Below are 57,671 nucleotides of genomic sequence, written 5' to 3' on the forward strand. Positions count from 1 at the left end.
CAACCATGGTTCATACTCTGTTTTCCCATGTCCATGAGACCTCCCCAGGTAAGAACAACAACCTTCCTCCCATGTAACCGTCACATTTACTGTAAAGAGTTCGGGTAGTATTGGACTTTGTTTTGTTAAGCAAACTCATCCTCCCTAAATCAGCCTTATGTGATTTCTGTTCGTCGGTTCAGGATTTTGCCTTCGGCTTCCTTCAGATTCCACGTCGCCATGGACACCCTTGCCTTCAGCTAACGGTTCCTACTACCAAGCCCGTAGTGGACTTTCACCACCAAGTTGTTGCCCATGCTGGGCACACTTAAAAAAACCCTACACATTAGTGCAAGGTTTGGTAACATATAAAATAATATATAAAGTTTATTCTTAAGATTGCTCCATAATTTCACCAATAAATTGGAATTTTACTAATCATTACATCAACAGTTTTCCTGCTTTTTTCTAAAGTATTTTTGTATATTATCAGGAAGGGTATGCACATATCCATCATGTACTAAATCTGCATCCCCGACCTCATTAAATATATAATCTATAGTTTGTTCGTCTTGTGAATCCATAATATTAATTACTAGTTGTTCAGAAGTATATCGTTGAAGCCCCATATAACTGCTTTTATATGGGTATTCTAAACTGTCATCATCCACATCTATTATTGCGATATATCTACCATACTTTAAGCAATCATAAATAAAATTTAAAGGTACACAGTATAATATGTCACATCCATTTTTTGACACTGTCGTTTGCCCTATGCAATAGACATGATTTTCTTCATTCTGTCTCTTCTGAAACTCAGAGACACTTTTGGCAATTTGAGATTCTCTAATACATTTTGCATATATCATAATATCATCCCTCTCATAACTACTAATTTAGTAAATCAATTCATCTCTTAAACAAATTAGAATTTATCAATCTTTCATAAGAATCCCCCATCTATTTATTTATCTTATGAGCGGTAATAATGGTATAACTATATGCATTAACTGTTATTTCACAATCATCTATGTCTATGTACCAGTTCTTACCCCTTCTAACTATAATAGCATTGGAACTTAGTATTTTACCGCTACACCAATTCACTACATCATCCACATCTAAAGAAAGATTCTTTTTAATTCGTCCAACTCCCAACTCGGTTGTATGCAACTTATCTAAGTTTTGTATTAATTCACATTTATTATCATTCATTTTTGTCACCATGTATTCTCCTTCACAAATTCCTATTTATCTACGTCTTATATAACCTCTCCTAGTTCACATTAATTCAAGGATACTTTATTATTCCATCTTCATTTCACCATTATCTTGCTCTAGCTTAGGCAGTGGTATATGAAGAAGACGTAAAAAATCCTTTTGCGATTCTAGCTCTCTTTCTATAATAAAGTTAATAAATGGACCATCATCTTCATGTGCCTTTTCAAGTAATGAAATATATTCACTTCGTAAGATTGGGGGAATTAATGCTGGCAGATATCCATCTTGTATTAATGCTGTATTCATCAATAGTCTAGCGACCCTACCGTTGCCATCTTTAAAAGGATGGATGAATACAAACTTTTTATGCAGAATAGCTGCAAATTCTACTGGATGATACTTTTTTCTTTCTGTCTTTATCCATTTACATAACTCATCAATTTCACTTTGAATATCTTCTACTTTGCTAACTGGATGGTTGGAACCAGAAATAAATACTGGAATGTCACGATATCTTCCTGCAAACTCTTCCTCAATGTTTTGATAAAACAATTTATGCAGATAAATAATATCTTTTTCCACAATTTCTTTATTCCCAAGCAAAGTAAACATATAGTCATATGCTTTTGCATGATCTACAGTTTCAAACATATCCCTAAGAGGTCTTCCGCCAACTGTTAATCCATCTTCTATTAAAACCTTTGTTTCACTTTCAGTTAAAGAATTACCTTCCAATGCATTAGATGTCCATGTTAATCCAATCCGATAAAAATCTTTTATCTGCTTTAGCATTTCACCCTCAAATGGTCTTAATTCATTAATGGTATTTTGATATAAATCCAATTTTTCAAGGTTTTCCATCAGTTCACTCCCTTTTATAGATATCTTTATATACACATATTTAGCCTTCACAGCTTTTTAATTATACCTATTGTACCATATGCACTTTATCAAATAAACTTATACTTTATTACCTTTCTATTTCATTTAAAAAACCCTACACATTAGTACAAGGTTTGATGTTAGTATATAACTATGGACACAAAATAAGGTTTTCTGTATACTAAAAATTTTATACTTTGATATCGACCTCATAGTCTTTATCTATTAAAATATATTTACACTTATGTTTTTGACACATTTGCAGATTTCTGGTGTTTTCCTTAATCATCATCTCTACTGTACAAAATGAGTCATCAAGACGTTTTTCAATGACATTTGCATATTTTTTGATATCTGAAAAATGACTTTCGATATATTCCTTTGTCATAACTAGACAATAATATTGAATGTGCTTTAGATACTCATAATTAAAATCTTTTTCCCAATCAAAAGGAATATATACACCTTCAATTATAAGATTTTGATGATTCTCAACTGTTGTTTTTATAATTTCCCTAACAATAGGCCAGAGGTAATCTATAAGTTCATTATCATCTTCTGGGGTTAATTTAGTATTTCCACTTCGAATAAGTCCCATTTTTAGATGATCTATAGATAAATATGGATATTTATATTTTTCTAATAGTTTTTGTGCAAGTCTTGTCTTCCCAGTATGAGAAGAACCTCCAATTAAAATAATCATTCTATTTCAATCCTTTCTCATAATAGAGTAATCAAACTAAGGTAGCACCATAGTTTTAAATATTTCTCCTTCAATCCTAATAATTTCATCAATAGAGACTTCTATATCATCTGTCATAAAGATAATTTTTTCATATTCATCCATCTTTTTAAATGTGCCAGTAGCAGTAACATAATCACCACCATCTTTCTTTTCGTCTGGCTCAAAATAAGTTATTTTTATCTTAGGGTTCTCTTTAATTTTTTCTATTAGTATTTGTAGCTTGTGATTTAATTCTTCCTTCATATATTGATCTAGTTCAACCCTTTTTTCTGTGATTCTTGCTGTTTCTTTTACTGCTGCATCATGACCTGTCAATGCAGCAAAGGGAGAAAATTGGGCAGCACGATCTTCTATTGGCATAGGCGGTCTTCTCTTTGAGACATGTCTTGGTAGATTTATTATATCATCATATTTATCTATCATGCTTTGTGACTTCCTATTTGTTTATTTCTATTTAGAGTTGTAGCTCCTTCTTCTAGATTTACTCCTTTTAAAACTGCATTTTTACCGTATTTTTTCTTTATATCTAATATTGTTTCTTGTATTTTCCTTTCCTTTAAAAGTTCAGCTTCTTCTTCCTCTTTTTCCTTTTGTACTTCCTTATAGTCTGTAAATAGATTAAGTTGTTCAATATTATCTTCTTTTTCAATACTTTCTTTATCTACTACATTATTTGCTGAGATATTTACTCTCCTAATTAAAAGATTTTTGTCTACTATACGTTCAAATAATTCCATCACTGCATCTATTATTAGTTTTGTAGAGGAGGTATATTTGTTAAGATTTGTGGTGCCATGGGCTGATTTTGGTATGGCTCGACCATAATCATCCTTAGTAATTTCTCCTTTATATAATTTCTTTATCTTTGGATTTAATAGGCTTTCTCTATCATATCCTACTGTTAAAACAACCTGATTTGTTACAAGTCTTTTATCTACTAGATCAAGTACTAGTAAATCAGTCATTTCCCATACAATTAACTTTGCTTTTACATAAGTATAGGCAGATTGCAGTACTTGTCCAGAACCAATGCTTTTTGTACTTGGTTTATAATCTTTAATATCATCTATGGTACATGACTCCCATCCCCAAGCATGATCTATTAGTAACTCTGCATTAACACCAAATAACTTATACAGTAAATCTTCATTATGGTAATCAATAGGTTTACCTATAGAACACCTTGCAATATCTCCCATGGTATATAATCCTTGTTTTTCTAATCTTTTAGCATATCCTTTGCCAACTCTCCAAAAATCTGTAATCCGTCTATGGGACCACAATAATCTACGATAACTCATTTCGTCTAGTTCAGCTATCTGCACTCCATATTTATCTATTGGAATATGCTTTGCTAAAATATCCATGGCAATCTTGGCAAGATATAGATTTGTACCAATTCCTGCCGTTGCCGTTATCCCAGTAGTATTAAGAACATCCAAAAGTATTTTAGTAGTAAGTTCCCTAGCTGACAAATTATAGGTACTTAGATAATTGGTGATATCAATAAATACCTCATCTATGGAGTATACATGAATATCCTCTGGTGCAATATATTTCAAATATATATTATAAATTTCTGTGCTATACTCTATATAATATGCCATTCTAGGTGGAGCAATTATATAATCTACTGATATATTTGACGAGGATTTTAATTCATTATAATTACATGAAGCACCAGAAAAGGTTCGCCCTGGTACTTTGTTTAGTCTTAATGCATTTATTTCCCTAACCTTCTGTACGACTTCAAATAGTCTTGGTCTACCTTTAATTCCATAGGATTTAAGAGATGGAGAGACAGCAAGACATATGGTTCTTTCTGTACGACTATTATCTGCAACTACCAAATTTGTAGTCAATGGATCTAATCCTCGTTCTATACATTCAACAGAAACATAGAATGATTTTAAATCAATTGAGATATAGGTTCTATTATTCATCATCTACTGTCACCTCTCTGAAAACCACACTAATTTAAGTCGAAATCTATCAAGAGTTTACTCTATTAATTAAATGCTTTTATTAGATTGTTCTATTCCCTAATACTCTTTTATCCTTATTTTTATATATTCATTAATTTTATCAATATCTTTTGAATGATAATACTGATCTAGGAATATAATTCTAGTTTTTAATTTAATGCTTTCAAGTTTACTTTTATCTTCATTTAATTTAAAATCATTTATATCTTCCCATTTTGTTAATCTTACAAACATAGACTTTATTTGCAAAATATTTACCTGACTAACTAAATCCAATTTAGCCTTATTAAGATTTCTTTTTATCCATTTTATTCATCTCTTGACAAGTTTATTTGGGACAAGTAAACTTGTCAAGAGGTTGTTATATTTATATACTCCTTCTAATATAAATAATCATTCATAAATTCAAAATCTAAGTTCCTATATATTTTTACTTAGATTATCAATATAATTTTCAGCCTCCTTTAAATTATTACTTATTAAATCCATATATAATTCTATGGCTTTGTCTTTTTGATTTTTTAAAATAAGTATTCTTAGGTCCTCATCTAGACAATGTTCACCTTTTGTACCATCTTCATTAATATAGAAACCATCAATAATTTCCCTTATTCCACCCCCAAAATACCAATTATTAGCTTCAACAAAATCAATAAATTTATCCCAAAACTCATCTTCTGATAATTCCATTGGGACTTCTATACATCCATTAATTTCAAATTCTCTTCTCATAACCTATCCTCCTATCCCATTCATTCCAAATAAATCATCCTCAATAGATTCTAATATTTTTATCTATTTAAATTATCTTTTAATCACAAACTTCCATTCCTCTTGCTATATCTTTACATCTTTTTCTATCACTAATAAGTTCTTCAAGTTTCAAAGGATTTTTATCAATGTTTAATAATGGAGTATATTTCTCAATAAGCTTGCCTTCTATTAAATTAAAATTACCTTCATATGCTACAATACTAACTTCAATGTTTTCTTTTAACCAATTAGTAATTTCCTTTGTATCACTTTTGGAAAACTTAAAGTTATTTTGATTCACTTTCCCAATTAAGTGTCCTTTCATTGGTAAATAACCTAGAACACAGCCTATACTTCTAAAAAATGTGCCTGGTGACTTATGCTCTAATTCTTGTTCCAATCTTTGTTTTATTGTCTTTTCTGCTTTTCCAATATATATAATTCTATATTTTCTAGACTCTAATATTACCTGATATTTGGCTGGTAATTTTGATTTTTCTTTTAATCTGATACAATAAAATCCTTTCTTATCCAATAGCTCTTTATCCAATTGAGATATTTCCTTAAAATTATTATCAGTTATTAATTTCCTACTAATATATTCTTCGTCTTTATTATCTAAAAAGTTATTTTCTATTTTCAAATTATTTCTCCCCTTTAGAAATATACTTATTTATAATTATATCATTACCTTACTATATATTTACAAACAAAGGTATTATTTTTAAATATCCCCAAACACAATCCACCTTTCCCCATCATAATCTTCATACTTTTCTGTAGTTACATTTTGTTCATAATACACCCCAAGGAGTCTTTTAACATCTTGATTATCTGCTCTTCTAGTTGCAAAACCTTGGTCTTTTAAACTCTTTTCTATTCTTGAGAGATAAGGGAATACATTTGATTCCTTTTCATCCTTAAGTCTTATTATAATTAAAAATTCCCTAGCAGTTGCCATCTGTACCTGCATTCTATCAAGATTGATGCTATCTTGCTTTAATAAATTTCTTATAACAGGATTTTGCTCCATTTCCATCCTTCTTTTTAAATATTGCTTGTTATCCTCAAAGTTCTCCTTTGAGTTAAGACAAAGCATTTCAATTTCAGCTATTCCTTTTAATACCGTCATCAGTGAATATATCCTAGCACTTACACTTTCATCTGATAATACTGAGATATTGGTTGGATGAATTATAAAATATACTAGCTCACCATATGGTGTTTTTATGCTATAATCTGTGATTTCATCAATACCAATAAGTTCTCTTGTAGACTGTTTTTCTTTTTGTTTCTGCTTTCTACTCAACTTATAACCTCCATTCAAAAATCTGCTGTTTTAAAAGAAAGAAGGCACAGGCATATTGAATAAAATTTAGTATACTCGTGTCTTCAAATTGTATTGTTAAAAAAGCATAGACTGCCGTTATTACAATTGGCGGCATAAATCCTAGCTGTGCTAAGGAAAATACAGAAATAAGAAGTCCTACTCCAATGACTCCGATATCTTTTAGTTCCCATAGCCATAGTGTTGCTTTAGCCTTTAAATTATCAGGGTACATATACATTTTTTAGTCATCTCCTTCCTCTTTAGCCTTTCTTAAAAAATAAGCAATCCCTTGTTTCCATATTCAGATGCGTAATTCTTTTTATAGGGATTCTATTTTTTCTTGCAAACTCAATTTCTTCAAACATACCACTGGATATATGCCCACCAAATGCCCAAAGCTCATCGCATTTTGCTAATAGTTCTTTTCCCATTTTAATGCCTATTTTTCTCTCCTCTGGATTATTATCATTTAAAATCTGAGGATAGAGAAGATGGGGACAAAAAAAGGCATTACCTTCGTTTAACACATATCGGCAAGCCTCTTTCGCATACTCTATATTCTTTTCAATATCTCCTTTATAGGGAGATGCAACAAAAATTAGTTTCATAAAATCCGACCTTTCTATTCTTATTTTATTACTGCTTGTTATTTTGGTACTGCTTGTACAATAGTTTTTGTAGTGTTAACTGCTGCCTGTGCTGTATATACTGCACTCATTATATTAGCCTTTGTAGATGTATCAAGTCCAAATGCTCCAGCAATCCTTGGTACTTCTCCTGCTGACAGCATTAAACCTAGCCCTAATAATGCATGATCTTTTACTACCATTAGTCCTGCTGTTAGTATAGTAGCTTGTAAAAATGTAGTAAGGCAAAGACCAATTATCTGCTTACACCATTGAATAAATCCATCAATATATCCACGAGGGACAGAAAACATATAAAGGCTTCCAACTGCTATCTGTATAAGCAGAATTCCACCTCTTTTTAGGTTAGCAAAGAATACCTTAATCACTGCATATCCCATTAAGATAACAATAAACAGAGCCATAAATGGACTTGTTATCATAGAAAGGCCACCAAAGATTCCTGAACTACCTACACTAATAACATCCCCCGCATTATTTAATGTTGTAATAATATTTGAAGCTAGTTCATTAATTCCAGTACCATAGCCTGTAATACCTGCAGTTAAACTTGCTTGTAAACTGACTGAGAGTTTGTATAGCTCTATAGGTACAATTGTAAATAAACTAACTGCCATAAAACCTTTTATAGCATTTAAACCTGCATCTTTAATATTTCCTCTCCCATTTTGATATTCAATGCCTGTTTCAAAACAAGATACTACAAGGCCTATTCCATATAGTGACCAGGCAAGATATGAAAAGAACAGAACGATTGACTGTACCCAGCTCATCTCAAAAAGTTCTACTCCCATATTCCCCATATTAGCAAAGAAATCAGCAAGAAAACCTACAAGTTGACCATAGATCCAATCAATTATTTGATCCATAACATCGCCTAATATAAAATCCCATATAAATATTTTTATCGCCTCCTTTCCTTAAAATTTAAAAAGACAAAGCATCTTTACACAATGTGCCATATTTATATAATTTACATTTCAAGTATTGTCCAGAGTATCCTTGCAAAAGGATGGTGAGCGAATTTTCGCTTCCCAATTGATTAAACCTGCTGTTTGTTCATATTTAAAAGTTGAAGTAAAGTCTTTACTATGGTAAAATTACTAAATACTATTCAGGGGTAATTAAGCTCTATGAGTTCATTGATATACCCATTTACAAATAACTGTGTTTCAAAAATAAAGGGAGGAAAAATGATAACCAATGAATATATAAATCGTGCAATAGACTATATCTTAAATCATATCAATGAAAATATATCTGTTGATGAGATCGCCTCTCATTGCAATTTTTCAAGATATTACTTTTCCAGAATGTTTAAAATGGAAACTGGAGAAAGCATCTATGAATTTATCAAACGAGTGAAAATGGAGCAAAGTGCGTTTCGCTTAAAGGTTGAGAAAGCCAGAAGTATCACCGATATCAGCTGTGATTACGGTTACAGTTCATCGAACTACAGCTCTGCTTTTAAGCAGCATCACAATCTATCTCCAAGCGAATTTCGGCGTAGTATTACGCAAAAATCTTTAGCAAACCCAATTTTTAGTAATGCTGCTATAGGGTTAGAGTCATTTGAGGAGTGCGACAAAAAAATTTCCATAGAAGTTCTTGAGGATTGTCCTATTATATACGAACGGCATAAAGGAAATTATGGAGACTTATCGGTGCATTGGGGAGCTTTTCAAGAAAAATATAAGGAATATATCACCGAGTTAACGCTGCTTCTTGAGCGCACCTATGATGACCCGTCCATTACCGATATAAACGAATGCCTATATGACATCTGCATGACTGCCCCGGAAGGCTGTAAGCTTGAAAACACCTATGTGCTAAAAGGTGGAAAATTTGCTATTTATCACTTCAAAGGTTTGGTAAAGCAGATATACACTTCTTACCAAAGCATTTTCAATGTGTGGTTGCCACAGAGTAACTGTGAAATTGATAATCGCTATGGATTTGAGATTTACAGAAAGATAGACTGTGATTCCATGTATATGGAAATTGATCTTTGTATTCCAATCAAATAAAGCACAAAAACAGAAGTATTTTTCTTTTCATTCCTTTATCCTTTATAGTGTGAACAATGGATATAGGGAGGAAATGAAAATGAATTTAGAGAGCATTCAAAACAACAAAATCAAAACAATTTTACAATTTTCGATTCCATCGATTATTGCAATGGTGCTGACCTCACTGATTACGGTTGCCGATGGTTTTTTTATTGGAAACTATGTGGGAAAAGAAGGTCTTGCTGCGGTTAACTTAGGGATACCGATTGTCTATTTATACCTTGCAGTGGGACTCATGGTCTCGGTAGGCGGCGTGGCAATCGCTGGAATGTCCCTTGGCGGTGGAGATATCAAAAAGTGCAACAGTGTTTTTAATCAGACCATGTGTACGGCAATGGTTGCAACCGTCCTGCTCAGCGTCATCATGTGGCTCTGCCTTGACCCGATACTTCAACTCTTAAATGCCGATGCGCAAGTGGCGGGATTTTTCAAGGACTATTATGGCATTATGTTGCTGGAGCTTCCAATTATGGTGATAAACGCATCCTTTGGTATGTTTATCAGAGGAGAGGGTAAGCCACAGTATTTTATGCAAGTCAACATTTTAAATGTGTTGCTTAATATTCTACTAGATTATTTGTTTATCCGCTGGTTTAGCTGGGGTGTAAAGGGTATTGCTGTTGCCTCATTGCTTGCAGCTATTGTTACACTATTGTGCATTCTTTACTTTTTCATCAAGAAGTCAAGCGTATATAAATTTCGTAGATTTGATTTTTCGGGCGAGGTGCTGACCAGTACACTCCTCAATGGCAGTTCAGAATTTGTCGGTGAAATGTCGCTGAGTATTTCTATGTTTGCCTATAACTATGTGATACTAAAAAATATCGGCATAGACGGTGTGACTGCATTTACCATCGTGGGCTATATTGCCTATATCTTTAGCATGGTAATTATCGGTTTTGGACAGGGTGCAAGCCCACTCATCAGCTTTGCTTATGGTGCAAAGGAACATTTGCTTGCAACAAGCCTGCGTAAGATAACCAACTTCATGGTGCTGATTGCGGGAGTAGTGGTGCTTTCCTTCGTGTTAGTTTGTTCCGAGTGGTACAGCAGTCTGTTCGTTAAAAGCGAAGTCGTGGAGCAGATGGTGCATTCGGGGGGAATAATCTATGCCGTTTCGTTTCTGTTTTCAGGAATTAATACAATTTCCTCTTTTTACTTTACTTCGATTGGCAGAGCAAAAGAGTCAGCCATCATATCTTCTGCACGAGGTTTAGTCATTCTGCTGATTTGTATTTTCACCTTTCCACCGCTGTTTGGTATGACAGGAGTATGGCTTGTCGCACCGATTACAGAAGTGCTGACCTTACTTTTGAGCTTGTTTTTTATAGGAAAAGAAAGCAAAAACAGATTACACAGATTAGAACAAGATTGATATTTAATCCGTGCACACCAATCTTACTAACATCCAAGTTGAGCCGCTACATCTTTACATGGTGTAGCGGCTCTCGTTTGTTATATTCCAAGTATCGTCCAAATATATTTTGGTGCTGTTAAGGTAAATACCAAACACGCAAACAAAATTGCTGGCCCACTCCACTCAAATTGTCCATGTTTTCGATAATCAAAATAAGCCATGCCGAGTTTAGCAAAGAAAAACACTGCTAAAATAAGATCTATTGCAGGAAACACAACTTTATTTACTACAGTCTTTATTTGCCCAGATGCATCTTTCCAAGTACCCTCGATTGCTCCTGCTACATCTCCCGAACCTGCAGCAAAAGCTGTAGTGCTAAACATTAAAGTAAATATTAATACTATGCATATAGCTAATGTACTTTTCTTATATATCCTCATAAAATCCACCTTTCTTTTTCTGTATTTAAGGTTTTAGGGGTGCAATATGCCAATCCTGCCATAGGTTCCCCCTTATTGTAAGTGAGTCTGTAAGGTTTATAGAGAGCATTCCATCAGGAGTCCATGCATCTATGACCCAAGTATTTACTGTATATGCTCCATCTGGCATCCATATTGGAGTAAAATGTGTACGATTCTTATAAGTGGAGTAATTGTTTTTCTTAAGTTCAAACCTAGCATTTGAACCATTGGAAACACGCTCTAATAATCTCCAATAGGTTTCATATCGAAATTCTGGGAAATAAGAAACAGCATTTTGAGGATAGGTAATTGCAGAACTTTGATTACTACTCACATTGCATGTTACTAATTGATTAATGCCATATCCACTTTTAAAAGTACTTCCACTTCCAGTAGGATTCTTACTATCGTTTGTAATTCTCATATCAGCAGAAAGCCTTGCACTATATTGGTCAAGGTCAAACTCCCACCATCCATGATCACACCAATATCCTGAATCCTCACCCATACTATGCCATACCCAATATTCCTGCCACCACGGACTCCATATACTCCAATTGGCGGTTGTTTTCTGCTCCCTATTTGGAACAGGAGCATGTGAAAATTTATCATTTCTATCATCAGCTACAGGATTTGGAGGCGGATTCTTATCTAAATCAACAATCCTTACATTGATAATCGATTTTGTTGTACTTCCTGAACCATGTACACTTACATTAATAATCATATCCTGCTCTGTATCAGGAGTAGTCCATTTTACCCAAGCAAGTTGTGAATCACCTCTGGGATAATACACATTTCCAACATTATAGGTTCTACCTTCAATTTCAAAGCTCACATATGTTGGATTATCAGGATCAGACTGCCCTCCACTTACCATTACTGATGTAATTACTTCAGTATTTACTCTGTATTCATAATCATACGTGCTTACAACTGGTGGTTCTGGTTTCTCTGTAAAGCGAACAATTCCAAGACCTAAAGAAGACTTTATATCTGCATTGGATGCTGGAGTTGATGTACTGCCTCTCCATGCAGGATATCCTAAATCCCCTACCTCTAAAAACATAGCAAGGGGCAAGTTTTTATGAGATAAGGAGACCATTTTACTTCTTAATAATCCATTTACCTGCTCATCATACATGGCTGCTTCTGTTGCAGTTGTAGCAACCATAACCCCTTGAAATGTATAATATGCCATAGGTTCTAGGAGTAATTTATAATCTCCGCCAATTAATATGTCATAATCCATTCCTGTGATTTCAGAAATCCTTTTTATTGTATATTCAGAACAAAAATACTTTTTTATTGCATCTATATTATTTTTTCCATCCGTACTCACTATTCTTGGCATTGCTTGTGCTGAATTATAATAGGAATATGAACCTTGGATAGGTGATAAATTCCTCCCACTGTTATAATGAATCTTGGATACCTTACCAAAGTGAAACATAGTTGATGGAGGTTGTTTATTAGTAAAATCTATTGGCATAGTCACTACTGAATGATCACTGGCACGAACTACAGTTATACGCACTCCATCATAACCAGATGACCATTTATTGTCACTTGCACCACTTCCCATTCCTCCACCGCCTGAATCTATGTTTCCATCTCCGACTGCAAACACAGAAATAGGTATTGTTAAACTAAGTATCATTAAAATGGCTATAAAAAATGTTAATATTCTCTTCATGGAATCTCCTTTCTGCAAATAAAAAACACTGCATTTCTGCAGTGTATCTTATTACTATTTATATTTAATTCATATCACCTATTTGTTTATTGATATCACCATCTCCATCTACCTCTGTACCTTGATTCTCACCACTGTTTTCTATCCATCCAAATCCAGGTAGATACGTTTGCCCCTTGTTATTAACATCTCCACCCTTTGGTTCATCCTTTTGTTTTGGTAACTCTTCAGGTTTCTCTACCTTCTCGTGATCCACATTTACAGGTGGCTCTGTTACCTTTTCACCATTAGGTTTTTGTGTTGGATCTGTTAGCTGTTCTTTTGTAGGTTCTTTAGGCTTTTCAGCATTCTTTTGAATAGTTTGCTCTGTTCCCTTATCTACACCATTCTTATTTGTAGACTGTGTATCTGGAGTTTTAATTGGTGATACTATAATTTCATCTTCTTTTTCATTATTCGTTTTATCTTCATCATTCGTTACTTCCTCTTTCTCTGCCTTTTCTGTATCCTTTGGTTTTTCTATTGTTACATCATCAACTTCTATATTTTGATTTGGAAGTGTATCCTCTATTGGTTCTTTTCTAAACTGTGAGCTTATCATAAGTATAAGCATTACACAAATCACCAAACCCCCAGTAACTAGAAGCCATTTTTTAGTTTTTTCACTTATATTCTTCATAGATTTCTACCTCCTTTTTTCCGCTTCTTATAAGTCACACCCTACCACAAGAGTCTTCAAATGTCTATTCATATTTTCTAAACTCTTAAAACTTAGGAGTATATCCTCCACTTGTCTTTATTCGTATCTTCATACTAGGAAGAAGTCTCCCCCCAAAGGATACTGGTACTTCAAGCATAATGGTGCAATTAACCTTAAATCTTGAACTTGCTATATCTTCTGTTCCAATAGGAGCATTCCTTATATCCACATCTAAGTCCCATATTCTAAACTCCATTTTATTATCTGATATAGTTTTTACATGGTATCCGCCACTTCGCTCTAAACCTAAAATTGTATCTAATCTATTATAAATATCTCCATAATCAAGGGATTCTTCAAAATCATCTGCTACTGGCTGATATCCTCCTGAATACCCTTCACGAACTCCATGATAGACATCATCATAGTTATCATTTACTGTAGAGATTACGGCATCTTGCACTGCATCACGAACACCTTGTGCTATAATCATCAATCTAAAATATTCGGATATACCTGTAATGATTATTACAAGGCACAAAGTTACAGCTACAATTAAAGGAAAGGAGCTTCCTCTTTTTTCTCTTAATATTTGTATGATCTTCTGCATCCTTTCACCTACTCTTCTCACTTTCTCTTACTCACTCCTACCTTCTCTTACTTTTACTACCTATTTAAACAGATATATCATCCACCTATTTCCAATATACTTCTGACTTCCCTGCAGCATCAGCTCGTAAAGTTATAGGGAAGGAACCAAAACCTCCAAACAGGCCAATATTAATTTCATAGGTAATAGTTACAGTTATCTCTTCATTTAACTGTATCTTTCCTGTTTTTAGCCACTTAACCGTTGGTGTAATTCCCATTTTATCTCTTAATAAGATTTCCCTATTTGTAGTTTCTGTCCCTACTCTTCCTGCAATCTCTGCCTCTCTTACAAGTTCTGTGGCAAAGGTGTCGATTTTTTGTTTTGCAATATAAGCTGGAAATACCTTGACGGCCAGAGCAATCATAAGCATAACACAAAGTACAAGAACAGCTACATCAATATATCCTTCTCCTTTATTAGACTTTAGTACCTTAAGCATACGAACACCTCCTAAAACAATCCGCTGAAAGAGTGGATGATTTCATAGATGATAATGGCTATATAGGTCATCATAAAACACATAAGCATTACAAAGGAGAACATTCTAATCTTAGGTGGTATCTTCATAGCTTCAGCTTTTAACCTTTGAAGTTCCAGCTGTTTCATATCATGGGAAAGCATTTGAAAATACATTGATCCATCATCTCCACGAAGAACACCAATTAACCCTCTAGTAATATCTGATAACATAGGTGAGTTTATCCTTGCTTCAAACCTTGTAAGGGCTGCCTCATAAGATGAGGATCGCATATCCGCAGTTAATATATCTAATTCATTTGCAAAATCCTCTCCTGCATTTTTCTTGAAATTTTCTAAAATGGATAATACATCTCTACTAGCCTTTAGCTCTTGGGTTATGGTTGCTACAAACCTTGGGAGTTCCCTTTCTATCTTTTCTCGCTTTTCTTTTAACTCTTCATCTGCTTTTCGTATCTCTCTAAAATATACAAGAATACTTAGAAATGCAATAATTGGTGTTAAGAGAGGTAATATCATAAGGCAAGGAATCACAACCAATGAAATTAAACCTGATTTAACTATAGCAGATGCCATATATTCTTCTGGGGTCATATTTATTCCAGAGGCATTCAGTGTATTTTTCATTCTATTTCTCTTATACTCATCAATTGGGATGTATTTTGCCAGCTTTACTGCCCATCCTAAAAGTAATATATCTATACTTTTTATCTTTTCTTTTCCTTGTTTTCCTGCGAATTGCATTGCCCTTTGTGTGGCAAGGCTTGGAAGTCTTAAGATATCAGCCATTATAAAAAACAGTCCAAGAGCAAGGAGTATTCCAAAGATAATAATTAGAAATGTCATTTTATCTACCTCCTGTACTCTATTGGTTGGGTTAATTTAATTACAAAAGCTGTGGATATAAATATGGCAGTAATACATATTGCAAGTACAATCTGCCCCATAACAGTATGCATTAATGTATGATACCAATCCTTGTTGAGGAAATATAAAAGAGGAATATTCCCAAGAACTAATATCTGCATAGTAATAAATTCTTTTCTTGGCTCAAACACCATATTTTCAAGTTCTCCATTTACCACTCGCATATCAGACAATTTACTTACTATGGGAGTTAATGTTGTCTTTAAACTTCTGTCGAACTGACAAGCAATTAAAGCACCACACCACTCCCTAAACACTGCATTGTCAATTCTTCCTTTCATCTCTTGCAAAGATGCTGTAATATCTGGATTTATAAGCTTTATCCTTGAAACAAATTCCCTGAATACAGATAGTACAGGAGGATTTAAATAATTCATATTTTCTTCTACAGCAGTTAGAATATCCTCATTTCTTAAATATGCCGTTGTAATAATACTAAGTGCTGTTTCAAGTTCAGCTGAAATAGCCTTTTTAAAATGAGTCTGTGTAATACGAACATGCCAAAATGGTATAAACATTAAGCCTATTGCCATTACTGGAACTAAGAAAAGATTCCCAAGGATAATTGCAATAGATCCTCCCATGGTAAAAAGTAAAAGAGATAAAGCACAAAGCATGGGGAACTTCTTCTCTCTTCCTGTTATTCTTAAAATCTCCTGAACCTCAATAATTTCACATCTGAAAAAGGATAACTTCTTTCGTTTAGTCGTTTCATTAATCTGATCTTTAATACTCTTAGGTTTGTTCATTAACCCTTTAAAGATATTATCTGTAAACTCCATTGGTGAGATATTAAACAAAATAAAAAAACCTGTAATCATTCCAATACAGGCCATTAACAAGATGGTACTCATAGACTTTGTCCCTCCTTCTTTTTAAGTTTTTTTATAGTATCAATTGGCATCCCATTTTCTAAAAACCTTTTTGATAAACTTTCAGAAATACTGTTAACCTGTTCATGATAACCTTTAATTGTAAACTCTCCATCTTCCATTCTATTTTCAGCAATAATGTACTGGAATAATGGTCTATAATTTCTCGTACCATCAGGTAAGATTTCACATTCCATAATCTCCATCAATTTTCTTTCCTTATTTTCAAGCTGCTTACAAAACACAACTATAGGGTAGGCCTCAGTTACATAGCCCATTAATGTTTCATCTGACATATCAACTGCCCTTTTACAAAGGGATACCATCCTTCTATAAGTTGCCTCGCATGAGTTTGAGTGGATAGTTGTAAGAACAGCTACCCCTGTCCTAGCTGCTTCCTGTGCTGCATTGGCCTCTGCCCCACGCATCTCCCCTACAACTATGATATCTGGATTAAATCGAAGAGACATATCAAGAAGTGTAATTTGATTTATCCTTTGCCTTTCGTTTTCGCTGTCACGGGTGATGGTATGAATAACAGAGTTAGCCACTCTTCCATCTTTTTCACGGACTAAAGATAGCTCTCGAGATCCATTTTCAATAGTAAATATTCGCTTATTATCTGGTATTGTAGTCAACAGCCAACCTGCAATAGTTGTTTTACCTGAGCTGGTTGCACCTGCTACACAAACAGAAATACCATAACGGATGCATTCTGATAAAAAATCGAGCATAGGATTTGTTGCTGTACCCCCATTAACAAAATCCTCTTTTTTCATGTTCTGAGGATTCACAATACGAATGGATGCTGCAATGCCTACATCTTCATCTACTAATGGGGTCTTTAGGACTGCTATACGAATATTTTTCGATAAATGTCCAAGGACTGCAGGGCTTGCATTATCAAGGACCATTCCAGATATATGGAGCATTCTCCTTATTACATTTATTGCATGCTCAGGTGAGTCAAAATGTTCATCTAACTTTTCACATCTTCCGTCTGAATACTGAATTTCAATATCATTCCACGAATTAATATCAATCTCTTCAATACCTTCTCCATGTATATACTTTGTTAAAAATCCAAACTCAGCCATTTCACTATAAAGAGCATCAATAAGTTCCTTGCCACTCATGCCTTTTACTGAGATTCGGCTGTCTTGTACATATTTGGATATATATCTTTTTAGATGTTCCTTGGATCCTTCTATTGTTTCATCAGTAATAAGGATAGAATAGTTATTTGAAATATATTCTTGAACATCTTTTAAGATTGTAGAAAAATCTTTACCATCTGATTCTGGGGTAAAAAATAGAGAGTGGGTTCTATTATCAGAGCCCAACTCCCTTTGAATTATCTTTGCTTTCTCTACTTCTGACACCTTATTTATTTCTTCTATTTCTTTCACTTCCTGAATTTCCAATACTTCTACTGCTAAATCTTCAGTAGTAGATATATCGCTCATTAGTTCATCTTTTACCGTATTTTCATTTACAAATGTTCCACTTTGTCGATTTTCTTCCTTTAGAAAAACAGATTTATCTCTTTTTTTACCTAACATCCAAACACCTCCCTTGCAATCTTTTCTATTTCTTTTCTAAATGCCCTGCTATCCTTCATGGATAAATTTGCAAATAGATTTCCTGCAAGGTATTGTTCTTCAAGTTCCTGTGAATGGGGTAGTTTAAAAGCCACACTTCCAAGGACTTGATTTATATATTCAATACCTTCCTGTGGCTTTAGATTTGATCCTATCTTATACTGTTTATCTGCATCCCATTTACTATCTCGAAGAAGAGGTAGTTGGCTGGATAAATAACTGATGCTTTTTAAATCACAATTGGCTAGTCTTAATACTGAATCTGATTCCATTAGGGCAACTGCAGATAAAATATCATTTGCAATATAACTGCCACAATCGATAATAACAAATGGTGCTATTTTCCTAAGATTATCAATCAGTTCTCGTGCTTGTATTTCTGTATATGGAGGATAGGTGTATTCATTTTCTCCCTTTAACATTCCTAAAATAGTCAGGTATGATAGTTTCTTATGGGTAATCATATTATGCTTCACAAGGGCCTCACTTACATGGGCTGCAGCAAGAATACTTCCCAATGACTTTTCATATTCAAGATCTGATGGAGGACAAATACAAGGGAGCATAGGTGCTGTCATATCACATAAAACCAATGCTACATTCTTTTTCTTATCTGCTAGATACTTGGTAACCTTTGTAGCTACAATTGTTTTTCCACTACCAGGACTTCCCCAAACAGCTAAAACTCCTCCATGAAGAACTTCTTCTTGTTCTTTTTCTTGTGTCCTTCGTGTGAATATACCTTTCTTTTTAAAGTTCAGCAATTTACTCCACCCCACCCTCTGTTGTTTCCTCAATCTTACTTTCCTCAACTTTATTTTCTTCAGGTACTTCCTCATCTGTTTTTTCCTGTTCTTCTCGTTCTTCTGAATAAAGTTCTTTGATTATCTCTTCCTGCATATCAATAAACTGCCTTGTATTTTCTGGTGTTCCTCTATAGACCAGTGATAAATGTGGCTTAGAATCTGACTCTAGTTCAGCAAGGATATTTCCTTGTTCTGGAGTCACAAGGAGAGTTACAGTTGATGGAAGTTCCCTTTCATCTTCTATTCCTTGTTCACCAGTGTTAGCATCATATCCTGATGAAGCAGTTACAGATATTACCTCAACATATTTAAGTTCTAATGGAATAACTGTTTCATCCTGCTTTCTATAATCAGGTGCAATAACAGATACAATATCTCCACTTTGAAGTTTTCCAGAAAGCCCATTAGCAAAGCTTTTTATGGTAATGGATATAGCTTGTTTACTTCCATCAAGATTATATAAATAGGCATTTTCTGCTGCTGGTATATCAGATAGCTTTGTATTTAAGATATAATCCCCTATTCCTAAATCTGATGTAGCATATTTTCCAATAACATTATCCTTTGTCCGAATTATATTTTCAGGTAAATTAAATCCTCCTACTTCCACAACTTGAACCATGTCCTTTGTAATTTCATCACCTACTTTAATTTCCTTTACCACCCTCATAATCTCAGTCTTTTGGCTCATCCCTTTATTAAATAATGGTGTAAGTCCAAAGCATATAAGAAGTGATAATAAGATACATATCACACCTATTACAGTTCTATTTTTTAAAAATCCCATATCATTTTCCTCCTAATTCATAAAATATATAATCATAAAACCTATCCCTAAAAAGGGAGCAAGTGGCATAGGTAGATTCCTAGCCACTTGCTTTTTCTTTATCTTAGAAATTAATATAAAGCACAAATAAAATAATACTAATAAACTAAGTCCTATTATTAACCCATATATTCCTTTCCAAAATCTAAGGACAATACCTGCCGAGGCAGTTAATTTAATATCACCTCCACCAATACTGTTTTCTTTTAATACTGCTCCTAATAGAAATGGGATAGTAATAATTATCCCAAACAGATTTAAAAAGCTAAATCTTAGCAGGCCTGTTAAGGCAATTAATATACAGATTGTGTCTGGTATCTCTCTTTTTTTAATATCTGTATAAGATGCTGCCATAAGCAGAAAAGAAAAAAGCATCCCTTGCAAGATGCTCTTAACCTGCATAGTTAAACATTTCTTTAATACGCTCTGTTAATGTTGGCATAACTACATCACCGAATAATAGATATAGTCCTGCTAGAAGTAATGCTCCTAAAACTACAGCAATAAGAATTTTCACTGCTGTGTCAATATATCCTTCTCCCCTATTATTGTTCATTGCTGTTTTTACAGCTATAGCTTTATTTGTTATAAAATTATTTGTTTTTTCAATTGTTCTTTCCATATTCATTTCCTCCTTATTTATTCAAAATGGTAACTTACAGAATAGGTAATGTTGGATTTATCGTACATACAATTGTGATTGGTATAATAATAAAACTCAAGCTTAGAGTACATACCAGCACTTAGAGTTCTGCTGAATGTGATACCATTGCTTGTAGTTTCATAATCAAGTTCATCCCATTGTTTTGTTTTTACATTGTATCCACGGACACGACCATAATCACTTCCACTATGTCCTGAAACAGGAGGAACAGTAAATGTATATTCAGTAATAGTTGCGCCTTCTAAACCATTTTCTAGAATCACTGAATCAGGACCAGTTAACATCATACCTCCACTGCCATTAGGATCAGCAACAAAGAATACAATGGCTGCCCATGGGGACTCTGCACCTGTGGAATCCACAGCCTTTACGCGAACCGTATTTTTTCCTAACGGGTAGACTTGTGTCTCAGCATTACGCCCTTCCCAAACATAGGTAATTGGATCATTATCTGCATCAGTACTCTTAGCTGTAATAGTTACCTTAGTACCAGGGGCAACACTATTTCCATTTGGTGTCCTAGTAATTACAGGAGTAGTTGGTGGTGAGTTTTTAATTGTAAAACTCTTCTCTACCCAAGGTGAATAAGCTCCTGCACTATCCTTGGCACGTACACGAATGGTGTGTGTTCCTACTGCATAATAGTTATCATTGGTTGTTCCTTCATATTCCAAGGTTGTTGCATCTCCATCTGGATCACTGGCTGTTGCCTTGATATCAACAAGAAATTTTCCATCTTTAACAGTTCTAGTAGGTGCGACAATTAATGTTACTGTTGGTGCAGTATTGGTAATAGTAATCTTTTCTTTATGAGTAAACACTCTTCCTTCACCATCTATAATTGTGGCTATAAGAGTAAATTCACCTGTATCTGATATTGAGATTTTCCCTCCTGTATTTGTAAGTTCACCATTGAAATTTGCTAACTCACCTATTTTTTCTAATGTCCACCTAACCTTATTAGTTCCAAGATTTTCAGAAACTGTCTTTACTTCAAAATCCCTGCCATAATGAATGGAATCAGGCATGGTAAAGCTATACTCTATAACAGGATTTATGGTTATTTCTTGACTATATGAAAAACTTCTCTCTAGGAAATCCGTCATCTTTGCAGTTAATATATAATCTCCATCTGTAAGGAAAGTAATTTTACCACCTTGTGCATTTAAACTGCCGGAAATTGCTTGTTCTTCAGATATAACTTCACCGTCTTTGGTAATACTCCATTCCACTGGAAGTACATTATTATTACCATAGGTCCTAATATTAATAATGCTATCTGTATAAGCTGATTGAGGAAGTTCAAATCCTATATCTAATACAGGAAGCACCTCGATTTTATCTCCTACTTCAAATAGAAATATTCTGCCAGTTTCATCGGTGATTCTAGCCACTAGTTCATAAACACCTGCTCTTTTAAATCTAATACTGCCTCCTGAATTATTTAGACTTCTCTCTACATAGGTTGACCAATCTTGAAAGCCATAGGTATTATCAACAAGCCATTCTATTTCTAGGTTATCTATCTCAGTACCATTTACATCTACATTAATATCACTGTCAGTATGAGCATATTTAGGTAATGTATAACTAACAGCTGGTACAAGGTAAACTTTAAAACTTTGCTCATAGTCATATATTCTCCCTCCATCATCAGTGAAGAAAGCCTTTAGAGTATATTCACCTTTATAAGGAAAAGTAACTATTCCTCCATTATTGGATAGATTTCCACTAACAAGATCTGAAAGTTCTACTTCTTTGCCATCCTTGATAAGTGACCACTCTGCATCACGATTTCCAATTTCCTCAAAGGTTGCTTCGAGCTTTATCTCATCATCTGTATGGAATATTTCAGGTAAATAAAAACCAGCAGAACCTACAGGATATACGGTAATGGACACCTTATCTGTAAATATTCTGCCAGTTTTGTCTATAGCTGAAAGAGTTAAATTGTATACACCTTTTCCCTTAAAACCTATAATACTATCTCCTAATGAAATATAACCTTCAATAAACTCTGAAACATTGACCTCTTCCCCATTCCTAGTAAGAGACCATATTAAATCCATATCATCAGTATTCTTTGTTTCTGTTTTTAAGGTAATGCTTTTATCTGTATGGGTTATATTATCAAGCTCTATCTTTATTTCTCCTACAGGATATATTTTAATTACATCACTTACTTTGATTTCTTTCCCCAATTCATCAGTTATAACAGCAGTTAGCTCGTATGTCCCTATGTTGTTAAATATTATTAAACCGCCTGTGTTTGTAAGCTCGCCTGTAAGTACAGTACTAAGGTCTATTTCAATATTGTCTTTTTTAAGTGACCATACTACAAGATTCTCTCCTAAGTTTTCGGTGGATAGATCAACATCTATTGTTGTATCTGTATGGGCTGTTTCAGGTAGTTTAAACTCAGCAGAAACTACTGGGTAAATATCTATGGTTTGTTCATGCTTAACCTCTTTCCCACGACTATTTACAGCTGTGGCTGTAAAGTTATAACTTCCAACAGATTTAATTTTAATAGTTCTCCCATCTGCCTTTAACTCTCCATCAATAACTGAAAGTAAATCTACAGGGATACCATCTTTACTAATTTCCCATGTTACTGACTTTACATTAGAGGCTTTAGGAATAATTTTTATTTCCTCATTAACATAAGCTGTAAGGGGAAGTTCAAAAGTATATTTTGGTGCTGGAACATAATTTGAACCATCACCTGAAGATGAGCTGTTTTCTGTATCCCTATCTCTATCTGGTTTGTTGTCCGTAGGCTTGTCAGTTGGTTTTGATGGTATAGTAGGATTTTCTTGCTCATTTTTATCTTTATCCTTAACTTTATCTTCCTCTATCTTTTCTTTGGCTTTCTCCTGCTTAATAAGCATTGTAAAGGCTTCAGCACGAGTAGATTCACCATTAGGACGAATGGTTCTGTCTGGGTAACCAGAAATGATGTTACATTGTTTTCCAAGACAAATATATTCAATTTCTTCTTTAGTCAGATTATCCTCATCAATAAATCCTGTATCACAAGAACAATCTAGATTATGATTTTCTTTTCCTATCGCTCTAACTAACATTTTAATTATTTCCATTCGACTAATAGGATTATTAGGTATATATAACTTACCATAGTCCTCCACTAGAATGATTCCTTCATAAACAAGTGATTCTATTTCCTTTTGGGCAAAATGTCCTATGATATCTTTAAATACCGGACCAACATTCTCTCTGTCTTTGGATTCAAGTTTCATAGTCCTTGCCAGAAGGGCTGAAAATTCTCCTCTTGTAATAATATTATCTGGATGAGATAGTCCATCAGGATATCCTTGAATAATCCCCCTCTCTGTAAGAAGATTAATTGTTTCCTCAGCCCAATGCCCTATACTATCTGAAAATATATGTTTTGCAGCATAGGCAGAACCTGTAAAATTAGTCATTAGTATACAAACTACTAAAAGAATATTAATTATTCTCTTTGATCTATATTTCATTATTACATTTCCTCCTTTTAACCTGCATAGTTAAACATTTCTCTAATTCTCTCATTTAAAGTTGGCATAACCACATCACCAAATAACATATATAATCCTGCTAGAAGTAATGCTCCTAATACAACAGAAATAAGAATTTTTACTGCTGTATCAATATATCCTTCACCACGATTATTACTTACTGCCAATTTCATAAATATAGCCTTTCTTGTAATAAATTCATTTGCCTTTTTAATCATATTGTTTCCCTCCAGTTTCTCATTTTTTAAATGCTCATATTCATTCCTTGATTTTGTTCTTTTTGTTCAAAATCAATTTCTTTAAAGCCAAATCGATCTACATAGTAAAATTCACTGCTATTGTCATCATAAAGCTCAATTACATCAGACATAGACAGTGAGTGACCAGTAAATCCATTGGGGTGGCATAGATTAAATTTCGTATATATTTCTTCTAAATCGTTGGTTTCAATTTTTCCTTCATAGGCAATCTTATAATTATCCTTATCAGGCTCTCCGAAGTTATCTTTTAATTCTTCATATCCTATAAATTTACGACCAGGGCATACATCAGTTTTTAATTGCCATATACGACAATCCTTTAAAACTATTGATACTTCATCACCAAAAGACATACTTCCCTTTGATAACTTTTCAAACACATCCTTTGTCCATATAGGACTTAATTTTCTTTGTTTAATCCAGTTTTCTAGTTCTTCACTTTTAAATATGGAATCTATAGTTGCCATTTCATTTTCGACATAACCTGCAGGATTTCCATAATAAAAAATACAGCCATTTTTTAGCTGAATTCCACTCATACTACACCTCCATTTATATATATTTCCCCCTCCCTTTTAAATTTTTATTATCATCTCCTCTCATAATCCTACTTTTTTAAGGTTATTTAATTAGGGGTTATTCATCTCCATAGACGATATTCTCCATTATTAGATTTTCTTCCAGTTCCCTAATACAGATTCCTGATATTTCAAAAATATCGATTACAAACTGTGGCACATCTGCTATATCATAGTCATAATCAGCTTGTATAACTACGACTTCACCACTGTCTTCTTCTGTATATGCACAAAGCTTTGCATCTATTGGGATTCCTGCTTCTTCTAAGAGATAATCAGGTACAACAATCTCATCATATTCTTCAAATCTTTCGCAATAAGAGCAGTCATAACATCTTCCGCAAACACCTGCAAGATGTTCTATTAACTCTTCAGATAGGTTCTTAAGTCCTTCAGCTAACTTTATAAGTTCCATTGCATTCATAGTTCCTTTCATTACTACAAATGCATTTTCCAATGTTTTTAATTCAATATCTTTACTGTCTAATAGATTAGAGACTTTTAGCACCTCAATTGGTATAATGATACTACTATTAGAATTTTCCTTTATAATTTCCATATAAATTTCCTCCTTATTTTAAAGTCCATTTTCTATTTCAAATAAGTTTATTTGTGAAGGATTATTTTCCTTCCTTTCCTGCATATCATAATTTGCTATAAGTATTTCTTGAAACTGAGCCCCGTTATCATAACGCTGTTTAATATTGTTAATACGGGTAAAGCTTTCAATCCGAATATTTGGTTCATCGTATAATTCTCTTATAAAGTCACAATCATTATAGGAAAGTAAGAACTTTCCCTCGATATTCATTAAAGTATCTCTTAGTCTGATATGATCCTTTTCTTGGAATCCACCTTCTCCTACATTTTTATAATATTTTTCTGTTTCATAATATGGCGGGTCTAAATAGAAAAAGCTGATAGGGCGATCATATTGCCTTATCAGCTTTTCAAAATCCTTATTTTCAATAACTACTTTACTAAGTTTTCTATGTGCTTGTTCGATTAAGGGGAAGTTGCTCCACATATCATGAGGCTGGCTCCCAAAACTGGTAAGTCCTGATGCATAGCTATATCGAATAAGCTGATAAAAATATGCTGCTTTTATTACATCACTTTCTATACTATCCCTTGCTAGTGCATTCTTTACTATGTCAAAATCCTCCCTTGAATTTAGTACAAAGTGCAGTGCCTCAATTAACTCATCTGGTTTCTCTCTTACACATCGATAGAGATTGGTCAAAAGTCCATTAAAATCGTTATATACTTCAAAATCATTGCCAGGCGATTTATGAAAAAGTACCCATCCTCCACCTCCGAACACTTCTATATATCGTTCATAATAAAATGGAAATACAGATACTATCAATTCTCTTAAAGCCTTTTTCCCTCCTATCCAACTCATAAAACTATTAATATTTCATCACCTCGTTTCACTGTCCTCATCAATTTCTAATCTCAATTGTCCACTTTCATCTGTAAACTCTCCTAATGCTTTTATTAAGCCATTCTTTGCTTTTGCAATTTCTCTGATTCTGCTGGTCATCTGATAAACACTATTCAGGACTTCATCTTTATCTGTGGCATAATAATAGCCATTTTCATCACTGCATATTGGGTTGCCGTCATTTCTTAATTGATTGACAATTTTTCTTACAGTTCTGCTGCTGATGGAAAATCTTCTTTGCAGATATGCACTAGATACTGCCTTTTCTTTTCCCTGATGATATTTCTTTATATATATTAAAAAATCATGTTCCACCTCCAAACCCTCCTTTAGCTATTAGTTTTAGGCAATAAAAAAAGGCCGACTGATATACTGTAAATACAGCAAACAATCGGCCTTAACTATTTTTAGGTATTAAAAAACACGGTTCTTACCGTGCTATTATAGAATACCTATTAATTTTAACAACTTGATACAATCTTTTATTCCTTCCATATAAATAAATTTTTGCATCTCCCCTTCTATAAAGTTGGATATCTCCTCATAGTCTTCAATCTGTCTTCTTACTTCTTTTGGAATATCTTTATTTTCATAAAGCTTTGTCCCTAATTCCTTTACCGTTTCAATACTTTCTTTTAATTCTTCATTTTCTTTGATTAATTCAAAATATGCTACTTCCAATCTTTCACATATTGCATCTTCTAGTATCTCCATGATATCTTCCACAGATGCCACCCCCTCAAGCACCAAAGCATACCACAAAAGATTCAATATATCTATTAGAATATTTATTATTCCATTGATAGGTTTATGCTATCTGGCTCTTTGCTGAATTCATAATAAAACTTCTCTTCATTTCTCTTAATAAATCCATGCTTACAAGGATCTAACTCTTTCTTTTCAATATCTACCTTTGCATATCTTACATAATCAAAATTATCTCCAAGTATGGAGTCTAGTTCTACTATGCCATCTCTTTCTGCCATGATCCTTCCGTACTTTTCTAAATTAGCACTCCTTGGAATAAAATCATAGCAATCTAGATTTTGAGAGATATCGAGGGCAAAATCGAGTCTTGTACAACCTTCAAGTTCCATTGCTGATTCTAAGTGTTCCATATAAAAATCTTTCCCTTGATCTTGTTCATCACAAGCATAGCCTAAATTATTGCCATCAATAATTAATTTCTCTATCGAATCATACTGATCTTGTAGTTCTGTAATATTTGAAAATATACACTTTGCATCTAATAAGTTGGCTTCTTTCCAATCATCTATACCTAGTACATCTAAGGCAATAGCTATCTCATCAGGTTCTAAAGTAGAAAATTCGTAATCAGCTAGATTTATCCATACCCCTTCAGGATTAGACTTACTTGACACCTTAAGCTTAACAGTCCAGTCTCCCCCTGTCATCTTATCTAAATTTGTGCCATCATAGATTTGCTTTATTGTATTTCTTTGAATTATATAGCCTTCATTTGTAAATGAGCCTTGGAAGTCTTCATGATATTCTCTTCCAAGCTTTTCTGTTTTAATAAATGGAAGTATTTCATCAGATGCATCCTCCTTATATTTTGCCACATATTCTCCGAGGGACTTTTCATCTGTAGCTTTATAATAAAAGTCAAAACTGCTTAACTGTTCAGTAAGATTAATCATATCTGTTGCAGTATATATTCCAATAATTTGAATTGCACCCTCTAAAACATATTGCTCTTTAACTGACATTTCATTAAATCGCCTATCCAGATAGGCTTTTTCTTCTTCTGTACCTTCAAGCCTTTTCCACATATAAATTAAATCTCTCATAAACTCATACCTCCCATGCCTTGGGACTGTTCTTTGGAATGTTCCTCTGATTCTTTGATTTCTTCTTGTGGTTTGGATAAAATTTTGAAATTATCTTCTCCATGAATAAGACCAAGGCCTCTGCCATTATCCCACTTCATGTGTATAGTTCCTATATCATCTACCAGAATTACCGTACCTTTAGTCCCTTTCTCAACTCCTTGCTGATCATCCATAGTTGAAAGCAATTCTATTCTTGTTCCTGCAGGGTACATCTTTTTAATTCTTTCTACTTGATTTCTATTATTCAAATTTCATCCCTCCCATTATTTGATTTTGATTTATTCCCATTTCTTCTGCTGTTTTAATAAACCAGCTCTTACTGCTATTCCAGAAACTAATATAAACATCTCCCATATCTGTACTTATTTCTCTTTGCTCAAAAGACTCACCCCAGCCATCTGCAGCCTGTCCAATCACATTTTCTTTTATCTTCCTAAGCTCTTTATTAGTTAAATCATCATTTAATATTAGTATTGCTACACCCATTAGTTCATCATCTACCATTTCAACAGAAAATTCATATTTAGCTACCTTCCCATTTACACTGTCATGTTCATCATAGTAATGCATAAGGTCTCTTTCTTTTTCTTCTGGAAGAGTATCTCTTTCTATGGCTTCAAGGATCTCATCAATATAATCAACTATTTCATAGTTTCCTAATTCCATTGGTTCATTTAAGGTTTCTCTATAGCCATAATCATTTTCAATATCATAGGTTGTAACAGTTAAGGGCATATATAATTTTAATGTCTTTAATTCTTTTTCTTCAGGAATCATTATTCCGAGATTTTCGAATAATACATTGGCAAGCTTTTGATTATATCCATGATAAATAATGTATCCTTTATTTGAAAATGCTCCATCTTCCTGTGCCATTTTTTCTCTGCCATATCTTTTAAAATCAATATATTCTTCAAGACTTGAATCATATTCAAAATGTCCCGAGTCACAAATCATATATCTTCCATAGCTTTCTACACTATGGATACCATCAAATAATTCAAATTCATACATAGAATCTGCTAGTGCAAAGATTTCTTCAACAGTTCGAGGTTTAACATAGTCCATAAGTTTTTCAAAATATTCTATATCATGGTTGCCTATTTCCTTATAGTACTTTGCTAATTTATTTAAGGTATCTATCTTAATTAATGGTGTTGTATCAGCAGAAATAATATTTATTATCCTATCTGAAAAGTTATGACTATCAATTGTAACTTCACAATCATGTAAGTAAGGAGTTTCTAATCTCATCAGTGCCTTTTCAATTCCAACATCAGAACAAGGAAGATAGATAAATTCATTCGCACCTTTTGCGGTCAGATGTATTGTTGCTACAGTTTCTTTCCAATGGTATGGGGGAAACTGCTTGCCATTATATATTTGCTCTGGTACATTTGAATTTTTATATAAGACTCCATAAGGAGTAATTCTAGAATTAGGATTGTTTTTTATTACCTCCATTGCAAAGGATCCACCATCAAGCTCTTCTAATTCTCTAGTTGCTACTGCTTGTTTTTCTAATAGATATAAATCTTTTCCTACAGTTTCCAGATTATTAAAGTCACTTACAAGGCTATAGCAATGAGTATTAAAGCTTAGATTGATTAACTCTGCTATTGTTTTCGAATTTTCTGCAAAGGTTGAAGCAAAAAACACTTTCCTTTCCTTTGTATCGAAACTATCCATCCTCTTAAATAAGAAATTTAATTCATCGATATTGCACTCTTTACCTTTTAAAACTTCATTCATATCTGAATCATAGACTACTTCTTCAATATAGCAGTTGGGAGCAGTTGAAGTTTCAAGCTCCAGCTGATTATATACATTGGATATTTCGCCTTCCTCATAAGGGAAATTAAACATAATTGACTCATCTTCTTTTCTATCGATTCTTTTTAACCTAATTAGCATACTTTTCCTCCATCCTACTTTTTAATTGAAAATACATCTGCACCATACTTTGCAATTAATGATGCATTGATTATTATCTTAAATGCAGTATCATCAATAAGTTCTTTATCTGCTATCTCACTAATTCTTATATATTCTTTTCCTGTCGATATAGTTTTTGCCGTTTGGTAAAGGGCATAGCCCTCTGTACTAATTTGTCTAAGATGTATCTGTGAAAAATCAAACCCATATAAACAGACTGCATTTTCTGAAATATTCCATAATACTTCATCAGCGGTTAGAAGAAATATTACAGCAAGGTAGTTCGCTGAATTTTCCCATACTTCAATATCCTGCTTATGGTGTACATGATAAAACCTTTTCTTATGTTTATGATTCAGAAATAGTTCTCCAGTAAATCTGCTGCTAAGTAATTTCAATCTATCTTTTAGGGAATAATTTTTTATTCTTCCAAAGCAATCTTTTATCAGATCTGTATATTCAATTTCATCCGCCTCTAGTTTTTCTTTGAAACAAAAACAATCATTAGGGTTACCTCTGCTTTTAACCTTTTCTACACAACCATTACAAATCTTAATACCTCCTTCACAATTAAAATGATTATTAATAACTATTCCACTTCTTCTTTGAGGGAAATTAGGTGCCAGCATCATTAGCTGCTCTATTCCTTCTAAGGATGTTCCATACATAAAATATCTTGACATTGTTCTCAGTCCTTTCTATTGGTTTATTGAAATAAAAAAGAGGCGAAGACTATCGATCATTAGTTGACCGAAGACTTCGCCTCTTTGGGTTTCTTTATTTAGTTTTAGATTTATATAAAATAAATGCATTAAGATTTCAATCCTAATGCATTTATTGTTTTCATTATTAAATTTTTATAAGCAATATTTAGATTATTTATGATGTCTAAATGAACAAAATTTAAATTATACGTCTTATTACTTTTCTTTTTTTAGAAATATAACATCGATAAAAGAGATACCAAAAGCTAAACCAATAGCATTAGAAAATGCTCTAAATAAATCTATATTTGAAGGTCTAAAAACATAGTCAAAAACATAGTTAACAGCTCCAAACAGGGCAAACAAGGCAATAAACTTAAATAGCCTTTTCCTTATTTCAACCCATTTTAGCCTTCTTGAATTTAGAATAGTAACGAAAGGAACATATAATATCATAAAGAAGGTAAAGAATAAATATCCCATCACGAATTTAAAAGCAAGGTTACTATCTATATCTTTATAAGCAATAAAGAGTGAAATTAGAGTTCCAGTTATAAATAAGGTATAAAGAGTTCTTGTTAAAACTAACACTGCATTCTTTTTCATTTTGTATCCCCTTTATTATAAAAATCATTACTGTATAAATTTATAGTTACAGTATTTATAAATTTAATACGCATTTTACTACTTATGTTCATCTATAGTATATAAATCATCCATCTATTTATCAAACTAATTTTGTTAATTATCATCTATCATAACTCTAATTATCCAATGTCATCTATAAAACACCCTATTTTCAATGGTCAAAAAACGGTGTTTTTCCTCCGATTTTTGACCCAATTTCAGTCCTCAAACCACTATATGTTGTGGTCAACTTCTACTTTTTGTCCTCCATGCCACAATACGTCATCAGAATTATACTCTCAACGTGCACCGTATGAGGAAACATATCCACTGGCTGTACTTCCTCCACCTTATATCCATTCTCCACTAAATACTTAACATCCCTTGCCATAGTAGTAGAATTACAGGATACATATACAACCTTCTCTGGATTTAGTTCTACTACTGCTTCTAATACTTCTTTTTCACAGCCTTTTCTTGGTGGATCTAAGACAACTTTATTCCCTTTAATCCCTTTCTTCATTAATTTAGGGAATACTTCTTCTGCTTTTCCTACTATAAACTCTGTATTATCTATATTATTCAATGCTGCATTTTCTTTAGCATCTTCTATAGCTTCTTTTACTATTTCTATTCCATATACTTTCTCAACATTGGAAGCTATATATACTGAAATAGTTCCTATTCCACAGTATAAATCATAGATAACATCCGATTTATCTGAATCTAAAAATTCTACAACTTTATTGTATAATACTTCCGCTTGAGTTCTATTTACTTGAAAGAAGGAATTAGGTGATAGATAAAACTTATAATCTCCTATATAATCCAAAAGTCTATCTTCTCCATAAAGTTTTCTATACTCTTTTCCATATGTAATTGATGAGTTTAATTTATTAATATTTTGGTAAATACTGATTACATCTTCTTCAATTAACATTTTTACTAATTCTTTTTCATTAGGTAATCTATTACTTCCAGTAACCAAAATTATCATAGCCTTATTATCTCTATTAACCCTTATACCAATATGACGGAGTATCCCTTTTTTATTTCTTTTATCATAGGCTTTGACATTATATTTATTCATCCAAATTCTAACTATGTTTATTACCCTATTTCCAATTTCAGGTTGAAGAATACTACTATCCATATCTACTATATCATTACTATTTACTTCATAAAATCCAATAACAGTTTTCCCATTTTCCTCTCCCACTGGTATTTGTACATGATTTCTATATCTAAAGGGATAAACCATACCAATGGTATCTTTTACTTCAACATCAGCTAATCCCCCTATTTTTTCAAGATCCATCTTCACCTTATTTTTCTTCCATTCTAACTGTTTAGAGTATTTATATTCAATAAGAGGTATCCCTCCCTTTGCCTCTATTATATTAAAATCTAATTTTATTCTATCTTTTGATGGTTCAATGATATTGACTAATGATCCTATGGCAAAGTTCTTTTTAATCTTATCTATTTTCCCTACTACTTCATCACCAATTACTCCTCCATTAACAAATACAGTAAAGTTGTCAATTTTTAATACTCCATTACCTTCATGGGTAAAATCAATTATTTTTCCTCTTACTATATCCCCTATATTAATCCCCATAACTTCCTCCATATCTATATTAAATTATTAAAATTAAGACACTATGAAAAAATAATATATCCATTATTAATCTGCTTTATCTTAAATATTATCCCATATAAAATATAAATACCCTTTTAATAAGGGTATTTATATAACTAATCTATAACTACTGCTGTACCTGAAGCCGTAACCATCAGCATATTTCCACCTTGACCTAATACCTCATAGTCAATATCTACTCCCACTACTGCATTAGCCCCCATTTCCATTGCTCTAGTTTCCATTTCTTTAATAGCTTCCTCACGAGCTTGTATAAGTTCTCCTTCATAGCTACCCGATCTTCCACCAAAAAAATTAGTTAAACTTGCAGCAAAGTCCTTGATAAAATCTACTCCAGCTATTACTTCTCCAAAAACTATACCCTTATATTCGACTATTCTTTTTCCTTCAATAGTTGGCGTTGTAGTGGTTATCATTTTTTATACCTCCTAGTTTTATTATTTCACTATCTCAAATAATTTTTCTTCTACATACTCCTTAAGTGGCTTCCCTGATATATTTACTTTAGTCTCATCCATAAAGTCTACCATTAATCTAAAGAAATTAATTACTAATTTATTTTCATCTATATAATATTCCGCTTCATGACCTGGTATAAATATTACTTCTAATTCTTCAAATTTTGTTTCTCCACTTAATTTTTCTTTTACATCGTCTAAGTTTAAAGTCTTTACAGGTTTAACCATATTATTCATGTTTCCTAAATCTTCTAACATCCACATATTGTTATTCCAAAACTTTCTTTCTTGTTTTGTTGAATTATTTAGAACTTCTCTATTTGATATTGCTGACAATACTTTTCTTACAGAATCCTCATTAAAATCTGAATTATATAGATATTTCATTTCTTCTTTATTTGCCAATTCTATAAAAAATGAATCTACTACCTTCTCTTTATCGGCAATGGATTGCCAAATAAAAAGCATCATCTCTACTGTATCAAAATTAATTTTTATTGTCTTTACCATTTAAATCGACTCCTATTCTTTAACTATTTTAGCTTAATTCCATTATTTTCTATTGTAATAATACCTTCCTTATATAACCTGCCTATTGCTCTTTTAAACCCTGATTTACTCATACTTAATTCTTTTTTTATAATCTCTGGAGGACTATTATCATTTAAAGGTAGAAATCCAGATTTTTCTTTTAATTTTGATAGTATTACTTTTGCATCCTCATCCATTTGAATATAGGATCTATCTCTTAAACTTAAATCCAGTTTTCCATCTTCCTTCACCTTAGCCACTCTTACTTCTATAATATCTCCTACTTCATAAGCCCCCAATAATTCTTTCTTAGGGATTAATCCATCATATTTATCATCTACGGCTACAAATGCACCTATATCTCTATTTATACTATAGATTGTCCCCCTTGCTTTATCATTTTCCTTATAAGGGGAGTCAGTTCTTAGCATATCTTTAATTTTCATAGTAGCACATATTCTATTAGATTTATCTACATACACACCAACTAAATATTCTTTACCCTTATCTATTGAACCAACAGTTTCGCTAAAGGGTAAAAATAAATCCTTTTCTAATCCCCAATCTAGAAATGAGCCTATCTTTGTTTGACTAACTACCATAAGATGTCCCATTTCTCCAACTTGTAATTTTGCCCTATTGGTTGTGGCTATAATTCTATCCTTTGAATCATTATATACCATTACCTCTATCTCATCTCCTACTTTTAATCCCTTTGGTATCTGAGATTTAGGAAGTAGTATATCGTCTTCTGCATCTTCACTTATATTTAAATAAGCTCCAACAGAAGTAAACCTTTTAACTATCAATTTTTGTACCTTACCAAGCTTAATCATAATTCACTTCCTTCGTATTTCATTCTACTCCTATTTTATCACAATAACAATATTTTATCTCAATAATTTTGGAAAATTTTAAAGGGCGAACCTAGTTCGCCCCTATTTTAACTATTAAAGATAAATTTCTTTTTCTAATTTCTCTAATAACTCCAATGCTTCCTTAGGAAGTTTATCTCTTCCACCTTTAAAGATTTCCATATCTAATAAAAATTGTTTTCTATAATTAATACTATTAACCCACATTTTTTGATACTCTTCATCTTTCATATTTGGTATAAATCCTTCTATTTCCATAAATTCAATATCTGAAAAATTCCCTAATTCTTTAAACTCAGCCTTTTTAGTGGCTATATCTTCAAGAATTTTCAAAGTGATTTCCTTTGGGATTTTTTTATTTAGGAAATGGCCTGTATTAAATATATAACATTCTACATTTCTATTGGCAAATAGCTCTTTAAACTTTTCATAGTCATTTTCAAGCGGATAAGTCCTAAATGGATTTGCATATGGCTCTATAACTAAAGCATTCATATCTACACCTTCAGCTAATCTTTCAGCTGTAGATCTTTTAGTTGCCAGTGTAGCACCCATAGTTGACGCAAGTATAGGATTATTTATTTTAATTACTGGGGGAATCGTAGCATCTTTCATTAACCATGCAATGGCATCTACGGGTTCATCAATTTTATTTACCCTATTTTCAGCCCATAATTTAGATTTAACAGCTCTACCATTACCATTTCTTATATCTTCTGTTACTATTACCTTATTTCCTTCATCATCCATAGTTACTCCACAGTTTTGTACTGTAAGCAAATACTTATTTGAAGGATGATTTGTTGGATAATCTTGGGTCTTATCAAAATATGAAGGTTCTAATGCTACAGATGAGCCATTTTCAGTTGATATTACATAAGCATCATCATGAAGAATTGTTATATCATATTTTCCATCATGCTTCTCATGAGTAATCGTAGATTTACCTGAACCTGATAAGCCAAAGACACCTATTGTATATTTTTCATTACCTGGGAAATTATATCTCTTTATTCCACCATGGCAAGATGCAAAACCATTTCTATTTGCTATACCCCAAGCCAGTGTTAATGTTCCTTTTTTATGTTCTCCAAAATATCTCATCCCACATAATAAAGCACAATTGTGATTAGGATCGAATAAAGCTAATCCATTTGGATGAGTAGGAGGATAGTATTCAGGAATAGATAATATATAAATATCTCCCTCTGGTAATTTAACAGAGTCCTTATACATCTTCATATATTCCTCTGTAATATATTGAAAATTTAACATCCAGCTATACATTGTGTTTTCATATCCTTCTGGAATTAGCAAATGTGCTTTTACCATAAAATCCTCATGAAGTCCTATAAGCACCTGAGCGTGGTATAATTTCTTATATCTTGTATGAAATGCTGCTTCTCTTGCAATAGCCGAAAACTGTCCTTCGTCTACATTGTGTTCTCCAATTATCACCCTTGCTCCTGCAAAACGCCCAGTTATCTCACCATCATTAAATAAAAGTATTTTAGACCCTTCATCTAATCCTAATTCTGTTGGCCTATGTACAGGCATATCTGTAACTATAGTTCCTGGTGAATTTTTAGCTAATTTATATGCCTCTGATAGTGAAGAAACCTTAACCACATTGTTCCCATAAAAAGTAGATTCAATTGTAGTACGTATAGGAGAAAAGATAGGATTGTCCTTATTTATATCTTCTCTTCTATAGTTTGCTATTGTTGCCATCGTTTACCCCCTTATAATAGTTGAATTAATTTTCAATCCTATTATAACAGATATATATAATATTGGGAACAAGATATGTTATATTTTATTATTAAATATGTTATACTATTTTCTTTATATATCCCATTAGTATGTTATTATACTAAAACTTAAGTTTTGACAATGCATCTGCTAAATCAGTATTTATTGGCTCTGTTTTTGCCTTCTTTTGCTGTTTCATATAGCTAGCTACATCCCTCTTAGATATATTGTTCTTCTCTTTTGCCTTTCTTTCATTAAATGTAGATAGCTTTTCTCTATACCCACATGAGCAAGCAAATATTTGTCCTTCTCCCTCTCCTCTTAACTCTAGCTTTTTCTTACAGTTTGGACATCTTGCATTTGTTATCTTAGCTATACTCTTTCTATATCCACATTCCCTATCTTGACATACATACATTTTACCTTTTTTGCCCTTTACCTCTAACATAAACTTTCCACATTCAGGACATTTATTTCTAGTCATATTATCATGTCTAAAGGTTTCATCACTATTCTTTATCTCTTTAACTACAGTTTTAGAGTATTCCTTCATTTCCTTTATAAAACTATCTTTATTTAACTTACCTTGAGAAATAAGCCCAAGCTTTTGCTCCCATTCTGCTGTCAATGCTGGGGATTTTAACTCTTCCGGTACTAGGTCTAATAATTGTTTTCCCTTTGATGTAATAAATATATCCTTACCATTTTTCTCAATTAAAAATGTATTAAAAAGCTTTTCAATTATATCTGCCCTAGTGGCTACTGTACCAATACCCCCTGTTTCTCCTATTATCTTTTTCAAGGTTTTACTTTCATCACTCATATATTTTACTGGATTTTCCATAGCTTGAAGTAAGGTTCCTTCGTTAAATGGTGCTGGCGGCTTAGTTTTTCCTGTAGTTTGCACCAGTGATATTACCTTTAGTGTATCTCCTTTATTGATTACTGGAAGACTTTGATCCTCATTATCTTCTTCATCTTCATCATAATAATTATTTGAATATACTTCTTTCCATCCTGCTGATATTACTCTTTTTCCCTTAGCTACAAAATTCTCATCACCAATTTTAGCTTTAATCGTGGTTTGCTCATACTCAAAAGGTGCATAAAGCACTGCTAAAAATCTTTTAACTACTAAATCATATATTTTTCTTTCATTATCATTTAGCTCTGATAATAATACTCTTTGTTCTGTAGGAATAATGGCATGGTGGTCTGTTACCTTAGAATTATCTACAAAGGATTTATTTGATTTTATTGGGCTTAGCAGTATCTTAGATGCAATCTTTTGATATTGCCCTACACCACAAGCATGTATTCTATCCTTTAATGTTCCTACAATATCATCAGATATATATCGAGAATCTGTCCTTGGATATGTTAATATCTTATGGTTTTCATATAATCTTTGCATTATAGATAAGGTTTCCTTTGCTGAATAACCAAATATCCTATTTGCATCTCTTTGTAGTTCAGTTAAATCATATAATCCTGGTGAGTATTTCTTTTTAAGGGTTTTTTCTACCTCCATTACCTTAGCATCTTTACCTTTAATTGATTCTAATATTTTATCAGATTTCCCCTTATCAAAGGTCTTAATATCCTTAGTATTATTATCTTGCCATGTTAATTTTAATTCCTTTGTATTCGCTGCAATTCCATAATACTCTTTTGGTACAAATCTTTTGATTTCTTCTTCTCTTTGTGCAATCATAGATAATGTAGGAGTCTGTACTCTTCCGCAGGATAATTGGGCATTATATTTTACTGTAAGTGCACGGGTTCCATTTATACCTACTATCCAATCTGCTTCTGCCCTTGCAACAGCTGAATCATAAAGGTTTTCATAGTATTTACCATCCTTAAGGTTATTAAATCCATCCTTTATAGCCTTATCTGTAACTGATGAAATCCACAGCCTCTTAATTGGTTTCTTTACATTAGCCTTTTCTATAATCCATCTAGCTACAAGTTCTCCTTCCCTTCCAGCATCAGTGGCTATAATAATTTCTTTTACGTCCTTACGATGCATTTGCTCCTTTACAGAATAAAATTGTTTACTACTTTGTCTTATGACCTCAATCCTCATCTTTTCTGGTAGCATTGGAAGATCTTCCATATTCCAGGTTTTGTATTTTTTATTATATTGTTCAGGATCAGCCAATGTAACTAAATGTCCTAATGCCCATGTTACAATATATTTATCTCCTTCCAGATAGCCATTACCTTTTTTCTTACAATTTAATACTCTAGCTATATCCCTTCCTACAGAAGGTTTTTCTGCTAAAACTAATATTTTATTCATATAAACATCCTTTCACTTAATTGCTTTTTTGTTCCTCTATCTTTTCCACTAATTCACTTAGATAAATCCATCTTTCCATCTTTTCCTCTAATTTGTTTTCTATTATTTCCTTTTCTTTAAAGAGTTCTTGAAGTTTTGTATAGTCACTAGAAGCCTGAGTCATTTTAGTCTCTATATCTAATAAATCATTTTCAAGTTTTTCAATGACATCATCTATTTCATCCCATTCTTTTTGTTCTTTAAATGATAATTTCAAAGGTCTATTATTTTCCCTTTGTCTTTCTTTTTTTTCTGGTTTCTTTTGTACAACAATATCTTGTTTTTCTGTTTTAGATATTTCTCTAAAATATTCATAATTTCCAGTATATCCTACTACCTTTCCCTTTCCTTCAAATACAAATAGTTTCTCAACTACTTTATCCAATAAATACCTATCATGAGATACTATAATTACTGCACCAGGAAACTCATCAATATATTCCTCTAACACAGTCAATGTATCTATATCTAAATCATTTGTTGGTTCGTCTAAAAGAAGTACATTTGGCGCTTCCATCAACACCCTAAGTAAATGTAATCTTCGCTTTTCGCCTCCTGAAAGCTTACCTATTGGTGTCCATTGAAGTTCTTTAGAGAACAAAAATCTCTCCATCATCTGTGAAGCTGATATCTTTTCTCCATCAGATGTTTCAATATATTCTCCCCCTTCCTTTATAAATTCAATGGCTCTAAGATTATTATCCATATTTAGATTTTCCTGGGCAAATACTCCCATTTTTACAGTTTCTCCTATATCTACTGTCCCTTTATCAGGTTCCAATTTACCAGAGATAATATTTATTAAAGTTGATTTTCCACTGCCATTTGGTCCAAGGATACCTACTCTATCATCTCTTAAAACAGTATAACTAAAATTATCTATGACCTTTTTCCCATTAAAAGATTTCTCTATATTTTCAATTTCAATTATTTTTCTACCTAACCTTGTTCCTCCTACAGATATATCTAATTTTTCATGAGGTGAATCTATTTCTCTATCATTTAATTCATTAAAACGTTCTATTCTAGCTTTCTGTTTTGTGGTTCTAGCCCTTGCTCCCCTCATGATCCAAGCTAATTCATTTCTAAGCAAAGATTGTCTTTTTCTTTCACTGGCAACTTCCATTTCTTCTCTTTCCAGTTTTTTCTCTAAAAAATAATTATAATTCCCTTTATATGAATAAATATTTCCTCTATTTAATTCAATTATTTGATTAACTACTCTATCTAAGAAATATCTATCATGGGTAATCATAATTAAAGCTCCCTTTCGCCTGCCCAAACTTTCTTCCAACCATTCTATTGTAGTGTTATCTAGATGATTTGTAGGCTCATCTAATATAAGTACCTCCGCAGGATTTATTAATGCTGATGCCAAAGCTACTCTTTTTCTTTGGCCTCCAGATAAATTTCCTATTTTCTCATTAAAATCTGTGATTCCAAGCTGAGTTAATACTGATTTAGCTTCACTTTCTAAATCCCAAGCATTTGCTTCATCCATCTCTTGAGTAAGCTTTAAAATTTCTTCACTTCTTACATTTGGATTCATAATAGCTTCTTCATATCTTTTAACCAACTGAATATTTTTAGAGTTACCTTTAAAAACTTGCTCTACTACAGTTAATTCAAAATCAAAGTCTATATCCTGTGGCAGGTATTCTATATTTACATTATTTCCTTTAACTACTCGTCCAGTATCAGGTTCTTCTATACCTGCTATAATTTTTAGAAATGTTGTTTTACCAGTGCCATTTATTCCTATAAGACCTATTTTATCACCATCATTTATCCCAAAATTTATATCCTTAAATAATTGTTTTTCGCTATATGCCTTTGATAAATTCTCTATAGATATTAGATTCATAATATTACCCTTTCATTTAAGTTTTCTAACTAAATATTATAACATACATTGAGTATATAAAACAAAGAACGGAGAATTAATTCTCCGTTCTTTGTTTTTTTATTTAATTCTTAGAAAAAGCTATTTCTTGAAAATCTATTTTAGAAAAGATATAAATTTATCTAAGTCTATATCTTGGCTTATAATTATTCTAGGAATTTTGTATTTTCTAGTATATCTAGACACATATCCTGTTCTTACTGTAAATCCTAATTTATACCCTGCTTCCTTAACATATTTAATAGCATCTTTATTGTATTCTCCAAAGGGATAAGCTATATATCTTGAATCTAATAATTCTATATTTTTTACTAAATCATTCAATATTTCTTCTTTGGAAAGAGATTTCAAAAATGCAATATCTTGTTCATTCTTGTGATGTAAATCATATGTATGGGAACCAAATAAAAACACATCTTTATATTTTTCCATATCTTCTAAAGAAATAAACTGCAAACCTTGAGGTTCAAACTCCTTTTTTTCTCTAGTTGCTAATTCTCCTATTGAAAAAATAGCACCTTTCATCTCATATTCTTTCATTATAGGATAAGCATATATGGCATTACTCAAATATCCATCATCAAAGGTTATAACTACAGTCTTTTTAGGAAGCTTTAATTTCCCTTCCATAAAAGCTTCAAGTTCCTCTATACTTGCTGTATAATAACCATTTTCTTTTAAGTATTTCATTTGCTCAGTAAACTTTTCAAGACTTAGAACACTGTTATTACCTTCCCAACCATAGTTTATAATATCTTCTTCAGGTAATATATGATGATATAAAAGTACAGGAACTTTATCTAAACTAGCAAAAAAGACTAAGACACTACAAGTAAATAAAAAAACAAATATAGTCCATAGTTTTCTTATGAAATCATCTCCTTCTACTATTTATTTATCCAATCTATTTTATCACTTTTACATAAGGTCTTCAATATATCATTTCTTAATTTGCTTTTCTATTTAAGAAATAATCTCTGTTTTAAGCACACTTCTTTGCCAACCGTTTCTTCTATAGACCCAATACCCATACAGACAAATTATGAGATTACTAAAACTCATAGAAAACCAAATTCCAGTAGCTCCCCAATCTGTAAAACGTTTAAATAATAATATCATTGGAAGTCTTACAAACCAAAGCCTTCCTATTTCCATGGCCATTGAATATTTAGTATTTCCAGAACCTTGAAACAGTCCCTGTAACACGCTAAATATACCCATTAAAGGCATGGATAAAGATGTATAGAATAAATAGACCAAAGCTAATTCTATAACGGATAAATCGTCCTTTGATTGCATAAAAAAGTTAATAATAGGTTTATCAAATACTATTAGTAATATGCATCCCAACATTCCTATGATAATAGTAAGTTTTAGGGCTTTGTGAAAGGCTTCTTTTACCCTATCTATTTGATTAGCACCTATATTCTGTCCTACTATTGCAGTTAATGCTGACCCTAAACCCATGGATGGTTGCATTATTAAAGATGTTATTCTATTAACCATAGCATAGGCTGCCATTGTAGCTGTTCCATAGGATACTATAAAACCATTCAATACCATAAATCCTAATGCGGCTCCAGATTGACCGATTGTAGATGGTACACCTACTGTAACTATCTCTTTAATTATGTGTTTATCAAATTTAAAACCTTTAAAATCTGGTTTAATTTTATTTTTTTCGCTAAATAACATAGTAAAACCAATTACTGCTAAAAACACTCTAGATGCTAATGTAGCCCAAGCTGCTCCTGCAATTCCCCAATTAAATGTAAATATAAATATAGGGTCTAAAACTACATTTATAACTGCTGAAATACCACTAAGTATAGTAGGTGTTATGGTATCTCCTTGTGCATTCATCATGGAGTTAATATTAAAGAATAAAAACATAAAAGGCAAATCTAAAAAAGTAATTCTTAAATATGTATTACTAAAATTAAATAAGTCTCCTGTGGCTCCCATTAATCTAACAACAACTGGACTAATTATATAGCCTAAAACTGTAAATATTAGTGAACTAATTATGGTAATTGCCATTAACTGGGTAGAATATTCTTTTGCTTCATTGATTTTTCCTCCACCAACTAATTGAGATAAAAGAGAAGTTCCTGCTATAGATAAACCAATTCCTAAAGATATAAATAAAAAATTCACAGGCCAAACAAATGCCGTAGCTGCAAAATGAACTGAAGAAATTTTACTTACCCATATTCCATCTACTAAATTATATAATGTTTGGATAAGACTATTAATCATAATTGGTATAGATAATGTAATTAGTACTTTATAAATACTTCCTTTTAATATCATTTCTGTTTTATCTTGCTTATTCATATTCCACCGCTTTCTTAGATATTTCGAGTCGCTAAATACATATTTATTATATCATTTTATTTTCAAAAAAGAAGTAGCAAAACAAAAATAATATAAGTTAGATGATATCATCTAACTTATATTATTAAATAAAACAATTAATTTTATATTGGAAACTTGTCTAAAATATTCCTGTAATAAATATTACTAATAAAGCTATTGGTATAACTATAGTAACCAATGGTTTCCACCATTTATATACCATAAACCCTTCTGTTCCAACATTAGTTTCTTCTTGATATTTTTCAAATTTCCAAACAAATAATGTATATATTGATAAAATCAATGCTCCTAAAGGCATCATTATATTGCCTGAAAGATAGTCAGCAAAATCGAAAAAGTTTCTTCCTCCAACTAATATATCCTTCCATGGTCCTTGAGCCATTATAGTGGGAAACCCTATAATAAATATTAATATTAAACTCACCCATACAGATTTCTTCCTATCCATTTTAAATAATTCTGTACCAGTCATTACTATTGGTTCTAAATATCCTAATGCTGAAGATAAAGCTGCAAAAAATATTAATAGGAAAAACATTGCACCAAATAGATTCCCTAAAGGTAATTGATTAAATAAATTGGACATGGTTACAAATAATAAAGATGAACCAGCATCTGGTTGTAATCCAAGGGCAAATATAGCTGGAAACATTACAGTTCCTGCTATTAAAGCTGCCAATACATCAAAGCCTACTATCATTAATCCATCTGATGGTATATTACTATCCTTTTTAAGATAGGAGCCATATACAAATGCCCCTCCACTGGCAATTCCTATAGAAAAGAAACATTGCCCTAAAGCTGCTATAAGTGTCTTTCCTGTTATCTTAGAAAAGTCCACTTTCAAATACCATTTTACTCCTTCCATAGCTCCAGGAAGAGTAAGTGACCTTATAGCTAATATAATTAACATTATAAAAAGTGTAGGCATCATTATTTTACATGCTTTTTCTATACCGTTTTCAAGCCCCTTTGATGATATTAACCCTATTATTATTACACAAGCTAGAGTAAATCCTCCTACCACTAATGGATTAGCTGTAAAATTTGTAAATGCTTGACTATATCCTTCTGGATCAAGTCCTGCAAGTTGTCCCGATGCCATTTTTATTAAATAGGCCATTATCCAACCCATGATTTGAATATAATATGTCAAAATAATAAAAGCTGCTATGACTCCAAACCATCCAAATAAAACCCATGGGCTACCTTTCTTAGTTAAAGATCTCATACCTTCAACTGGATTAAGTTGAGTCTTGCGACCTAAACTCATTTCCATGGTAAATAAAGGTATACCGATCAAAACACATATTATCAAATATACAAGTACAAAAGCTCCGCCACCATTAGTTCCTACTAAATAAGGAAATCTCCATATATTTCCCAGTCCAATTGAAAATCCTGCTGCTGCCATTATAAAACCAAATCTACTACCCCAATTTTCTCTATTATCAGTTTGCCTCTTTTCCATATTTACACACTCCTTTGTTCTTTTCTTAACAATCCTTTGCGTAAATGTATCTCTTAATACTACCATTTGGGAGAGGTGTGTCATAAAGAAGAAGATCCTCCCCCAAATAGTAAGGTATTATTCAAACTGTGTAGGTTCTGTCACTTCTGTTGCTAAAGCCTCTAGTGCTTTCCCAACCATTTTCTTTCTCAATGCATATTCTTCTTCCCTTGGAAGATTTGGGTTTCCAACTGGATAAGGAATTGCAATAGTCGGAACTATTCTATTAGCACCTACTGATTCAGAAATTGTAGTTATAGTAGCCATATGAACTATAGGAATGCCATATCTTTCGATTTCTTTTACCATTGTTGCACCGCAACGTGTACAGGTACCTCAAGTAGAAGTTAGTATAACACCATCTACTCCAGCTTCTTTTAATTCTTTTCCTATTTCAGTACCAAATTTTATTGCATTTCCTACAGATGTTCCTGTACCTGTAGTAGTATAGAAATACTCAAATACATTACCTATAAGACCTTCCTTTTGATATTCTTTTAGCATATCAAGAGGTGCTATTCTATCAGGAATTTCATTTGCATATACAGGGTCAAATCCACCGTGAATTGTACAATATTCCCCTGTAAGTGCCTCTTTACCACTTACGTCATATTTACCCCATTTTTGAGCACTGGCTGACTGAATTCTATCAGGGTTACCATGTGGAACCATTCCACCGCTGGTTACTAATGCAATAGTTGCTTTACTTAAATCTTTTATAGCTACTGCTGGATCTACTTTATCAAATACTGGCATTGGTAATTCTGTTTCGAAAGGTTCATTATTTAAACGAGCTATTAACATTTCTACTGCTCTTTGTGAGCCTCTTTTATCTGAAAAGACAGTAAGTCTTTTTCCTTGAGAAATATAACCTTCTTCCTCTGGAAGACCTATTTCTTCATCTTTCATTAACTTAATTGTAAGTTTAGCCATTACAGGTAATGCTTTACGCATACCAGCTGCTGAGTCTGTTACATTTGCAACTAATGCCTTAGCTCTACATACGTCTAAACCTGGATTTTCTATATACATACCTGTAACTACAGGAATTCCTAACTCATCCACTACAGCATTAGCAACTCCAGCACATGCCATCCCGTATCTACCTGCATTAAAAGCTGGTCCTGCCACAACGATATCTGGATTTTGCTCCTTTATTACTTTCATAATATATTCTAATGCTTCTTCTTTATTTTCATTAAAGTAGTTATCACCACAAATTAATGTTCCTACTACTTCTCCTTCTTCTCCAAGAAGACTATTAAATCCTAATGCTGGTCCAATATTTTCATTCTTGAAAATCGGTGCCATTCCAGCTTGTTCTTCTCCACCTATTTGACCAAAGAATTGATTAACATAATATAATACTCTGAACTTCATATTTCCTCCTCCTTTCCAATCTAATTAATATAATTTAACTGTACAGTTATGATAGCCTATTTCTGATGTTGCTCCTATTACTGCATTCAACTCGCATTTCAAGCTCCCATCTTCTTCCAAACAGCCTTCCCAACCTCCTGCTAAAGTTGCAATTGCCTTGTCATTTCCTATTACTCTATCTGCTGGTTGTAATGTAACTACATGACTTACATTTCCTGTAGACACTACTGCCACTGCTTCTTTAGCTGTATCTGCCAATGGTTGACTCATTCCATCCCATCCTGAACATTCATCAGTTATTAGTACTGTCTTTATTCCTGAATCTTCTAATCTCTTACAAATCATTAACAAATCAGAGTCTGGATTACCATAGCCTTCTTCTGATATAATAACTCCATCTGCTCCTAGGTTCTTACATAATTTTGCTGTATAATCACAGGTTCTAAATTTGCCTTCAAGAGTAGTTAATTCTGGAGTAAGTATGACACCTAAGAAGTTGATAGTCTTACCATGTTGAGCATATAAGTCAAGAATTGCAGAATTATTTTGATGTTGATAAGTAGTTATCTTATCACATGCTGCAACGCAGTTTCCACTAATTACTGCCCCGTCTAATTCCTCATTTGGATGTAGGAGAGTTGGCAATATTAATTGGCTATTAACTCCATAAATATATCCATCATGTAACAGCCCCTGAGAAATAAGCATTTCTACATATGCTACCTTTGGTAAATCTGGATATTTCTTACTCTCCTCAGCGTGGCTACCCATTTCATATATTAATACTTCATCTGGCTCTTGATTTCTTCCAGCTTCTCCAACAAATTCTGCTGCTTTAAGTCCTGCTAACCGAACTGTTGCTTCATGAATATGTGGTGCTAGTCCTTCTACAGGTATAATGTCTATTACTAGGTTAAAAGTCTTTGAAAATGGAGTCCATTTTGCACCTTCACCCCACATATCAACTACACCTTCTTGAAATCCTACAATATCCCCTACAGTTACAACAGCTGCACCATAAAGTACGTTTACTTTTCCTTCACCTAATTGTGCTATTTTACTAGATACTCCTGGAAAACCATTTCCTGTTCCCTCAATTTTTACTCTTGGCTCAATAACGTCCTTTACTGGGATAATCCTTACCTTTTCTCCAGGTCTAGCTACATCAAGTTTTACTTCCTTAATTCTATCATCTTCTTTAAGCTTTTTAACTAATTCCTCTTGATTTACTGTTAGAATTCCATTTTTTACAACAGTTTCATTTCCTAACTGTATGTCTTTAATATGAATTCTTCTAAGTTCTAGTTTCAAGGAAAGTCACCTCCACTTTATTTTTAATTTTTAATTATAAATCCTTTTAAACTCATCTAATGAGGATTTTAAAAGTTCACTATCAATTAAAGCATAATCTTCAGCATTTACTATATCTGGTTTTCTAACTTTCATATGTTTTTTATAGTTTGATATGCTGTTTTCAATTGTCTCTATATGAATATCATTCGTTTTCTGTAATTTCTCACCAATTATAATTGAACGATATGGGGAGAAAAACATTCTTATACTTGCTCCTAGAGGATGATTAATAAGTTCAAAACCTGTATGAACTAAATCCCTAACCTTGAACAACACATCTTCAAAGCTACCTTCAACAAAAATAACTTGGTTATAGCTATCTTTTACATTTGGATTATTAGTTACTATTTGATAATTCATATTATCTGCCATAAATTTTTCTCCTCCCTATCATCCCTATAGAATATTGATACTTGCCTAATTAATTATTAAAATTTTGTAAATTCATCTCTCATTGCTTTTACTTCTTCAATTATTGCATCAACATCTAAAACCATTTCCATCATACCAATTTGCTCATCATATACATCAGCATCTACTGATTCTTTGAATTCTGGTTCTACTGCGTGATATACTTTAAGTCCCAACGGAACTCCTGCTAATGGACCTGCAAAAGTTGGATCTCCTGCTGTAACTGTTTCAGCTGCTAATCCTGCTGATTCAGCTTCTGCACCACCGATTAATACTAGCATATTTTCTGCACCGTATTTTTCAGTTAAATCTTTAACCCTTTTTTGATTTTCTAAGTCCATTGCACCTGCAGCCGTTCAGACAAAACATTCAGTTGCTGAAAATACTACTTCTGCAGGAGTGGTCTTTATACATTCTTCCATAGCTGGTCCTGGTATACCATCTCTGTCTCCAATAATGATAACTTTTGTGCTATCGTTAAAAATTGACACCTTGCCACTTCCTTTCTTTTTGGTCTTGTTTGTTAAATGTTTTTCTCTTGTTTCTTTATTACATTGTATATGTTTTTTAATTGTATTTCAAGTGTATTTTAATAAAATTATGAATAAATTTCAAAAAATATTAAAAGCTCTAATTTTAAATGACCAAAATCATCTAAAATTAGAGCTTTTTAAAAATTTCTATAACATTTCTTTTTTTATTTTAAGAACAAACTCATCTATATGCTCCCTAGCATATTTTTCTGCTTTGTCCAAATCTTTTTCCTTTATTGCCTCTAATACCTTCCCCAAAGTATGGCTAAAAAGTTCAATACTATCAAAATACTGCTCACAATAATGCCATAATCTTTCTGTATGATAATGCAGTGATGTTAATATTTCTTGTAACCAAGGGTTCCCACAACTTGTAAATATAATATCATGGAATCTTTCATCATCATTAATAGCATTTTGATAATCTTTGTTTATATCATAACTCTTAAGTCTAGATATTATTTCCTCAAGTTCAACAAGATTATCATTACTTATCCTTTCAACTGCAAGTCTCGCTGCAAATGGATCTAGTTCTCTTGTGACTTCAAATATATGTTTCATCTGCTTAAAATCAATAGGAGTTACTTGTGCACCAAATCTTGGTACAATATTTAAAAGTTTATCTCCATGTAATAACTGAAACACCCTTCTAATTGGTGTTCTACTCATATTAAATTCATCTGCTACATCCACTTCATTTAAAACCTGTCCTGGCTCGTATTCAAGATGAATAATTCTACTCTTCAATATTTCATATATATCATCTGTATCTAGTTTGCTATCGGTCATAGTCATACTCCTTACTTAAAGTTTTATTAAGTATTATTATATTAGTTTAACATAAAATAATCAAATAGAAAGATTTAATATATCATTTAGATATTGAAAAAGAGGGCTATTTGCCCTCTTTAAATTTCTCATAACAATAAGCATATGGTGCTGACATAACTTGTTTTCCCTTTCCAAGTTCTCCAACAAACTTCCCGCCTTCTGCTACTAACTTTCCTCTAAGGAATACTTTTTCTGCTATTCCTTTTTGTTGATATCCTTCATAAGTACAATAATCAGAACCTGAAAGACTATCTTTAATACTAACTACACCTTGGTAATTTGGATCAAAAATAACTATATCTGCATCTGATCCAACCATAATATCTCCTTTTTGGGGATAGATACCACAAATCTTTGCTGGCATTGTACAACAAACCTCAACAAATTTTTGTCGTGATATTTTTCCTGATTCCACTCCATAAGTCCACATCATATATAGACGATCTTGTACTCCTGGAGAACCTGGTGGAATTTTACTAAAATCATTTATTCCTTTACGCTTTCCTTCTGAAAATCCTCCCATAATAGCACAGTGATCTGAGCCTACACTCAGCAGCCATCCTTTATTAATAGCCTCCCACATAAAATCAACATCTGATTGTGGTCTTAAAGGCGGATTACATACATATTTTGCTCCTTCAAAATTAGGCTTAGCTAAATTTTCATCACTCAACATTAAATAATGAGTGCAGGTTTCACCATAAGCAGATAATCCTTCATTATATGCATCTCTAATAATTTCTGCAGATTTTTGATTAGTGACATGAACAACAAAAATCGGAGCTTCTGCTATTTTTGCCATATAAATTGCCCTTGAAGTAGCTTCTGCTTCAGATAATACTGGTCTTGAATCACCAAAATACTTTGGCTCTGTTTTACCTTCTTCTATAAGTTTTTTCGTTAGAACATCAATTATATCTGCATTTTCAGCATGAACCATAATAGTCACACCGGCTTGCTTTCCTTTGCAAAGTGCTTTAAATATCCATTCATCTGATACATAATAAGGCATACCTTTATAAGCCATAAATAGTTTAACAGAGGATACACCTACTGAAGGCATATTCACTAAATCATCTATACTCTCTTCACATGGATCCATAATAATTCCATGTAGTACATAATCTGGTGTCGCTACTCCATCAAGATAATCTCTTTTATAGTTTATTATGGAATCCTTTAAACCAACTCCTACTGGTTGAACAACAAAATCACCAACTGTAGTTGTACCTCCAACTAAGGCAGCATGTGAAGTTTCATATCCTAAGGAATTAAATGAATTATAGTGTACATGTTCGTCAACACCACCTGGAAAAACATATTTACCAGTGGCATCTACAACTTCATGACCCTTTGTATCTAAATCCCTGCCTATAGCTATTATCTGCTCTCCCTCTACAAGTATATCTGCTCTATACTCATTTTTGGATGTTATGATATTTCCATTTTTTATAATTAAACCCATATACATCCCCCTTTTTGTGAAAAAATTATTTAATTATAGGGGATACTACTTTAATCTAGTCGTATCCCCTATGTTATAAAATACATTAATATATTCTAAAATTTAATTCAATAATTTTATTTCTCTCTACCTGATCTTCTGTATACACTACTATCAATGCCTTCTAAGTATTTTATTACGTTTTCTAATGGCTCAACGTCTGCAAATTTAGCATCCATATCAAATAAATTCCATTCAATAACTCCTGGTACTCTATCTCCTATAGTTCCTATAGGTACTATTGTCTTAAATCCATGTCCTGTTGAATCCATAACTGTATGTCTAACACATGCACAAGCAGTAGCTCCCATTACAATTACAGTATCAACTCCTAAGAAATTTAAAGTTTGAGCTAAATGAGTCCCAAAGAAATTACTTGCATATTTTTTGTGGATAACTGGCTCTTCTGGTCTTGGTTTTAACTTGGGATCTATTTCCATCCAATCAGAGTTAATATCTAATGTATTCATAGGAATCTTTTCATCCCATCTTGGTAAATCCCATTGTTCTTTTCCAACATAACCTGTAGTAGTATGGAATATAGGAACCCCTGATTTTCTTCCAGCTTCTAGCACTTTAAGTGCATTAGCACAGATTTCATTATTATTTTCACATGTAAATGGATGACCATCTGACATCCAAGCCTTTGCCATGTCTACAGTAGTTATTGCTGGTGCTTTACCATAACCCATTCTTCTTTGGAATCCTCTTTCTTTATAAATCTTGCTTGCTTCTGCAAAGGCTTTTTGTAATAATTCTTGATCAAATTCGTATTTTCCACCTTTATCTACAAATCTTTTATCCATTAATAATCCACCCTTTCAATATAATAATTTTTAGCCACACACAAATACTTTTAAAGATAAAACAAATTAGGCGCCAATTTGTTTGTTAATTGTTTTACTTGGCTATATATAAAGCAAGTATCGTGCCAATTAATTTTGTCTATTTTAGTGGCTTTGTCAATTAATTATTTTTATATTCGTTGCAAATATGCAACATATTTATATGTAGGAGTGGTTTTATCCCTTTATTTAAACATTTCAATTTTACACGTTTTTTCAACAGTGTTGCAATCATGCATAAAATTTTCAAAATTTTCAACTTTTTTATTCAGAAATTTGATATTCTAATCCATATTTTTTTATTTTTCTTGATAAAGTTGAATAATGAACTCCTAGAGCTAAGGCAGCTTGTCTAATAGATGGATAGTTTCTTAAAGTTGATGATATTAATGCCTTTTCATATAACTCTGTCATGTATGTTAGTTTTGATACTGATTCTATTGTTTTTATAGAAAAATTATTTTGTATTTGTTCTGTAATAACTTGTGGTGGTAATTGTTCAATATCTATTTCGTCTCCAATGTTCATTATAAATAAATATTCTACTAAGTTTTCTAATTCTCGTACATTTCCTGGCCAAGAATATGATCTTAAAATATTCATTGCCTCTTGAGTTATAGTCATGGTTTTTTTGTATTTCCTATTTAATTTTTCTAAAAAAAACCGAACTAATTCAGCTATATCTTCTCCTCTCTGTCTAAGAGGGGGAATATTTATTGGAACAACATTTAACCTAAAAAATAAATCTTCTCTAAAGTTTCCCTCTGAAACTTCCTTTTTTAAATCTTTGTTAGTAGCCGCCAGTACTCTTACATCAAGAGAGGTTGGTGTCTTTGCTCCAATTCTAAAGACTTCCTTTTCTTGAAGAACCCTAAGTAATTTAGATTGTACTGGCAAAGGCAATTCACCAATTTCGTCTAATAATATAGTTCCATTATTAGCTAATTCAAACATACCAGGCTTTCCTTCTTTGGAAGCACCTGTAAAAGAACCCTCCATATAACCAAATAACTCAGATTCAAATAATTCCTTTGGTATTGCCGCACAATTTACCCTTATAAAGGCTTCATTTTTTCTTGGACTTTCGTTGTGAATAAACTTCGCAAATACTTCCTTTCCTGTACCTGATTCTCCATATATCAAAACTGTGCTATCAAAGGCAGCTACCTTAGAAGCAAGTTTTATGGTTTCTCTCATAATATCACTTGCATAAATAAATCCCTCATGATATAATGCCTGTTTTCTCAAGATTTTAATCTCATTAGTATATTTTTTTGTAAGTATTTTAGTTTCAATCAATTCATTTCTTAAATGAACTAATTCTGTAATATTTCTTGTATTACATACAACTCCTACTAAGGACTTACTTTCATCATATATGGGATTAGCTGTAGTTAAAGCAGATTTACCAGTTACATATTTATGAATTAATGATATAGGTTTCCTATCCTTTAACACCGATAAGGAAGCAGCTTTATTTATTATACCTTCTTCTAATAAATCTTGTAGATTTTTACCAAGAATATCCTTCTTTCTCAAACCTGTAGTGGTTTCATAGGCTGTATTTACATAAGTAACATTTCCTTCAATATCCGAGATAAGTATACCATCTGATGAAAACTCCATAGCTGACATTAATATATTTATATCCATATCTATCTCCCTCCATCTATCTATAACAATAACTTCACTTTTTGACATCAAAAAGTGAAGTTATTAAAATTTAACTATCCTAACTTTTCTACTACATTTTTAAGCATCTTCCTTATTGGAAGATTATAAGGACATTTAGTCTCACATAGACCACATTCTACACAATGCACTGCCCTTTTTTCCATTGCATCATATCGTGATTTAGCCCAATCCTTTAAATCATATCTAGTATAATAGCCCTCCATTAAAAATTGCACTGGTATATCTATGCCTTGAGGACATGGTAAACAATATCCGCATCTTCTGCAAAATTGAGAGCCTAATGATTTTGACTCTTCACGCAATATCTCCTCTTCTTCAACTGTTAATTTCCTTTTATTTATGCCTACAAGTGCATTAGAACTTACTTGTTCTAATGTATCCATTCCTGGAATAACTACGGATATATTAGGATTGTCCACTATGAATCTAAGGGACAATTCTCCATTGGTAATTGCACCTCCTGCCAATGGCTTCATAACTATTACTCCAATATTCATTTCCTTAGCCTTTTTAAATACTTCTTCTGCTTGACGCTCTACAGGGTTATATGGGCATTGTATTGTTGAAAATCCTCCTATATCAATAGCTTTATCCAAAATTTCTGGACTGTGAGAAGTTATTCCTATTTCTTTTATTACACCTTTTTCCTTTGCTTCTTTTAAAGCTTTAAAGGCTCCATTTTCACTTAAAATAAAATCTAGTTCTTCAAAGCTTCTAATATTATGAAATTGAAACAAGTCTATATAGTCAGTTCTAAGATTTTTTAAACTTATACTTAATTCTTCAAGTATTCCCTTATAATCTCTCTTCATAGATTTTGTTGCTAAAATAAATTTATCCCTGCCTATTCTTTCTAAGGCTTGACCTATTAAAGATTCAGAGTCATTATACCCTCTAGCAGTATCTATAAAGTTTATCCCCCTATTATATGATTCTTCAATTAACTTAACTGCCATCTCATTATCTACTCTTTGTATAGGAATTCCCCCAAATCCAATTGTAGATACTTCTAGATTAGTTTTCCCTAGTATTCTCTTTTCCAATTTAATACCTCCTATTATAGAACCCTTGCCTCACCTTTATATACAAGTCCCGTAGTACTATCTACTGTAATTATCTCTCCATCTTGTAATATAGTTGTAGCATCTTCTGCACCTACTATGGTTGGCTTATTAAGATTTAATCCTACAATGGCCGCATGGGATGTGAGTCCTCCCTGTTCTGTTATAATAGCCGACGCCCTTTCCATGAAACTTACCATTTCTCTATGAGTATCCTTACTAACTATAACATCTCCGTCTTTAAATTTTGCAATCAATTCCTCTTCCGTATCTGCAATACAAACTCGACCCAAGGTGGAATCCTTTCCTATTCCCATTCCTTTCAACAGAGTTTTTCCTATGGTGTGTACTTTTATTAAATTAGTAGACCCAGAAGTCCCTACAGGAATACCAGCTGTTATAACAACTAAATCTCCTTCTTTTACATAACTTTCATTTACTGCTGATTGTATAGAAAATTCTATTACATCATCAGTTGAATTGCTATAAGGTGATAAGACTGGATAAACTCCCCATACTAAAGACAATCTTCTCATAACAGACTCTGTAGTTGTTGCTGCTATTATAGGTGATTTTGGTCTAAATTTGGATATGGCCTTGGATGTATATCCTGATGATGTAGCTGTAATTATAGCAGATGCCCCCAAATCCATTGCAGTAGTACAAGTAGCCTTTCCAATAGCATTAGTTGTAGATACTTCTGTTATTGCCACCTTAGAACTTAATATTTCACTATAATTTAAAGATTCCTCAGTTCTTATGGCAATATTATACATAGTTTTTACTGATTCTACTGGATATTTTCCTGCTGCTGTTTCTCCAGATAACATAATTGCACTACTTCCATCAAGAATAGCATTTGCAACATCAGTTACTTCTGCTCTTGTAGGTCTTGGGTTTCTCATCATAGAATCTAACATTTGGGTAGCTGTAATAACAGGTTTTCCTACTAAATTAGATTTCTTAATTAGTTCCTTTTGTACTAAAGGAATCTCTTCTGTTTGTATCTCTACACCTAAATCTCCCCTAGCCACCATTATTCCATCAGATGCAGCAAGTATTTCATCAATATTATCTACACCCTCTTGATTTTCTATTTTTGAAATTATCTCTATAAAATCTCCATTGTTTTCTTCTAAAATTTTTCTTATTTCCAAAACATCAGATGCTTTTCTAACAAAGGAAGCAGCAATAAAGTCAATTCCATTTTCAATTCCAAAGAGTATATCATCTACATCCTTTTTAGTGATTGATGGTAGATTGATTTTTACATTAGGTACATTTACACCTTTATGATTTTTTAAAGTTCCATTATTTAATGCTATACATTTTATATCAGTATTATCAATTATATCTAATACTCTAAACTCTACTAATCCATCATCTATTAATATTCTGCTTCCTTTTTCCACATCATAAGGTAGTCCATCATAAGAAATAGATACTATGCTCTTATCTCCTAATATATCCCTAGTAGTTAGAGTTAATATATCTCCTTCTTCTATTTCTATAGTTCCATTCTTAAAATCTCCTAATCTTATTTCTGGTCCCTTTGTATCTAACATAATACCTATAGGCATATTAAGTTCTTCTCTAACCATCTTTATATTATCTATTCTTCTTTTATGCTCTTCATGACTTCCATGGGAAAAATTTAGTCTACAAACATTTAAACCATTCAAAAATAACTCTCTCAATATATCTTGTGACTCTGATGCTGGACCTATGGTACATACTATTTTTGTTTTCTTCATTTATTACTCCTCCTATATAGATAATATTCGTGCAGTATTGTACATATCAATATCAAATTCCTTTTTCATTTCCAAAGCTTCCTTAATATCTATATCAACTATGTGATTACATTTAATACCCAATGCTCTATCTGTTTTACCTTCCTTCAGCAACTCAATGGCTTTATTTCCCATTTTGCTAGCTATAATTCTATCATAGGATGTAGGATTGCCTCCTCTTTGAATATATCCTAGGATTGTAACTCTAGTGTCTATGCCAGTTTTTTCTTCAATTGATTTAGACACATCATAAGCATTACCAACACCCTCAGCTAAAACGATTATATGATGAAGTTTTCCCCTATTTTTACCTTGAATTGCTTTTTTACATACTTCATCTATATTAAAATCCACCTCTGGAACTATTATACTCTCTGCTCCTCCTGCAAGACCTGCATATAAGGCAATATCTCCACAATGTCTGCCCATAACTTCAATAACATTAGCCCTTCCATGGGATGTAGAAGTATCTCTAATTTTTGATATAGCGTCCACTACAGTTTCTACAGCTGTAAAAAAGCCAATAGTAAAATCAGAAAATCCACAATCATTATCAATTGTACAGGGGATACCAATAGTCGGTATTCCAGAATTTGATAATTCTCTAGCACCTTTTAAGGTACCATCCCCACCTAATACTACCAGTCCATCTATGCCAAATACCTCCAATACATTTAACGCCTTTTCAAAACCTTCCTTAGTCTTAAATTCATCAGAGCGGGCAGATCTAAGCATAGTTCCACCTCTATGTATAATATCTGCAACAGATGAAAGGTTCATATCATCTATATCTCCATTTATTAAACCACTATATCCTTGCCTTATTCCCATCATCCTAAAACCATTAAATATGCCTGCTCTAACTACGGCTCTAATGGCAGCATTCATACCTGGGGCATCTCCCCCGCTAGTTAGCACTCCTATAGTTTTCATAAAATTCCCCCTTATTTACAATTAAATTATTCCTAATTCAATCATTGCATTTTGTATGTCTTCTGCTTCAAATTCTGGGGCTAATATTTCATAAAGTTCTTCTTCACCCTCTTGAGCAAAATATTTTATTTTTACTAAAAATCCTTCTGCTTTAAGTTTTCTTTCTACTTCATATGCATTATCTAATCCTGTAGCCATATAAACGGCTGTCCACATATTAAAGCAACTCCTTTTGAGAATTTAGAATTAAAATAATCTATATAAATTTTACTGATTCTTCCCCTAGGAAGTTTTTTAACTCTTCAATAGCCTTACTACTATTTACGTCAATCCATAATG

General features: G+C 32.6%; 62 protein-coding genes (1 of these 62 running past the window's edge). 2 read left to right on the top strand and 60 right to left on the bottom strand.

Annotated features, from left to right (window positions below; genetic code table 11):
• Positions 1–425 precede the first annotated feature (425 nt).
• The 13 genes from BUB33_RS05955 to BUB33_RS06015 form a co-directional block, all read right to left on the bottom strand.
• Complete coding sequence (locus BUB33_RS05955) at positions 426–743, bottom strand: hypothetical protein (RefSeq protein WP_143154887.1); 318 nt, start codon at positions 741–743, stop codon at positions 426–428.
• Between the two features lie 199 nt (positions 744–942).
• Positions 943–1,197 (bottom strand): DUF3781 domain-containing protein, encoded by a 255-nt coding sequence (locus BUB33_RS05960; protein ID WP_072974772.1) that lies wholly within the window; start codon positions 1,195–1,197, stop codon positions 943–945.
• A gap of 90 nt (positions 1,198–1,287) precedes the next feature.
• Positions 1,288–2,064, bottom strand: a complete 777-nt coding sequence (locus BUB33_RS05965; protein WP_072974317.1) for a Fic family protein — start codon at positions 2,062–2,064, stop codon at positions 1,288–1,290.
• 211 nt (positions 2,065–2,275) lie between these two features.
• Positions 2,276–2,788, bottom strand: coding sequence for an adenylate kinase (locus BUB33_RS05970; RefSeq protein WP_072974319.1), 513 nt, complete (start codon positions 2,786–2,788; stop codon positions 2,276–2,278).
• Between the two features lie 36 nt (positions 2,789–2,824).
• Complete coding sequence (locus BUB33_RS05975; protein ID WP_072974321.1) at positions 2,825–3,253, bottom strand: YolD-like family protein; 429 nt, start codon at positions 3,251–3,253, stop codon at positions 2,825–2,827.
• The gene (locus BUB33_RS05980; RefSeq protein ID WP_218564853.1) at positions 3,250–4,776 is read right to left on the bottom strand and encodes a Y-family DNA polymerase; all 1,527 of its coding nucleotides are present in this window, start codon (positions 4,774–4,776) and stop codon (positions 3,250–3,252) included. Before BUB33_RS05980 ends, BUB33_RS05975 begins: the two co-directional genes overlap by 4 nt.
• A 96-nt stretch (positions 4,777–4,872) precedes the next feature.
• Complete coding sequence (locus BUB33_RS16025) at positions 4,873–5,091, bottom strand: hypothetical protein (RefSeq protein WP_115322186.1); 219 nt, start codon at positions 5,089–5,091, stop codon at positions 4,873–4,875.
• 144 nt (positions 5,092–5,235) lie between these two features.
• Positions 5,236–5,547, bottom strand: coding sequence for a YggL 50S ribosome-binding family protein (locus BUB33_RS05990; RefSeq protein WP_072974325.1), 312 nt, complete (start codon positions 5,545–5,547; stop codon positions 5,236–5,238).
• A gap of 79 nt (positions 5,548–5,626) precedes the next feature.
• Entirely contained in the window at positions 5,627–6,211 is a 585-nt protein-coding gene (locus tag BUB33_RS05995) for a GIY-YIG nuclease family protein (RefSeq protein WP_072974327.1), read from the bottom strand.
• Between the two features lie 81 nt (positions 6,212–6,292).
• Positions 6,293–6,877 (bottom strand): hypothetical protein, encoded by a 585-nt coding sequence (locus BUB33_RS06000; RefSeq protein ID WP_072974329.1) that lies wholly within the window; start codon positions 6,875–6,877, stop codon positions 6,293–6,295.
• Between the two features lies 1 nt (position 6,878).
• The gene (locus BUB33_RS06005; protein ID WP_200778145.1) at positions 6,879–7,130 is read right to left on the bottom strand and encodes a hypothetical protein; all 252 of its coding nucleotides are present in this window, start codon (positions 7,128–7,130) and stop codon (positions 6,879–6,881) included.
• A 28-nt stretch (positions 7,131–7,158) separates the two neighbouring features.
• Positions 7,159–7,506, bottom strand: coding sequence for a DUF7768 domain-containing protein (locus BUB33_RS06010; protein WP_072974333.1), 348 nt, complete (start codon positions 7,504–7,506; stop codon positions 7,159–7,161).
• A 38-nt stretch (positions 7,507–7,544) separates the two neighbouring features.
• The gene (locus BUB33_RS06015; protein ID WP_327191966.1) at positions 7,545–8,453 is read right to left on the bottom strand and encodes a conjugal transfer protein TrbL family protein; all 909 of its coding nucleotides are present in this window, start codon (positions 8,451–8,453) and stop codon (positions 7,545–7,547) included.
• Between the two features lie 285 nt (positions 8,454–8,738).
• Between BUB33_RS06015 and BUB33_RS06020 the strand changes: the two genes are divergently transcribed.
• Together BUB33_RS06020 and BUB33_RS06025 are read left to right on the top strand one after the other, a co-directional pair.
• A complete protein-coding gene (locus BUB33_RS06020; RefSeq protein ID WP_072974338.1) occupies positions 8,739–9,572 on the top strand; it encodes an AraC family transcriptional regulator in 834 nt (277 codons plus the stop codon).
• A 79-nt stretch (positions 9,573–9,651) separates the two neighbouring features.
• Entirely contained in the window at positions 9,652–10,989 is a 1,338-nt protein-coding gene (locus tag BUB33_RS06025; RefSeq protein WP_072974341.1) for an MATE family efflux transporter, read from the top strand.
• A gap of 80 nt (positions 10,990–11,069) precedes the next feature.
• On the opposite strand, the gene BUB33_RS06030 is transcribed toward BUB33_RS06025, so the two are convergent.
• From BUB33_RS06030 to BUB33_RS06265, 47 genes are all read right to left on the bottom strand, one after another.
• Positions 11,070–11,411: a DUF3852 domain-containing protein gene (locus tag BUB33_RS06030; RefSeq protein ID WP_072974343.1), complete on the bottom strand. Its 342-nt coding sequence runs from the start codon at positions 11,409–11,411 to the stop codon at positions 11,070–11,072.
• A gap of 25 nt (positions 11,412–11,436) precedes the next feature.
• A complete protein-coding gene (locus BUB33_RS06035; protein ID WP_072974345.1) occupies positions 11,437–13,128 on the bottom strand; it encodes a DUF8193 domain-containing protein in 1,692 nt (563 codons plus the stop codon).
• A 64-nt stretch (positions 13,129–13,192) separates the two neighbouring features.
• Positions 13,193–13,807 (bottom strand): DUF6550 family protein, encoded by a 615-nt coding sequence (locus BUB33_RS06040; protein WP_072974347.1) that lies wholly within the window; start codon positions 13,805–13,807, stop codon positions 13,193–13,195.
• Positions 13,808–13,892: 85 nt separating this feature from the next.
• Positions 13,893–14,438 carry a hypothetical protein gene (locus BUB33_RS06045; RefSeq protein ID WP_072974776.1) on the bottom strand — a complete coding sequence of 182 codons (546 nt, stop codon included), beginning with the start codon at positions 14,436–14,438 and terminating at the stop codon, positions 13,893–13,895.
• A gap of 85 nt (positions 14,439–14,523) precedes the next feature.
• Positions 14,524–14,919: a DUF4320 family protein gene (locus BUB33_RS06050; RefSeq protein ID WP_072974349.1), complete on the bottom strand. Its 396-nt coding sequence runs from the start codon at positions 14,917–14,919 to the stop codon at positions 14,524–14,526.
• An 11-nt stretch (positions 14,920–14,930) separates the two neighbouring features.
• The gene (locus tag BUB33_RS06055) at positions 14,931–15,803 is read right to left on the bottom strand and encodes a secretion protein F (RefSeq protein ID WP_072974351.1); all 873 of its coding nucleotides are present in this window, start codon (positions 15,801–15,803) and stop codon (positions 14,931–14,933) included.
• 5 nt (positions 15,804–15,808) lie between these two features.
• Entirely contained in the window at positions 15,809–16,738 is a 930-nt protein-coding gene (locus tag BUB33_RS06060) for a type II secretion system F family protein (protein WP_072974354.1), read from the bottom strand.
• The gene (locus tag BUB33_RS06065) at positions 16,735–18,318 is read right to left on the bottom strand and encodes a CpaF/VirB11 family protein (protein ID WP_072974356.1); all 1,584 of its coding nucleotides are present in this window, start codon (positions 18,316–18,318) and stop codon (positions 16,735–16,737) included. Before BUB33_RS06065 ends, BUB33_RS06060 begins: the two co-directional genes overlap by 4 nt.
• The gene (locus BUB33_RS06070) at positions 18,312–19,121 is read right to left on the bottom strand and encodes a CpaE/TadZ family protein (RefSeq protein ID WP_072974359.1); all 810 of its coding nucleotides are present in this window, start codon (positions 19,119–19,121) and stop codon (positions 18,312–18,314) included. Before BUB33_RS06070 ends, BUB33_RS06065 begins: the two co-directional genes overlap by 7 nt.
• Before the next feature lies 1 nt (position 19,122).
• On the bottom strand, positions 19,123–19,950 hold the full coding sequence (gene cpaB / locus BUB33_RS06075; protein ID WP_072974361.1) for a Flp pilus assembly protein CpaB: 828 nt from the start codon (positions 19,948–19,950) through the stop codon (positions 19,123–19,125).
• A gap of 12 nt (positions 19,951–19,962) precedes the next feature.
• On the bottom strand, positions 19,963–20,391 hold the full coding sequence (locus BUB33_RS06080) for a prepilin peptidase (protein WP_072974363.1): 429 nt from the start codon (positions 20,389–20,391) through the stop codon (positions 19,963–19,965).
• Positions 20,381–20,611: a DUF6133 family protein gene (locus tag BUB33_RS06085; protein WP_072974365.1), complete on the bottom strand. Its 231-nt coding sequence runs from the start codon at positions 20,609–20,611 to the stop codon at positions 20,381–20,383. The genes BUB33_RS06080 and BUB33_RS06085 overlap by 11 nt, the downstream gene beginning before the upstream one ends.
• A gap of 17 nt (positions 20,612–20,628) precedes the next feature.
• A complete protein-coding gene (locus BUB33_RS06090) occupies positions 20,629–24,153 on the bottom strand; it encodes an S-layer homology domain-containing protein (protein ID WP_072974367.1) in 3,525 nt (1,174 codons plus the stop codon).
• Positions 24,154–24,170: 17 nt separating this feature from the next.
• Complete coding sequence (locus BUB33_RS06095) at positions 24,171–24,392, bottom strand: DUF6133 family protein (RefSeq protein WP_072974370.1); 222 nt, start codon at positions 24,390–24,392, stop codon at positions 24,171–24,173.
• A gap of 26 nt (positions 24,393–24,418) precedes the next feature.
• Entirely contained in the window at positions 24,419–24,973 is a 555-nt protein-coding gene (locus BUB33_RS06100; RefSeq protein ID WP_072974372.1) for a YodL domain-containing protein, read from the bottom strand.
• A gap of 97 nt (positions 24,974–25,070) precedes the next feature.
• Positions 25,071–25,571, bottom strand: a complete 501-nt coding sequence (locus BUB33_RS06105; protein WP_072974375.1) for a hypothetical protein — start codon at positions 25,569–25,571, stop codon at positions 25,071–25,073.
• A gap of 18 nt (positions 25,572–25,589) precedes the next feature.
• Positions 25,590–26,417, bottom strand: coding sequence for a DNA adenine methylase (locus tag BUB33_RS06110; RefSeq protein WP_072974377.1), 828 nt, complete (start codon positions 26,415–26,417; stop codon positions 25,590–25,592).
• Between the two features lie 18 nt (positions 26,418–26,435).
• A complete protein-coding gene (locus tag BUB33_RS06115) occupies positions 26,436–26,774 on the bottom strand; it encodes an HTH domain-containing protein (RefSeq protein WP_072974379.1) in 339 nt (112 codons plus the stop codon).
• Between the two features lie 126 nt (positions 26,775–26,900).
• Entirely contained in the window at positions 26,901–27,185 is a 285-nt protein-coding gene (locus BUB33_RS06120) for a hypothetical protein (RefSeq protein ID WP_072974381.1), read from the bottom strand.
• A gap of 65 nt (positions 27,186–27,250) precedes the next feature.
• A complete protein-coding gene (locus BUB33_RS06125) occupies positions 27,251–28,270 on the bottom strand; it encodes a hypothetical protein (protein ID WP_072974383.1) in 1,020 nt (339 codons plus the stop codon).
• Positions 28,267–28,560, bottom strand: a complete 294-nt coding sequence (locus tag BUB33_RS06130; RefSeq protein WP_234949995.1) for a DUF4314 domain-containing protein — start codon at positions 28,558–28,560, stop codon at positions 28,267–28,269. Before BUB33_RS06130 ends, BUB33_RS06125 begins: the two co-directional genes overlap by 4 nt.
• On the bottom strand, positions 28,553–30,226 hold the full coding sequence (locus tag BUB33_RS06135) for an antirestriction protein ArdA (RefSeq protein ID WP_072974386.1): 1,674 nt from the start codon (positions 30,224–30,226) through the stop codon (positions 28,553–28,555). The genes BUB33_RS06130 and BUB33_RS06135 overlap by 8 nt, the downstream gene beginning before the upstream one ends.
• A gap of 14 nt (positions 30,227–30,240) precedes the next feature.
• On the bottom strand, positions 30,241–30,930 hold the full coding sequence (locus BUB33_RS06140; protein ID WP_072974388.1) for a hypothetical protein: 690 nt from the start codon (positions 30,928–30,930) through the stop codon (positions 30,241–30,243).
• Between the two features lie 237 nt (positions 30,931–31,167).
• Complete coding sequence (locus tag BUB33_RS06145; RefSeq protein ID WP_072974390.1) at positions 31,168–31,557, bottom strand: hypothetical protein; 390 nt, start codon at positions 31,555–31,557, stop codon at positions 31,168–31,170.
• Positions 31,558–31,831: 274 nt separating this feature from the next.
• On the bottom strand, positions 31,832–33,199 hold the full coding sequence (rlmD, locus tag BUB33_RS06150; RefSeq protein ID WP_234949996.1) for a 23S rRNA (uracil(1939)-C(5))-methyltransferase RlmD: 1,368 nt from the start codon (positions 33,197–33,199) through the stop codon (positions 31,832–31,834).
• Positions 33,200–33,336: 137 nt separating this feature from the next.
• Positions 33,337–33,657, bottom strand: a complete 321-nt coding sequence (locus tag BUB33_RS06155; RefSeq protein WP_072974394.1) for a putative heavy metal-binding protein — start codon at positions 33,655–33,657, stop codon at positions 33,337–33,339.
• A 21-nt stretch (positions 33,658–33,678) separates the two neighbouring features.
• The gene (locus BUB33_RS06160; protein WP_072974396.1) at positions 33,679–34,209 is read right to left on the bottom strand and encodes a TDE2712 family protein; all 531 of its coding nucleotides are present in this window, start codon (positions 34,207–34,209) and stop codon (positions 33,679–33,681) included.
• Between the two features lie 23 nt (positions 34,210–34,232).
• Positions 34,233–35,066, bottom strand: a complete 834-nt coding sequence (locus BUB33_RS06165) for a CvfB family protein (protein ID WP_072974399.1) — start codon at positions 35,064–35,066, stop codon at positions 34,233–34,235.
• A gap of 114 nt (positions 35,067–35,180) precedes the next feature.
• Positions 35,181–36,836, bottom strand: coding sequence for a phosphoenolpyruvate carboxykinase (ATP) (locus BUB33_RS06170; protein ID WP_072974401.1), 1,656 nt, complete (start codon positions 36,834–36,836; stop codon positions 35,181–35,183).
• A 142-nt stretch (positions 36,837–36,978) separates the two neighbouring features.
• Positions 36,979–39,162 carry a DNA topoisomerase III gene (locus BUB33_RS06175; protein WP_072974403.1) on the bottom strand — a complete coding sequence of 728 codons (2,184 nt, stop codon included), beginning with the start codon at positions 39,160–39,162 and terminating at the stop codon, positions 36,979–36,981.
• A gap of 16 nt (positions 39,163–39,178) precedes the next feature.
• Complete coding sequence (locus BUB33_RS06180) at positions 39,179–41,065, bottom strand: ABC-F family ATP-binding cassette domain-containing protein (RefSeq protein WP_072974405.1); 1,887 nt, start codon at positions 41,063–41,065, stop codon at positions 39,179–39,181.
• A 135-nt stretch (positions 41,066–41,200) separates the two neighbouring features.
• On the bottom strand, positions 41,201–41,794 hold the full coding sequence (locus tag BUB33_RS06185) for a polysaccharide deacetylase family protein (RefSeq protein WP_072974407.1): 594 nt from the start codon (positions 41,792–41,794) through the stop codon (positions 41,201–41,203).
• Between the two features lie 273 nt (positions 41,795–42,067).
• Positions 42,068–43,441 (bottom strand): MATE family efflux transporter, encoded by a 1,374-nt coding sequence (locus BUB33_RS06190; RefSeq protein WP_072974409.1) that lies wholly within the window; start codon positions 43,439–43,441, stop codon positions 42,068–42,070.
• A 160-nt stretch (positions 43,442–43,601) separates the two neighbouring features.
• The gene (locus BUB33_RS06195) at positions 43,602–44,954 is read right to left on the bottom strand and encodes a sodium-dependent transporter (RefSeq protein WP_072974781.1); all 1,353 of its coding nucleotides are present in this window, start codon (positions 44,952–44,954) and stop codon (positions 43,602–43,604) included.
• Positions 44,955–45,071: 117 nt separating this feature from the next.
• Positions 45,072–46,373 (bottom strand): glycine/betaine/sarcosine/D-proline family reductase selenoprotein B, encoded by a 1,302-nt coding sequence (locus BUB33_RS06205; protein ID WP_084725214.1) that lies wholly within the window; start codon positions 46,371–46,373, stop codon positions 45,072–45,074.
• Positions 46,374–46,397: 24 nt separating this feature from the next.
• Complete coding sequence (locus tag BUB33_RS06210) at positions 46,398–47,684, bottom strand: glycine/sarcosine/betaine reductase component B subunit (protein WP_072974417.1); 1,287 nt, start codon at positions 47,682–47,684, stop codon at positions 46,398–46,400.
• A gap of 30 nt (positions 47,685–47,714) precedes the next feature.
• Positions 47,715–48,098: a GrdX family protein gene (locus BUB33_RS06215; protein WP_234949997.1), complete on the bottom strand. Its 384-nt coding sequence runs from the start codon at positions 48,096–48,098 to the stop codon at positions 47,715–47,717.
• A gap of 56 nt (positions 48,099–48,154) precedes the next feature.
• Positions 48,155–48,628, bottom strand: coding sequence for a glycine/sarcosine/betaine reductase complex selenoprotein A (grdA, locus tag BUB33_RS06220; protein ID WP_084725216.1), 474 nt, complete (start codon positions 48,626–48,628; stop codon positions 48,155–48,157).
• A gap of 189 nt (positions 48,629–48,817) precedes the next feature.
• On the bottom strand, positions 48,818–49,459 hold the full coding sequence (locus BUB33_RS06225) for a GntR family transcriptional regulator (protein ID WP_072974419.1): 642 nt from the start codon (positions 49,457–49,459) through the stop codon (positions 48,818–48,820).
• Between the two features lie 106 nt (positions 49,460–49,565).
• Positions 49,566–50,966 (bottom strand): dihydropyrimidinase, encoded by a 1,401-nt coding sequence (gene hydA / locus BUB33_RS06230; protein WP_072974421.1) that lies wholly within the window; start codon positions 50,964–50,966, stop codon positions 49,566–49,568.
• 116 nt (positions 50,967–51,082) lie between these two features.
• Positions 51,083–51,811 carry an isochorismatase family protein gene (locus BUB33_RS06235; protein ID WP_072974424.1) on the bottom strand — a complete coding sequence of 243 codons (729 nt, stop codon included), beginning with the start codon at positions 51,809–51,811 and terminating at the stop codon, positions 51,083–51,085.
• A 303-nt stretch (positions 51,812–52,114) separates the two neighbouring features.
• Positions 52,115–53,503 (bottom strand): sigma-54 interaction domain-containing protein, encoded by a 1,389-nt coding sequence (locus tag BUB33_RS06240; protein ID WP_159429169.1) that lies wholly within the window; start codon positions 53,501–53,503, stop codon positions 52,115–52,117.
• Between the two features lie 74 nt (positions 53,504–53,577).
• Positions 53,578–54,588 (bottom strand): aldo/keto reductase, encoded by a 1,011-nt coding sequence (locus tag BUB33_RS06245; RefSeq protein ID WP_072974430.1) that lies wholly within the window; start codon positions 54,586–54,588, stop codon positions 53,578–53,580.
• 14 nt (positions 54,589–54,602) lie between these two features.
• A complete protein-coding gene (gene pyk / locus BUB33_RS06250) occupies positions 54,603–56,360 on the bottom strand; it encodes a pyruvate kinase (RefSeq protein ID WP_072974433.1) in 1,758 nt (585 codons plus the stop codon).
• Between the two features lie 12 nt (positions 56,361–56,372).
• Entirely contained in the window at positions 56,373–57,332 is a 960-nt protein-coding gene (gene pfkA, locus BUB33_RS06255) for a 6-phosphofructokinase (protein WP_072974435.1), read from the bottom strand.
• Positions 57,333–57,353: 21 nt separating this feature from the next.
• Positions 57,354–57,548, bottom strand: a complete 195-nt coding sequence (locus BUB33_RS06260; RefSeq protein ID WP_072974437.1) for a hypothetical protein — start codon at positions 57,546–57,548, stop codon at positions 57,354–57,356.
• Between the two features lie 40 nt (positions 57,549–57,588).
• A protein-coding gene (locus BUB33_RS06265; protein ID WP_072974785.1) for a DNA polymerase III subunit alpha crosses the window boundary here: on the bottom strand, positions 57,589–57,671 show its final stretch. The gene runs 3,391 nt beyond the window's last position; only the last 83 of its 3,474 coding nucleotides appear in the window; its start codon lies beyond the right edge, outside the window; its stop codon occupies positions 57,589–57,591.

It is taken from the genome of Tissierella praeacuta DSM 18095 (assembly GCF_900128955.1).
Lineage (GTDB): Bacteria > Bacillota > Clostridia > Tissierellales > Tissierellaceae > Tissierella > Tissierella praeacuta.

Coding starts and splice junctions, on each gene's coding strand:
- pfkA (WP_072974435.1), bottom strand. CDS start 57,332: ATGAAAACTATAGGAGTGCTAACTAGCGGGGGAGATGCCCCAGGTATG.
- BUB33_RS05975 (WP_072974321.1), bottom strand. CDS start 3,253: ATGATAGATAAATATGATGATATAATAAATCTACCAAGACATGTCTCA.
- BUB33_RS06135 (WP_072974386.1), bottom strand. CDS start 30,226: ATGCTAATTAGGTTAAAAAGAATCGATAGAAAAGAAGATGAGTCAATT.
- BUB33_RS06105 (WP_072974375.1), bottom strand. CDS start 25,571: ATGGAAATTATAAAGGAAAATTCTAATAGTAGTATCATTATACCAATT.
- BUB33_RS05965 (WP_072974317.1), bottom strand. CDS start 2,064: ATGGAAAACCTTGAAAAATTGGATTTATATCAAAATACCATTAATGAA.
- BUB33_RS06235 (WP_072974424.1), bottom strand. CDS start 51,811: ATGGATAAAAGATTTGTAGATAAAGGTGGAAAATACGAATTTGATCAA.
- BUB33_RS06185 (WP_072974407.1), bottom strand. CDS start 41,794: ATGAAATACTTAAAAGAAAATGGTTATTATACAGCAAGTATAGAGGAA.
- BUB33_RS06005 (WP_200778145.1), bottom strand. CDS start 7,130: ATGTACCCTGATAATTTAAAGGCTAAAGCAACACTATGGCTATGGGAA.
- BUB33_RS06160 (WP_072974396.1), bottom strand. CDS start 34,209: ATGGTAAAGACAATAAAAATTAATTTTGATACAGTAGAGATGATGCTT.
- BUB33_RS06065 (WP_072974356.1), bottom strand. CDS start 18,318: ATGTTAGGTAAAAAAAGAGATAAATCTGTTTTTCTAAAGGAAGAAAAT.
- BUB33_RS06040 (WP_072974347.1), bottom strand. CDS start 13,807: ATGAAGAATATAAGTGAAAAAACTAAAAAATGGCTTCTAGTTACTGGG.
- BUB33_RS06125 (WP_072974383.1), bottom strand. CDS start 28,270: ATGAGAGATTTAATTTATATGTGGAAAAGGCTTGAAGGTACAGAAGAA.
- BUB33_RS06140 (WP_072974388.1), bottom strand. CDS start 30,930: ATGTCAAGATATTTTATGTATGGAACATCCTTAGAAGGAATAGAGCAG.
- BUB33_RS06170 (WP_072974401.1), bottom strand. CDS start 36,836: ATGGCAACAATAGCAAACTATAGAAGAGAAGATATAAATAAGGACAAT.
- BUB33_RS06190 (WP_072974409.1), bottom strand. CDS start 43,441: ATGAATAAGCAAGATAAAACAGAAATGATATTAAAAGGAAGTATTTAT.
- BUB33_RS06010 (WP_072974333.1), bottom strand. CDS start 7,506: ATGAAACTAATTTTTGTTGCATCTCCCTATAAAGGAGATATTGAAAAG.
- BUB33_RS05960 (WP_072974772.1), bottom strand. CDS start 1,197: ATGAATGATAATAAATGTGAATTAATACAAAACTTAGATAAGTTGCAT.
- BUB33_RS06030 (WP_072974343.1), bottom strand. CDS start 11,411: ATGAGGATATATAAGAAAAGTACATTAGCTATATGCATAGTATTAATA.
- BUB33_RS05970 (WP_072974319.1), bottom strand. CDS start 2,788: ATGATTATTTTAATTGGAGGTTCTTCTCATACTGGGAAGACAAGACTT.
- BUB33_RS06060 (WP_072974354.1), bottom strand. CDS start 16,738: ATGAGTACCATCTTGTTAATGGCCTGTATTGGAATGATTACAGGTTTT.
- BUB33_RS06080 (WP_072974363.1), bottom strand. CDS start 20,391: ATGCAGGTTAAGAGCATCTTGCAAGGGATGCTTTTTTCTTTTCTGCTT.
- BUB33_RS06145 (WP_072974390.1), bottom strand. CDS start 31,557: ATGAAAAAGAATGCAGTGTTAGTTTTAACAAGAACTCTTTATACCTTA.
- cpaB (WP_072974361.1), bottom strand. CDS start 19,950: ATGGGATTTTTAAAAAATAGAACTGTAATAGGTGTGATATGTATCTTA.
- BUB33_RS06155 (WP_072974394.1), bottom strand. CDS start 33,657: ATGATAACCACTACAACGCCAACTATTGAAGGAAAAAGAATAGTCGAA.
- BUB33_RS06085 (WP_072974365.1), bottom strand. CDS start 20,611: ATGGAAAGAACAATTGAAAAAACAAATAATTTTATAACAAATAAAGCT.
- BUB33_RS06035 (WP_072974345.1), bottom strand. CDS start 13,128: ATGAAGAGAATATTAACATTTTTTATAGCCATTTTAATGATACTTAGT.
- BUB33_RS06090 (WP_072974367.1), bottom strand. CDS start 24,153: ATGAAATATAGATCAAAGAGAATAATTAATATTCTTTTAGTAGTTTGT.
- BUB33_RS06095 (WP_072974370.1), bottom strand. CDS start 24,392: ATGATTAAAAAGGCAAATGAATTTATTACAAGAAAGGCTATATTTATG.
- BUB33_RS06260 (WP_072974437.1), bottom strand. CDS start 57,548: ATGTGGACAGCCGTTTATATGGCTACAGGATTAGATAATGCATATGAA.
- BUB33_RS06240 (WP_159429169.1), bottom strand. CDS start 53,503: ATGGATATAAATATATTAATGTCAGCTATGGAGTTTTCATCAGATGGT.
- BUB33_RS06165 (WP_072974399.1), bottom strand. CDS start 35,066: ATGATTAAGCTTGGTAAGGTACAAAAATTGATAGTTAAAAGGTTTACT.
- pyk (WP_072974433.1), bottom strand. CDS start 56,360: ATGAAGAAAACAAAAATAGTATGTACCATAGGTCCAGCATCAGAGTCA.
- BUB33_RS06225 (WP_072974419.1), bottom strand. CDS start 49,459: ATGACCGATAGCAAACTAGATACAGATGATATATATGAAATATTGAAG.
- BUB33_RS06215 (WP_234949997.1), bottom strand. CDS start 48,098: ATGGCAGATAATATGAATTATCAAATAGTAACTAATAATCCAAATGTA.
- BUB33_RS06175 (WP_072974403.1), bottom strand. CDS start 39,162: ATGAATAAAATATTAGTTTTAGCAGAAAAACCTTCTGTAGGAAGGGAT.
- BUB33_RS05980 (WP_218564853.1), bottom strand. CDS start 4,776: ATGATGAATAATAGAACCTATATCTCAATTGATTTAAAATCATTCTAT.
- hydA (WP_072974421.1), bottom strand. CDS start 50,966: ATGGGTTTAATTATAAAAAATGGAAATATCATAACATCCAAAAATGAG.
- BUB33_RS06045 (WP_072974776.1), bottom strand. CDS start 14,438: ATGCAGAAGATCATACAAATATTAAGAGAAAAAAGAGGAAGCTCCTTT.
- BUB33_RS06180 (WP_072974405.1), bottom strand. CDS start 41,065: ATGAATCTAATATCTATAGAGAATTTATCAAAGGCATATAGCGAAAAA.
- BUB33_RS06195 (WP_072974781.1), bottom strand. CDS start 44,954: ATGGAAAAGAGGCAAACTGATAATAGAGAAAATTGGGGTAGTAGATTT.
- BUB33_RS06110 (WP_072974377.1), bottom strand. CDS start 26,417: ATGAGTTGGATAGGAGGGAAAAAGGCTTTAAGAGAATTGATAGTATCT.
- BUB33_RS06025 (WP_072974341.1), top strand. CDS start 9,652: ATGAATTTAGAGAGCATTCAAAACAACAAAATCAAAACAATTTTACAA.
- BUB33_RS06050 (WP_072974349.1), bottom strand. CDS start 14,919: ATGCTTAAGGTACTAAAGTCTAATAAAGGAGAAGGATATATTGATGTA.
- BUB33_RS06100 (WP_072974372.1), bottom strand. CDS start 24,973: ATGAGTGGAATTCAGCTAAAAAATGGCTGTATTTTTTATTATGGAAAT.
- BUB33_RS06020 (WP_072974338.1), top strand. CDS start 8,739: ATGATAACCAATGAATATATAAATCGTGCAATAGACTATATCTTAAAT.
- BUB33_RS06055 (WP_072974351.1), bottom strand. CDS start 15,803: ATGACATTTCTAATTATTATCTTTGGAATACTCCTTGCTCTTGGACTG.
- rlmD (WP_234949996.1), bottom strand. CDS start 33,199: ATGGGGATTAATATAGGGGATATAGTAAGAGGAAAAATAATTGATTTT.
- BUB33_RS05990 (WP_072974325.1), bottom strand. CDS start 5,547: ATGAGAAGAGAATTTGAAATTAATGGATGTATAGAAGTCCCAATGGAA.